The 57,671-nt window shown below is 56.1% G+C and carries 44 protein-coding genes (1 of these 44 running past the window's edge); 18 read left to right on the top strand and 26 right to left on the bottom strand.

The genetic code is table 11. The annotated features are described in order from the left end of the window. On the bottom strand, positions 1-2,282 hold the 5' portion of the coding sequence (locus F1379_RS12925) for an ATP-dependent DNA helicase (protein ID WP_150270185.1). 25 nt of this gene lie to the left of the window's left edge; 2,282 of the gene's 2,307 nt are visible here — the first part of the coding sequence; it begins with the start codon at positions 2,280-2,282; the stop codon falls past the left edge of the window. A 280-nt stretch (positions 2,283-2,562) separates the two neighbouring features. Here F1379_RS12925 and F1379_RS12920 point away from each other — a divergent pair, with 280 nt between their 5' ends. Next, positions 2,563-4,440: an LTA synthase family protein gene (locus F1379_RS12920; RefSeq protein ID WP_420850497.1), complete on the top strand. Its 1,878-nt coding sequence runs from the start codon at positions 2,563-2,565 to the stop codon at positions 4,438-4,440. 86 nt (positions 4,441-4,526) lie between these two features. On the opposite strand, the gene F1379_RS12915 is transcribed toward F1379_RS12920, so the two are convergent. After that, a complete protein-coding gene (locus F1379_RS12915; protein WP_150270181.1) occupies positions 4,527-4,958 on the bottom strand; it encodes a MarR family winged helix-turn-helix transcriptional regulator in 432 nt (143 codons plus the stop codon). A gap of 252 nt (positions 4,959-5,210) precedes the next feature. On the opposite strand from F1379_RS12915, the gene F1379_RS12910 reads away from it, so the two are divergent. Further along, positions 5,211-6,935, top strand: a complete 1,725-nt coding sequence (locus tag F1379_RS12910) for a methyl-accepting chemotaxis protein (RefSeq protein WP_150270179.1) — start codon at positions 5,211-5,213, stop codon at positions 6,933-6,935. Positions 6,936-7,022: 87 nt separating this feature from the next. Here F1379_RS12910 and F1379_RS12905 read toward each other — a convergent pair whose 3' ends face one another. From F1379_RS12905 to F1379_RS12870, 8 genes are all read right to left on the bottom strand, one after another. Continuing rightward, complete coding sequence (locus tag F1379_RS12905; protein WP_150270177.1) at positions 7,023-9,032, bottom strand: putative bifunctional diguanylate cyclase/phosphodiesterase; 2,010 nt, start codon at positions 9,030-9,032, stop codon at positions 7,023-7,025. A gap of 242 nt (positions 9,033-9,274) precedes the next feature. Next, the gene (locus F1379_RS12900; protein WP_150270175.1) at positions 9,275-10,933 is read right to left on the bottom strand and encodes a hypothetical protein; all 1,659 of its coding nucleotides are present in this window, start codon (positions 10,931-10,933) and stop codon (positions 9,275-9,277) included. After that, the gene (locus tag F1379_RS12895; protein WP_150270173.1) at positions 10,930-11,727 is read right to left on the bottom strand and encodes an ABC transporter ATP-binding protein; all 798 of its coding nucleotides are present in this window, start codon (positions 11,725-11,727) and stop codon (positions 10,930-10,932) included. The genes F1379_RS12900 and F1379_RS12895 overlap by 4 nt, the downstream gene beginning before the upstream one ends. A gap of 149 nt (positions 11,728-11,876) precedes the next feature. Further along, positions 11,877-12,872 carry a Gfo/Idh/MocA family protein gene (locus F1379_RS12890; protein ID WP_150270170.1) on the bottom strand — a complete coding sequence of 332 codons (996 nt, stop codon included), beginning with the start codon at positions 12,870-12,872 and terminating at the stop codon, positions 11,877-11,879. Positions 12,873-13,075: 203 nt separating this feature from the next. Next, positions 13,076-14,050 carry a pectate lyase gene (gene pelA / locus F1379_RS12885; RefSeq protein ID WP_239004657.1) on the bottom strand — a complete coding sequence of 325 codons (975 nt, stop codon included), beginning with the start codon at positions 14,048-14,050 and terminating at the stop codon, positions 13,076-13,078. Between the two features lie 217 nt (positions 14,051-14,267). Then, the gene (gene menA / locus F1379_RS12880) at positions 14,268-15,227 is read right to left on the bottom strand and encodes a 1,4-dihydroxy-2-naphthoate polyprenyltransferase (protein WP_150270168.1); all 960 of its coding nucleotides are present in this window, start codon (positions 15,225-15,227) and stop codon (positions 14,268-14,270) included. A gap of 17 nt (positions 15,228-15,244) precedes the next feature. Beyond that, positions 15,245-16,018 (bottom strand): DUF6081 family protein, encoded by a 774-nt coding sequence (locus F1379_RS12875; RefSeq protein WP_239004656.1) that lies wholly within the window; start codon positions 16,016-16,018, stop codon positions 15,245-15,247. 53 nt (positions 16,019-16,071) lie between these two features. Continuing rightward, positions 16,072-16,989 (bottom strand): prenyltransferase, encoded by a 918-nt coding sequence (locus F1379_RS12870; protein ID WP_150270166.1) that lies wholly within the window; start codon positions 16,987-16,989, stop codon positions 16,072-16,074. Positions 16,990-17,159: 170 nt separating this feature from the next. Between F1379_RS12870 and F1379_RS12865 the strand changes: the two genes are divergently transcribed. From F1379_RS12865 to F1379_RS12835, 7 genes are all read left to right on the top strand, one after another. Further along, the gene (locus F1379_RS12865; RefSeq protein ID WP_150270164.1) at positions 17,160-19,517 is read left to right on the top strand and encodes a putative bifunctional diguanylate cyclase/phosphodiesterase; all 2,358 of its coding nucleotides are present in this window, start codon (positions 17,160-17,162) and stop codon (positions 19,515-19,517) included. Between the two features lie 129 nt (positions 19,518-19,646). Then, positions 19,647-20,270, top strand: coding sequence for an acetate uptake transporter (locus F1379_RS12860; protein WP_150270162.1), 624 nt, complete (start codon positions 19,647-19,649; stop codon positions 20,268-20,270). Between the two features lie 258 nt (positions 20,271-20,528). Then, complete coding sequence (locus F1379_RS12855; RefSeq protein WP_150270160.1) at positions 20,529-22,673, top strand: putative bifunctional diguanylate cyclase/phosphodiesterase; 2,145 nt, start codon at positions 20,529-20,531, stop codon at positions 22,671-22,673. A 54-nt stretch (positions 22,674-22,727) separates the two neighbouring features. Continuing rightward, complete coding sequence (locus tag F1379_RS12850; RefSeq protein WP_150270158.1) at positions 22,728-23,612, top strand: helix-turn-helix domain-containing protein; 885 nt, start codon at positions 22,728-22,730, stop codon at positions 23,610-23,612. 149 nt (positions 23,613-23,761) lie between these two features. After that, positions 23,762-25,048, top strand: a complete 1,287-nt coding sequence (locus F1379_RS12845; RefSeq protein WP_150270156.1) for a glycoside hydrolase family 27 protein — start codon at positions 23,762-23,764, stop codon at positions 25,046-25,048. A 161-nt stretch (positions 25,049-25,209) separates the two neighbouring features. Continuing rightward, complete coding sequence (locus F1379_RS12840) at positions 25,210-25,686, top strand: DsrE/DsrF/DrsH-like family protein (RefSeq protein WP_150270153.1); 477 nt, start codon at positions 25,210-25,212, stop codon at positions 25,684-25,686. Between the two features lie 93 nt (positions 25,687-25,779). Beyond that, a complete protein-coding gene (locus tag F1379_RS12835; protein WP_203457090.1) occupies positions 25,780-27,288 on the top strand; it encodes an aminotransferase class V-fold PLP-dependent enzyme in 1,509 nt (502 codons plus the stop codon). Here F1379_RS12835 and F1379_RS12830 read toward each other — a convergent pair. Next, positions 27,274-27,915: a TVP38/TMEM64 family protein gene (locus F1379_RS12830; RefSeq protein ID WP_150270149.1), complete on the bottom strand. Its 642-nt coding sequence runs from the start codon at positions 27,913-27,915 to the stop codon at positions 27,274-27,276. The genes F1379_RS12835 and F1379_RS12830 overlap by 15 nt on opposite strands. A gap of 207 nt (positions 27,916-28,122) precedes the next feature. Here F1379_RS12830 and F1379_RS12825 point away from each other — a divergent pair, with 207 nt between their 5' ends. From F1379_RS12825 to F1379_RS12800, 5 genes are all read left to right on the top strand, one after another. Beyond that, on the top strand, positions 28,123-31,242 hold the full coding sequence (locus F1379_RS12825; protein ID WP_150270147.1) for an ATP-binding protein: 3,120 nt from the start codon (positions 28,123-28,125) through the stop codon (positions 31,240-31,242). 11 nt (positions 31,243-31,253) lie between these two features. Beyond that, on the top strand, positions 31,254-32,354 hold the full coding sequence (locus tag F1379_RS12820) for a response regulator (RefSeq protein WP_150270145.1): 1,101 nt from the start codon (positions 31,254-31,256) through the stop codon (positions 32,352-32,354). A 141-nt stretch (positions 32,355-32,495) separates the two neighbouring features. Continuing rightward, positions 32,496-33,167, top strand: a complete 672-nt coding sequence (locus tag F1379_RS12815; RefSeq protein WP_150270143.1) for a cohesin domain-containing protein — start codon at positions 32,496-32,498, stop codon at positions 33,165-33,167. A 359-nt stretch (positions 33,168-33,526) separates the two neighbouring features. Continuing rightward, entirely contained in the window at positions 33,527-34,222 is a 696-nt protein-coding gene (locus F1379_RS12805) for a CopG family antitoxin (protein WP_150270139.1), read from the top strand. Positions 34,223-34,990: 768 nt separating this feature from the next. Next, the gene (locus tag F1379_RS12800) at positions 34,991-35,494 is read left to right on the top strand and encodes a GNAT family N-acetyltransferase (protein ID WP_150270137.1); all 504 of its coding nucleotides are present in this window, start codon (positions 34,991-34,993) and stop codon (positions 35,492-35,494) included. A 12-nt stretch (positions 35,495-35,506) separates the two neighbouring features. Here F1379_RS12800 and F1379_RS12795 read toward each other — a convergent pair whose 3' ends face one another. The 7 genes from F1379_RS12795 to F1379_RS12765 form a co-directional block, all read right to left on the bottom strand. Continuing rightward, a complete protein-coding gene (locus F1379_RS12795; RefSeq protein WP_150270135.1) occupies positions 35,507-36,355 on the bottom strand; it encodes a MetQ/NlpA family ABC transporter substrate-binding protein in 849 nt (282 codons plus the stop codon). 139 nt (positions 36,356-36,494) lie between these two features. Next, positions 36,495-37,163 carry a methionine ABC transporter permease gene (locus F1379_RS12790; RefSeq protein ID WP_150270133.1) on the bottom strand — a complete coding sequence of 223 codons (669 nt, stop codon included), beginning with the start codon at positions 37,161-37,163 and terminating at the stop codon, positions 36,495-36,497. Then, positions 37,160-37,957: a methionine ABC transporter ATP-binding protein gene (locus tag F1379_RS12785; protein ID WP_150270131.1), complete on the bottom strand. Its 798-nt coding sequence runs from the start codon at positions 37,955-37,957 to the stop codon at positions 37,160-37,162. Before F1379_RS12785 ends, F1379_RS12790 begins: the two co-directional genes overlap by 4 nt. A gap of 250 nt (positions 37,958-38,207) precedes the next feature. Further along, positions 38,208-38,450 carry a hypothetical protein gene (locus F1379_RS12780; RefSeq protein WP_150270129.1) on the bottom strand — a complete coding sequence of 81 codons (243 nt, stop codon included), beginning with the start codon at positions 38,448-38,450 and terminating at the stop codon, positions 38,208-38,210. A gap of 1 nt (position 38,451) precedes the next feature. Continuing rightward, positions 38,452-39,879, bottom strand: a complete 1,428-nt coding sequence (hydA, locus tag F1379_RS12775; RefSeq protein ID WP_150270127.1) for a dihydropyrimidinase — start codon at positions 39,877-39,879, stop codon at positions 38,452-38,454. Between the two features lie 2 nt (positions 39,880-39,881). Further along, positions 39,882-41,171, bottom strand: a complete 1,290-nt coding sequence (gene preA / locus F1379_RS12770; RefSeq protein ID WP_150270125.1) for an NAD-dependent dihydropyrimidine dehydrogenase subunit PreA — start codon at positions 41,169-41,171, stop codon at positions 39,882-39,884. A 66-nt stretch (positions 41,172-41,237) separates the two neighbouring features. Next, the gene (locus F1379_RS12765; RefSeq protein ID WP_150270123.1) at positions 41,238-42,629 is read right to left on the bottom strand and encodes an NAD(P)-dependent oxidoreductase; all 1,392 of its coding nucleotides are present in this window, start codon (positions 42,627-42,629) and stop codon (positions 41,238-41,240) included. A 320-nt stretch (positions 42,630-42,949) separates the two neighbouring features. Here F1379_RS12765 and F1379_RS12760 point away from each other — a divergent pair, with 320 nt between their 5' ends. Then, entirely contained in the window at positions 42,950-44,638 is a 1,689-nt protein-coding gene (locus F1379_RS12760; RefSeq protein WP_150270121.1) for a PucR family transcriptional regulator, read from the top strand. Here the strand turns inward: F1379_RS12760 and F1379_RS12755 are convergent. The 6 genes from F1379_RS12755 to F1379_RS12730 all read right to left on the bottom strand — a co-directional run bounded on the left by F1379_RS12755 (position 44,604) and on the right by F1379_RS12730 (position 51,301). Continuing rightward, the gene (locus F1379_RS12755) at positions 44,604-45,971 is read right to left on the bottom strand and encodes an aspartate aminotransferase family protein (protein ID WP_150270119.1); all 1,368 of its coding nucleotides are present in this window, start codon (positions 45,969-45,971) and stop codon (positions 44,604-44,606) included. The genes F1379_RS12760 and F1379_RS12755 overlap by 35 nt on opposite strands. Positions 45,972-45,988: 17 nt before the next feature. Continuing rightward, the gene (locus tag F1379_RS12750) at positions 45,989-47,455 is read right to left on the bottom strand and encodes a CoA-acylating methylmalonate-semialdehyde dehydrogenase (protein WP_150270117.1); all 1,467 of its coding nucleotides are present in this window, start codon (positions 47,453-47,455) and stop codon (positions 45,989-45,991) included. A gap of 124 nt (positions 47,456-47,579) precedes the next feature. Continuing rightward, the gene (locus tag F1379_RS12745; RefSeq protein ID WP_239004655.1) at positions 47,580-48,695 is read right to left on the bottom strand and encodes an ABC transporter substrate-binding protein; all 1,116 of its coding nucleotides are present in this window, start codon (positions 48,693-48,695) and stop codon (positions 47,580-47,582) included. 144 nt (positions 48,696-48,839) lie between these two features. Beyond that, positions 48,840-49,706 carry an ABC transporter permease gene (locus tag F1379_RS12740; RefSeq protein WP_239004654.1) on the bottom strand — a complete coding sequence of 289 codons (867 nt, stop codon included), beginning with the start codon at positions 49,704-49,706 and terminating at the stop codon, positions 48,840-48,842. Further along, positions 49,703-50,515, bottom strand: coding sequence for an ABC transporter permease (locus F1379_RS12735; RefSeq protein WP_150270115.1), 813 nt, complete (start codon positions 50,513-50,515; stop codon positions 49,703-49,705). Before F1379_RS12735 ends, F1379_RS12740 begins: the two co-directional genes overlap by 4 nt. Positions 50,516-50,518: 3 nt before the next feature. Continuing rightward, positions 50,519-51,301, bottom strand: coding sequence for an ABC transporter ATP-binding protein (locus F1379_RS12730; RefSeq protein WP_150270113.1), 783 nt, complete (start codon positions 51,299-51,301; stop codon positions 50,519-50,521). 431 nt (positions 51,302-51,732) lie between these two features. Here F1379_RS12730 and F1379_RS12725 point away from each other — a divergent pair, with 431 nt between their 5' ends. Continuing rightward, positions 51,733-53,328: a histidine kinase N-terminal 7TM domain-containing diguanylate cyclase gene (locus F1379_RS12725; RefSeq protein ID WP_162551150.1), complete on the top strand. Its 1,596-nt coding sequence runs from the start codon at positions 51,733-51,735 to the stop codon at positions 53,326-53,328. 119 nt (positions 53,329-53,447) lie between these two features. Here F1379_RS12725 and F1379_RS12720 read toward each other — a convergent pair whose 3' ends face one another. Next, positions 53,448-54,305: an MBL fold metallo-hydrolase gene (locus F1379_RS12720; protein WP_239004653.1), complete on the bottom strand. Its 858-nt coding sequence runs from the start codon at positions 54,303-54,305 to the stop codon at positions 53,448-53,450. Positions 54,306-54,534: 229 nt separating this feature from the next. Between F1379_RS12720 and F1379_RS12715 the strand changes: the two genes are divergently transcribed. Together F1379_RS12715 and F1379_RS12710 are read left to right on the top strand one after the other, a co-directional pair. Beyond that, complete coding sequence (locus F1379_RS12715; protein ID WP_150270108.1) at positions 54,535-55,377, top strand: DUF72 domain-containing protein; 843 nt, start codon at positions 54,535-54,537, stop codon at positions 55,375-55,377. Between the two features lie 18 nt (positions 55,378-55,395). After that, the gene (locus F1379_RS12710; protein WP_150270106.1) at positions 55,396-56,871 is read left to right on the top strand and encodes an alpha-amylase; all 1,476 of its coding nucleotides are present in this window, start codon (positions 55,396-55,398) and stop codon (positions 56,869-56,871) included. 78 nt (positions 56,872-56,949) lie between these two features. Here the strand turns inward: F1379_RS12710 and F1379_RS12705 are convergent, their stop codons facing one another. Next, positions 56,950-57,555, bottom strand: a complete 606-nt coding sequence (locus F1379_RS12705) for a biotin transporter BioY (protein WP_150270104.1) — start codon at positions 57,553-57,555, stop codon at positions 56,950-56,952. Positions 57,556-57,671: the final 116 nt, after the last annotated feature.

Genomic DNA, 57,671 nt, shown 5'->3' with positions numbered 1-57,671 from the left:
CATTCCTCGGGAAGCAGCTGCACGTAAGGCTGCCGCAGGAAGCGGTCATCGGCCAGCACTATGGTGCCGCTGTCGGTTTCGCTGCGGATTAGCCGTCCCCCCGCCTGCAGCACCTTGCACATCCCCGGATACACATAGGCATAATCGAAGCCGTTCTTGCCCTGCTCCTGAAAATATTGACGAAGTATCTCCCGCTCCAGCCCGACCTGGGGCAGGCCGACGCCCACGATCATTACGCCGTTCAGCCGGTCGCCCGGGAGGTCGACCCCTTCGGCGAAGATGCCGCCGAGCACCGCGAACCCAAGCAGGGTCTCCGCATTGTCCGGAGAGAAGGCGGCGAGGAATCCTTCGCGCTCCTGCTCATTCATACCCGTGCTCTGGACAATCGTCCGCACCTGCGGGTATTTCTCTGTGAACACCTCAAGAACGCTGCGCAAATAAGCGTATGAAGGGAAGAATACGAGATAATTCCCTTTGCGGCCCGTCATTCCCTTGATCGCATCGCTTAGCGGAACAAGGGAAACCCCCCGGTCCCGGTAACGGGTGGAGAGCGGAAGCACGGACACCTGCCACTGCTCCCTGTGGAACGGGGAGGGCACACTCATGCTGTAGTCCTCTTCCCCTGCGCCGATCATCTCCCGGTAGTAGGAGAGCGGCGCAAGTGTGGCGGAGAACAGAATCTGGCTGCGGAAGCCCTTGCCCATCTGCTGCAGCAGATGGGAGGGGTCGAGATTGAAGAGCTTGAAATACACATCCCCGCTCCGTACCTCCGCATATGTAATGTACCGCTCATCGTAGGTCTTGAAGGTGCGCTGCATACCCAGTACGGCGTAGTAAGTATCCAGCAGACTCTCTTCCCCCTCTTCCCCTTCAAGCGGAATGGACGAAGGGGCCAGCAGTTCCTGCTCCGCTTCCAGTGCGAATGTCTCCAGCAGAGCCGGCAGCTCCTCCGGATACTCCCTCCACTCGCCCTTTCCTTCCTCGCCGCAGCTCTTGCGCAGCGCAATGAACCAGCCGTTCACCGCCTTGGCGGCTCCGCTCAGCCCCTTATTCACCGCCTTGTAGCGGCGCTGAAGAGCCAGAAACGGCGCCTTGGTCAGCGCGGCCGAATACATCTCCCGGCCGCGGTCCACGAGATTGTGGGCCTCATCGACCAGCAGCACCGTCCTGCGCTTGCGTTCCTCGGCCAGCCGTTTGAGGCTGATACGAGGATCATAGACATAATTGTAATCGCAGATTACTGCATCGCAGGCATAGGCCGCATCAAGCGAGAATTCGAACGGGCAGACCTCATGCTTGCGGGCATATCCGGCGATGATCTCCTGCGTCATCAGCGTCTCGTTCTCCAGCATGTCCAGCACCGCGCCGTTGACGCGGTCGTAATAACCGTCAGCGAAGGGGCAGAAGTCCTTCCCGCACAGCCCTTCTTCACGGAAGCAGGCCTTCTCCTTCGCAGTGATGGTAATTGCATGCAGATGCAGTCCGCCGTGCAGCAGAAGCCGCAGCGCATCCTGGGCTGCCAGGCGGTTGACCGTCTTCGCCGTCAGATAGAACAGTCCGCCTGCCTTTCCCTCCCCAAGCGCCTTCACCGCCGGGAACAGCGTGGACATGGTCTTGCCGATCCCGGTCGGCGCCTGGGCGAACAGATTGACGCCCTCCGCAATTGATTTGTACACGGCGGCGGCGAAGTGCCGCTGCCCCTGGCGGTAAGCGGGAAACGGAAAGGCCAGCTCACGGATGCTGCTTTCCCGCTGCGTCTCATGACGGACCATCAGCCGGGCATAGGGAACATATCCCGCCACTGTATTCATGGCGAATACCGCCAGCTCTTCTGCAGAGGCGGTCCGGTACAGGCTTCGCTGCTGCTCTCCGCCCCGCTGAACATAGGTGAGCTTGACCTGTACCGAAGCAAGCTCACGCTCCAGCGTCAGCATATACGCGTACATCAGCGCTTGAGCCCAGTGCACCTCTTTGCCCTCCGCCAGAAGATCAACCGCCCCGGCAGTAGATTTGATTTCTTCCACCGTAACCGTCCCGTCTTCGCCGATCAGCAGGCCGTCGCAGCGCCCGTCGATCCGGAAGACCAGCTCCTCATAAGCGATTTCCGTCTTCAGATAGACCTCCTTGCTGTCTCCCTCCTTGTATTGGCGCTGGATATGCTGATGAATCCGCGTCCCCTCCTGCAGCGCTGCGGCGCTGCGGAAGCCGGACTCCAGACTGCCGCTGCTATATACATACTCTACGAGACTCCTTACCGACAGAGCGATCCCGGCTGTGGCCATTTTCCACCCGCTTCCAAACGATTTATAGCGCATTTATACTTCCGGTCAGCCGTTTCAGCGCGTAACTCCCGGAATCGGGGCGTCTTCCCCTTATAACTTTATCTTCACTCATTTATCGTTGCCCTTGCTCCCGTCCCGGCGCGGATACGCTATTTCTGTTTTTTGACATTCAATAGCCAGCACTGCATAATAAGGTCTATTAAGATGGAATTTATTTGCCTTATTGGCGTCATTCCCACTTCCGGGAGGGCGGCATTTTATTAAAGAGAAAGAAGGGGAAATTGTGTCATCCCAAACGATCAAGCAATGGCTGAAGAAGCCGTTCGTGTACTTATCGCTGATCTTTGTCCTTAAGAGCTTCCTGGCCTGGGGCGTAATCTTCGGAGACTGGCTGCCCTGGAAAGCCGTACTGACGGAGCTTCCCTTCGTCTGGGCGCTGTTCTGCCTCATTGAACGCTTCGCGTCGAAGCGCAAGCTCGGTTATTACATGACTGTCAATCTGGTGCTGACCGGCATCTTTTTCGCCGCCATTATGTACTTCAAATATTACGGCGTTATCGTAACTTACCATGCGGCCGAGCAGGTCAATCAGGTGACTGCGGTGAAGAACAGCGTTTTCTCGCTGATGGACCCGTATTATCTGCTGATCTTCGCCGATGTTGTCATCCTGGGCATCTTTTTCTTCTTCAATAAGAAGGGACGCATGTATAAGAAGGAGAACATCAACCGCATCAACAAAGCCTGGTTCTACCCTGTCCTGTTCGCAGTATCCCTGGCGCTCTGTCTGTTCAACATTCTGCCCAACAAGGCCAGCATGAACGAAATCAAGAAGGCCCAGGAAATGGGTATCCTTAATTATGAGGCTTATACGATCTTTGCTCAAGACAAACCGGAGCTGGTCGAAGCCAGCGAAATTACCCAGGACGTCATCAATGATCTCAAGGGCATCGATAAGAATGCCGTTTCGCCTTATGCCGGGGCGGCTAAAGGCAAGAACCTGATTATTATCCAGCTGGAGTCGTTTCAGAGCTTCCTCCTGGGACTGGACGTAGACGGGCATGAGGTTACGCCTAATCTGAACCGCTTAATGGGGGACAGCCTGTACTTCCCCAACTTCTATCAGATGGTCGGTCAAGGCAACACCTCGGATGCCGAGTTCGTCGTGAACTCATCCTTCTATATCCCGCCTCAAGGCGCAGCCACGATGGCTTATGTGGATAAAGAGCTGCCGAGTCTGCCACGTCTGCTGAAAGAGCACGGATACCAGAGCGCCACCTTCCATACGAATGTAGTCGAGTTCTGGAACCGCGGCGAGCTCTACAGCGCTCTTGGCTGGGATCATTATTACGACCATGAATTTTTCGGCGATGAAGATAACTTCTTCTTCGGTGCATCCGATGAGGTGCTATACCGCAAGACAGCCGACAAGCTGAAAGAAATGAATGACAGCGGACAGCCCTTTTATGCACAGGTCATTTCCATGTCCGCACATCATCCGTTCACGATCCCTTCCGAGAAGCATCATATGAAGCTGCCGGAGCGGTATGAGGGCACCTTTGTCGGCGACTATATCCGTTCCCAGAATTATGCCGACTATGCCTTCGGCCAGTTCATGGATGAGCTTAAAGCGAACGGAATCCTCGACAACAGCCTGATCATGGTATACGGTGACCATATGGGATTGCCAATTTACTCCCTGGACCATGACGACAAAGAACTGATGACGGAAATTTACGGGCATGATTACGAATACGCCCATATGCTGAATATTCCGCTGATGATTCATGCCGAAGGCGCTCTGCAGCCGCAGACGCTGGAGCAGGTGGGCGGCGAGGTCGATATCATGCCGACTGCAGCCAGTCTCCTTGGCATTTCGCTGGACGGCCAGATTCATTTCGGCCAGGACCTGCTGAGCCAGAGCTACAACCTGCTGCCGCAGCGCTATTACCTGCCGACAGGCTCGTTTATTGCCAGCTCCGGCCTCCTGATTCCCGGCAACAGCTTTGAAGACAATACACAATACAATTTGGCCGAAGGCGGCAAGACGCCTGCCGGTACTGAAGATGAATACAACCGCGCGCTGCGGCTGCGCCAGCTCTCCGACAGTTACGTGAGCCAGCTGCCGGATAAAGACCCCGGAGCGCAAGCCGCGGAATAACACAACAGTCTATAGCAACAAACAGCCACGCCCTTCATAAGGGCGTGGCTGTTTGCATAATACAGGAGCTTATAGCCCGGATACCTTTACCGCTCCTGCTTCTCCAGCATCAGGTAGTACTCGGCGAAGATCTGCAGCTCCTGCGGGTTGAGGATGGCCAGATGCTCGGAGAGCAGCAGCATCGACCGGCGGTTGGCTTCATCGAGAGCGGCCCTTCCCTCCGGAGTAATGGATACGATTACAGCCCGGCGGTCCTGCACATCCGGCTCGCGCTTGCACAGGCCCAGCAGCTCCAAACGGTCCAGCATGACGGTGACTGCACTGGATTTGACCTCCATCTTCTCGGCCAATTGTATAACACGCGCATTCTTCTCCTGCGCTATCATGCGCAGCAGACCGAATTGCGGCACGGTAACTCCGATTTCCTGTGGCAGGGACATCTGAGAGGAAATTTTGCGCTGCACTCTCCACATGGACAGCCCCAGCTGCTCTACCAACGGATCAATATGTTGCGACATTCGGTTCAGCTCCAATCCGTTTATCCTGGTTCAAGCGTACCATTACGGTATGCCCCGGTTCAATGCTTTTGTCCGGTTTGTCCGTGAAAGATTGTACATAGCATATCCAATTAGAAAAAACTTGCATTTTTCGACACAAAATCAGAGTTATGGGGTCTCTGCGCCAAACCGGGGATGCGCTATAATCGAAGACGTGAGTGATAATGGATATCACTTAATAATAATATTCAGTCAGGGTTGGTGGTGCAAATCATGAAATTGGCAACAAAATTAACTTGGATGATGCTCAGCGTGCTGCTGCTGGTCGGTTCATCCATCGGTTTCTTCGGGTACCGCGCTGCATTCAAGCAGGTGGACGAAGCGGCCGGCATAGAATTGGTAGGCTGCGCCAACATAACAACCGGGCTTATCGATCCTGCCGACATCGCGGCGCTGGTCGCGGGGGATGGCAGCAACGTCACTGCCATTGAAGACCGGATAGGCTGGATTACTGACCATAAACCGATATTCAAGGAAGCCTTCATCCTCTCTCTGGACGGCACGATCCTCGCCGCAGATGCAAACCTCAAAGCCAGAGGCTATAAAGCCGGCGACAAATTCTATTTCGCTGAGGAAGACAAAGCAAAGCTCGCTGACGTGCAGCATTCGGCTGAAGCGCATTCCAAGATGCAGCATTCCGCATACTCCAAAGTTTATACATACGATAATGTCTCACTCAAAACCGGCTACGGCCCTATATATCAGGATCATGACCCCACCAAACCGATCGTCGCTTTGATGGCCATTAATTTTGACGGTCCCCTGATCCAGGAGCGGACCATGGAGATTCTTCTGCAGCCGCTCATCATCAGCGGCTCCATCCTGGTTGTCGCGATTCTGGCGGCCTATCTGCTGATCCGCCGTATGGTCAGCCCGCTCACGAAGCTGTCTGCTTCCGTCAACCATGTAGCCAAGGGCGATCTGACCCGCGAGCCGCTGCTCTTCAAGAGCAAGGATGAGATCGGCACCTTATCCGGCGATTTCAACGACATGACGCAGAATTTGCGCAATTTGATCACCCAGGTCAACGACACCTCCATGCTGGTGGCTTCCTCTTCCCAGCAATTGTCCGCCAGCGCACAGGAAACCAACCGTGCCGGCGAGCATAGCGTCAATGTCACGATTGAACTGGCCGATGGAGCACGCTCACAGCTGGAGAATCTCGAAGGCAGCTATAAGGCTGTGCAGAACATGTCCCATTTCATCTCCGAAATTGCCGACAATGCGGATAGCGCCATGAGCAATGCCGAGCACAATGCACTCAAGGCCCGCGGTGGACGGGAGTCGATGAATTCCACCGTTGAACAGATGCAGATCGTGGACAGCAGCATCTCCGACCTGTCAGCTAATATTGAGACGCTGGGGAGCCATTCCAAGGAAATCGAGAGCATCGTCAGCGTCATTGCCGGCATCGCCGAAGAGACGAACCTGCTGGCGCTGAACGCCGCTATTGAAGCAGCGCGCGCCGGAGAGGAAGGCCGCGGCTTCGCTGTCGTCGCGAACTCCGTACGCAAGCTGGCGGAACGCTCGGCCAAGTCTGCCGCCCAGATCGGCCAGTTGGTCACCCTGATCGTCACGCAGATGGAGCTGGCCGGTCACACGATGAAGCGCTCGACAGAGGAAGTCCGCCAGGGTAAGGAGCTGATCGTATCGGCCGGACAATCCTTTGCCGAGATTGAACATTCCGTCTCGGATATGTCAGACCGCAGCCGTCAGATCTCCGAGACGGTCCGCGAGCTCGCATTGATCGCCGCCGGTCTGGTCGAAGCGATCCAGAGCACTGTCTCTGTATCTAACCAGACGGCCGAGGGCGCCGAGACCTTATCCGCCTCCTCGCAGCAGCAGCTGGCCGCCATGCAGGAAGTGGAAGCCTCTGCCGCCTTCCTCTCCTCGCTGGCCGAGAAGCTGCAGGTGCTGGTAGAGAACTTCAAGGTCTAGCAGGTGTAGCGGTATAGACAACAAAAAGCAGCAGGTCCGGATAGGGACTTGCTGCTTTTTGTTGCTTCAACGGGAGGAGCTAAGGCTTCACGCCGTATTCTGGACGAACCACTGGCCAAGCTCATTGACCGGCATCGGGCGTCCATAATAATAGCCTTGCATTACGCGGCAGCCGAGTGACTGCAGAAGCTCAATCTGCTCCGTCGTCTCGACGCCCTCGGCGACAACCTCCATATTCAGATTGCTGGCGATCGCGATAATATTGCTGATAATAGCTTTCTTGGAATGCATCTTGCTCTTGCGGATGAACACCTGGTCAATCTTTAGCGTATTGACCGGAATTTCATCGAGATTGCCCAGCGAGGAGAAGCCGGTGCCGAAATCATCGAGTGACACCCTCACACCCAGACTGCGCAGCTTGGAAAGCTGGGCCACCGTCTCCTCCATATTATTCATCGCGATGGACTCTGTAATCTCCAGCTCCAGATAATGGGCCGCCAGGCCGGAACGCGTCAGCGCCTCTTCCACGACATCGTACAGGCCGCCGCCGTCGAACATCCGGGCCGACATATTGATGGAGACAGCTACATTGGCCACATTGGCCTTGTGCCACAGCATATTCTGTCCGCACACCTCATGCAGCATCCAGTACGTGATCGGGACAATCATGCCGGTCTCTTCGGCAATCGGGATGAACTCCGCCGGCGATACCATGCCATGCTCCGGATGGCGCCAGCGTAGCAGCGCCTCCAGCCCGACGGTGACATTCATCAGCGAATCCCATTTCGGCTGGTATACCACCATGAACTCCGAACGGGCCAGCGCCTTGCGCAGGTCCTTCTCCAGCGACATCCGCCGGACTTGATGATTGTTCATCTCTTGATCGAACATGCTGAACTTGTTCTTCCCGGAGTCCTTGGAGGTATAGAGCGCAGTGTCGGCCGCCTTCATCAGCGCCGAGCGGTCCGTACCGTGTGTCGGCGTCATGCTGATGCCGATGCTGGCAGTTATGTATAAGTCGTTGCCCTGGATGCTGTACGGCTTCTTGATCTCGCGCAGGACGAGCTGCGCGAATTCCTCGGCTTCCTCAGCCGCGCAGTCGGGTAACGCAATCAGGAACTCATCTCCGCCCAGACGGAACACCTTGCCCCGTTTCACGATTCCGCCGTTTAAGCGCCCGGCAACCTCTCGCAGCAGTAAATCCCCGACATCATGGCCCAGCGTATCGTTAATTGATTTAAAGCGGTCCAGATCTACAAAGAATACCGCGCCCGAGGATTGAATCAAAAAATCATTCTGAAAGTACCGCTCTAACCCGTGACGGTTCGGCAAATCGGTCAACGGATCATGAAAGGCCATCCGCTCCAGCACATGCCGGTCCAGGAATACCGCCCCGCCGGAAATGGCCAGCATAAACAAGGTAACAAACGACACCCCGGTCAACAAAATAACATCCGTATTGATCAGATAAGGCGCATTGCCAATCCACCCGTCATAGATCATGGTGCTCGTTCTCAGGCTGGTGTAATGCGTACCCGTCACCGCGAGGCCGATAAATAACGCCGAATACAGCTTCCAGCGGCTGAAGCCGGCCTGATCACGGAATTTGCGGAACAAAAAGATAGCGATGTAAGAAGCCGTGATGGCGATCATAACCGACAACACCTGTGCGGGCACCTCATAACGGATCGTCCCCGACGCTTCCAGCGAGGACATCCCGACATAATGCATGGCGGAGATTCCGCCGCCGAGCACGAGACCGCCTGCAAGCAGCTGCCGCATTCCCTGGCGGGGATGGACGGCAAGCCCCAGCGAGACCAGGCTGGCAAGCATGATGAGCAGCAGCGACAGCAGCGCGGTACCCGGATGATAGCCGATATTAACCGGCATCCGGCCGGCCATAATGCCAACGAAGTGCATGGCCCATATGCCGCTGCCCAGCACACAGGCTCCGGACAACAGCCACAGCCGGCGGATTCTGCCCGCAGAATGGGAAACCTGTGAAATCAGATTCAGCGCTGAATAGGCAGCCGTGGCCGTAAGCGCAAATGATAGCAACACAATCCAAACGTTATAGTGGATTCCCATTTGATCCATAGTTGACCTCTTCACCGGTTAAATTATCATTATCGCGCAGGGCACTTTCATGTATAAATCGTTATACGAATATCAGATAAACGGAAGAGTAAAATAAGATATAGTAGATGATCCTGAGAATAACTTTTATAAGAATAACTTTAGGTGTATTTTACCTTTTATTGGGCCTAAAGTCTAAGTAAATACTGGAACTTGCACCCTTTTTTAAGCCCGGGCATAAAATGTCCATATTTGATGTAATCTCAGGCCCCCGCACCCGGCATATCCTTCCCCCGCGCAGGTCTGCCTCCGAATGCAGCCTGCCAGCCCCATACATTGGCCGCACCCAAAATCCCCGTATAAACAAGCACGCCATATGGGATTTGTGCAGCGAAATAGTGCAGCAGACCCATCCCTAGCATAATGAACAGCATCATAAAGGAAACGCCGGTGAATTCCCTGCGGCTTGCCTGCTCGTATTTCTCGGCAAACGGCAGCGCCTGCGGGAACATGCGCCAGCAAATCACCGAATACAGCAGCAGTGCCAGCAGGATCGTGAACAATTCCGGGATAATTTCCGTCCCGAACAGCACGGTGAAAATAACACTCTCTGCCGCAAATACCGGCAACAGCAGCCGCAGCACCGCAGCCTTGAGCATACCGCGGCTGATCAGAGCTCCGGGCACCAGCGGCAGCGATTTGTAGATCCAGGCACCCTTATAGCTTGCAGAATAACGCAGCATCTGGACAACCGTCAGCATCAGCATCGCGATGGCATACATCCCGTAATATCCCGGAGAGCCCTTGAGCTCCGACATTCCGCCGCTCTGGACAATATTAAAGATAAAGATAAAGGGCAGCGCCATGACCAATCCGACAGTCGGATAAGTGCGCAGCTTGAAGTCGCGTTCATTCTTCATCATCGACCAGGTGAACCGGAAGAACGTGGCTTCCTGCTTGTTCCGGCAGGTGAGCATGGATAACGTCCGGGCCAGCGTCCCTTTGTCCTTCCCTCCCGCTTCCTCCGCCGCCAGCTTCTGCAGGCTCCGCTCGAACAGGGGCATCAGCCGGATATAGGTGGCCAGCAAGAGCAGCGGCACCACCAAGGCAAGCAGAGACAGGATGGTTGTCTCCTGATTGCTGTTACCGCCGATCAGCAGCTCGAACGAGGAGGCGAACCAGAACGGAGGAACCGCATAGGACCACCAGGCAGGATCAAACCCCGAATCCAGAAAGCTGAAGTTGACCAGCCGGGAGATCAGCTGATAACCGATCATCAGCCCGACGGAAAGTACGATTTGCACGTAATTAATAATATCCTTCAGCTTCTCCCCGTCGAACAGCCGCAGAATCGCCAGATAGCACAGCGCAGTAAACACCAGGATGAAGCAGTCCAGCAGCACCACGCATATCCCGTACAGCAGAAAGAATATTACACCTTGGCTGAACAGGGAGACGAGCAGCGAGGGCGCTGCAAGCGTCAGCGTCAAGGAGAGCAAGTAAAGCAAAATATGTATGCTCTTCGCCATACTCAGCGTCCGTCTGTCCACCGGCTTCGTATGCAGAATGTTCTTCTCCCGCAGATCCAGCATAACGGAAGAGAAATCGGAGATCAGCGTTGTGGAGATCAGAAACATCAGCATGCCGAAGGTTAAGCCCATGGAAAAGATATAATTGCCCTCGATGATGACAAAGGGAATCAGCAGGAGCCCGAACAGCAGGTACATCCAGTGCATGCGCAGCGGCGACCCGGAAGAGGTATTTGCCTCTTTCTGATTGGCGGTCAGCACTGTCGGTGTGCGTCTTCCGTCCATGGTGAGCTTCGTCTGCAGAATAAGCCGCATTGTTCTGTAATCTACCCCGATCCGGCGGAAGAGGCCTTCCATCCGGTCAAGCAGCTTCAAGGAGTAGTACTCATTCACCGTGCCTCACCGTCCATGACGGCGGCAACGAAATCGCCCGCGATATCCCGGTACTGATCGAACCCGGTCAGACGGTTGAAGATGCTCTCCAGCGAGCCCTCTGCGCTTCTTTCCCTCAGCTCCCCGAAGGTGCCGTCGGCTGCAATATCACCGCCGTCCAGCAGGATAATCCGGCTGCTGATCTTCTCCACGACATCCATAATATGCGAGGAATAAAAAATCGTCTTGCCCTTCGCCGCCAGTGTGGCAAGAATCTCCTTCACCACCATTACACTGTTGGCGTCCAGCCCGCTAAGGGGCTCGTCGAGAAACAATATATCCGGGTCATGCAGCATACTGGAGATCAGCAGCACCTTCTGCTTCATCCCCTTGGAGTAGGAAGCGATACGCTTGTCGTAGACCCGTTCCATATCCAGCAGCGTCATCAGTCTTCTGGCCTTGGCTTCGGCAGCTTCATGCGGCATGCCGTACAGCTCGCCGATAAAGGTCAAGTACTCGCGGGCCGTCAGGCTGTCATACATTTCAGCCACCTCGGGAACATAGCCGATCCGCGCTTTATAGGCGGCGTCCCCGTCACTGATATCTTTGCCGAAGATGCGCACTGTGCCGGTGTAACCTTCTACCAGTCCAAGCATAATCTTGACGGTCGTACTCTTGCCGGCCCCGTTGGGCCCGATGTAACCGATGATCTGCCCCCGGTACACCGTCAGATCAATCCCCCGCAGCACCATCCGGTCACTGTAATTCATCCACAGGCCGGAAATCTCAATTACCGGCTCTTCTTCCAGTAACATCACCAGTCTCCTTTCAAGTAGCGGATAGCTGTTCAATCCAAGTCATACAATATTAGAATACTATTCCTATTCTAACAAATTACAGCTGCTAACGTTGTGAAAAAAACCTCCACACCGCATGGAATGCAGCATGGAGGTTTCACGTAAAATCAGGCCAGCACGATACGTTCGCGCCGCCGGGCCGAATCCAGACAGGTCTCGATCAGCTTCATGTTCAGCACCGGGTCTTCCGGCAGGATATGCGGCGGCTCACCGGATACGGCCGCGGCGAAATGATCTGCCTGGCAGACATACGGATTGGCTCCGGTCCCCGCTACGGCAATGGCCTCGTCGCCCTTATAGACCGTGAATCCGGCATCCTCGAAACGGGCATTGAACGGCATCGGAACTTCAATACGCCCCTCCGTGCCCAGCACCTCCAGCAGCTGCCGGTTGTACGCCCACATGCCGCAGTCGAAGATCAGGCTGACGCCGCCGGGGAATTCCACCAGCCCCGAAGCCATCATATCCACGCCGTCATGCTCCGGCGAGAAGATTGCCTGCACCGTAACCGCCTCCGGCTCTGCGCCGTAGAGCAGCCGGGCGGCGCTGAGCGGATAGCAGCCGACATCGTACAGCGAACCGCCGCCCCACGCCGACTTGAAGCGGATATTGCTCCGGTCCTCCGCATCGTTGTACGTAAATGTGCCGCGGATGGAGCGCAGTTCGCCGATGTCGCCGCGGGCGATGATCTCCTGCAGCTGGGCGATGCGCGGATGATGCCGGTACATATAGGCCTCGGCCAGATGTACTCCGGCCTGCCGGCACGCTTCCGTCATCTCCAGGGCTTCGCTGCTGCTCAGGGCGATCGGCTTCTCGCAGAGCACATGCTTACCCGCTTCTGCAGCGCGGATCACCCATTCGCGGTGCAGATGATTGGGCAGCGGAATGTAGACGGCATCAATCTCCGGATCGGCCAGCAGCTCCTCGTAACTGCCATATGCCTTATCTATACCGAACTGTGCGGCCACCGCCGAGCTTTTGTCGAGACCACGGCTGGCGACCGCCGCAACCATGCCGCGCTCCGATTCCTGAATTGCCGGAATGACCGCTCCTGTCGCGATCTGAGCGCAGCCAAGAATTCCCCACTTAAGTTTCTGTGCCATTGCTGAATGTCCTCCTCATGCAAGATTATAGCAATTGGGGTTGCTATTCGTTGTCTCCCACTATCATAGCTTGGATCAGGCGGCGAAATAACCCCCAAAAGTGGAGCTTTTGCAGAATACAACCTGAATGAACTTGCGTAGCAGACCATATTTTTGTACAAAAAAGGCCTCAGCCCGAAAGCTGAAGCCTTGTTGTATACGGGTTAATTGACAATACTGGAAGGCCAGTTGCCGTACCACGAGTAACCCGTTCTTCTTTCCTGATCAATATCACTGAGCTTGTATTTTACTACTCCGTCACGCCCTACGAAGATCGGCTTGTTGGTACCGATTTCATAGAAGCGTGCCCAAATCGGGGTGGTGACGCTTGGATCCTCCACCACAACGACATCATCTGCAGTCTTGACTACACGGATTCCGGTGATTTTCACCGCTTTGAACCAGTCCTCCGCGGCCTTGATGGAAGCGGCAATAGCGGTGGTGGAGCTTCTGGTCTTAAGGAATTTTACAATCCCCACACTTTCACTGGAGCAAAGGGAGGGAACCTCATAGGCCCGGGCACCTGCTGGCTTCAGGGTGACGGAGTCATGCTGCTGGCCCCATACGGTCAGCTTGCCGCTCACTGTGACCTGGGTTTTCAATAAGCAATCGACAGCCTTGTCCACTGCCTGCTTGCTTTTGCCTGCGAGCGTGCTGTCGATGAAGGAGAAGTCCCCCTTTTTATTCGCAACCTCATCCAGCAGAGTTACCACATTAATCATCGCATTATCATTAAAAGTGATGTGTGTATGATAGCCCGAGCTTTGATAGATTTGCGGGAAGCCGCCGTTGGCATACTGCAGGTTCAGCAGGAAATTGATGCCCTTGATGGCCGCAGCCGAATATTGGCTGTTATTCGTTTTCTTGAACTCTGCCGCCAATCTTCTGATTTCCGTGTAAGTAGCCTTGTTATCAATGGTAGACTTGGCCCAATCGCCGCTTGTCACAGCGTAATCCTTCTTCCAGCCCCCGTCGGACTGCTGGTTTTTGATAACTTCTGCAATGCTTGCTGTAGTACCTGATGCATCTGCTGCATATACGCTCCCCGTTGGCTGGAGAAGTGCTGCCGGAACCGATAAAATCATGGACAAGGCCAACGCGGTGGCTAACGTGCTTTTTTTCAAATTCAACATCTTCATCTCCCTTATTCTCCTTTGTTATATGAATTCCCAAACTATGCCTCAAATCCATCCAGAGGCTAATCACCGCCTACTTTGTTAACGTTTTCATAAAATTCAATTTGATTATATTGCAGCGCTTTAAATCTGTCAATCCTATCCATTAATTTAAAATATATGCTCCTTCGCTATAAAACAAAGGGACCCGGCCGGGTCCCCCTGAGGTATACAAATGCATTCAAAAAGCGATAACATTCTGGATCAGAATTGCCAAAGCCAGTACAGCGATGCGCGCCGTACTCATCAGCACGAAATTTTTGACTGACAAAATGAAGGTGACAGCCTTCTCCTGCTTCTCCTCGAACAGAGCGATATTGCGCCGCAGCGGGATCACTGTAATTAGCAGCATTACGGTCAGCACCGGATTCACCCCGAGCAGCAGGAGCACGATCAAATCAAGGAAAGACACATAGTAGAGCAGCCTGAACAGAAGCAGTGCATTCTTGCGGCCTATATACACAGGCAATGTATACCGGCGGTTCTCGATGTCATCCTCTATGTCGCAGATATTATTGGCCAGCATAATCCCGGCAATGCCGAGAATCGCCGGAACCGAGAACCAGAAGAGGTAGAGCACCTCCAGCCAGTTCAGCTGCAGCGTGACCCAGTCCGGACGGAAGACCAGTGTGACGAGTGTATCCCCGGAATGGATATAGGCGGAGATGAAGATAATCACAAAGCCCATAAACAGTCCCGAGAACAGCTCGCCGAGAGGCATCCGCGAGATTGGAATCGGTCCGAACGAATACAGAATACCGATCAGGAAGGAAAGTCCGCCGAGCAGGAAGACCAGCAGACCGGTCTGGGTCACCAGGGCAATGCCCCCGCCCACCGCAAGCAGCAGCAGCGTGAATATCGTCGCAACAACTGTCCGCTCCCGCAGCCCGTGCCGTACAATAGCGTTGTGGGTCTCATATCCGTAGCCGTGCGTTTTGGCGGCTTTTTTGAAATCGTAATAATTGTTGATTGCCGTTGTTGCCATATCGAAGCTCAGCAGGGATACCAGCATCAGCGCGAAATTCAGCGGCTCGAAATCGTCGAACCGGTACAGCGCGTACAGCGAGCCGAGCAGAAACGGGAGCATGCTGGCCACCTTGGTCGGCAGCTCCACAAATCTCAGAAAGCTTATAACATTCACTAGTGCGCCACCTTTGACTATTCTGCGGATGTGGTAATGGTGATTGGCGACCAATCGGCAATGACCGTCTGGCCATGAACCGACACGCTACCCTCAGGCGACAGATCCTTCTCCGTCATAATGCCCAGTGCCACCGTGAAGCTGTTCAGCTTGACCGGAATGCCCCGCTCGCGGCGCACTTCCTTGCCGTTCACATAGAAGACCGCTTCGTCCTTGCCATGGTGGTACGTGATCTTGTACGTGTTGAATTCCCGCGGCTTAAAGTCGGTATCTTCGGTAAAAATGCAGAAATATTTCGTGCCGTCCGTATCCGGAACCTTAACGCCCGGAAATGGCAGAATGCCGTACACACTGGCGTATTTATCGTTGCCTGCGAAGAAGTCCAGTGCCGCCCCCGTCGAGAAATCGAGCAGGTTGAGCGACACATAGCCGTCGTATAGATCTCCGGGCGCCGTTCCCTGGGTGCGTGCGCGGATCTGCAGCTCGAAGCTGATCTCCCCGTTCTGCGGCACCTGAACCGGCTCAGCGGAGTAATACATATGCTTCGCATTGTCCAGAATCTGAATCTGGTGGTTCTGGCGGCTAAGCTGGGCCCGCACATACAGATAGCCGTTGCGCACGATCACCACGGCCTCCGGCTCACGGTAAGCCCAGAAGGAGCCGTCCGGAAGCTTGAACCCGCCGGTCTTCCAGACTTCCCCCTCGGACAGAATGGTATGGAAATCTCCAAGCACTCTCTGACCGGTCACAGCCGGCTGCACAGCTTCATTATCTTTCTTCTGTTTGTCCATCATTCTCACTCTTTCTGCAGGTTATCGTGTATCCGAAGACGGGGACGAAGCCGTTAAATAAAGCTCTGGAGCAGCAGGGCGGCAGCCATAATAACGCCGCAGCGCACAGAGGCCTGCTGCGAAGCGCCCATCAGCGGCAAATAGGCCGCTGATGCGTTGAGCGGCTGCAGACCGCGGTAAATATGCACCGGCGGAATGGCCGTAAGCAGCGCGAGCAGCGCATACACCGGCAGCACACCAAAAGCAACGCATACGACAAGAGACACATAAGATATGCCGAGCAGCACACGCGAGAAGATCAGTGCCTTGCGCTCACCCCAGACAACAACCAGCGTGCGTTTGCCCGCCTGCTTGTCCGCTTTCCAGTGCAGGAAATGATGGTTGAACAGCAGCAGGGTTGTCAGGAGTCCCACCGGCAGCGACAGCAGCACCGGCCGCAGGCTGAATTCGCCGGTCTGGACGAAATACGAGCCCAGCACGGGCATAATTCCGAAAGCCACAAAAATCGCAAACTCGCTGTATCCCTTGCCGCGGTAACCAAAGCGCAGCGGAGGAGCAACGTAGAAATAGGCGATAAGAGCTCCGATCAGCACAAACCACAGAATCTGGGGACCGCTGGCAATGCTGAGTATCAGGCCGCAGGCCACCGCAATGATGAGCAGCGACCAGGTCATGACCGCGAACAGCGACTCCGACATCAGCCCCTTGGACAGAAATCCGGAATTTGTGGAGATCATCCCTGGAGTATTATGCGCCTCCGTGTCCGTTCCATTGCGGAAATCCCACAAATCGTTGATCATATTCGAGAACAAATGCGCCGAGACCGCCCCGATCAGGGTGATAACAAATAAAAACGGATGGAAGCTTCCCGCCCATACATATGCCCCGACTGTTCCCAGGACTACAGGTATAAGCATAACGGGAATCGATCCAAACCGTGTGGCCTTCTTAAATAATGTCCATTTATCCATGCCGAAACCTTTCTCCTTCTATTATTATGTGATATTTATAATTGCTAATATATTATACATCAAAGTTCGACAGTGTGGGGAGAAATGCGCTGCAAAATATTGCCTTGCCATGGTACACTGACAATGGTACTTATTTCCTGTTGTAATCCTGTAAATTAAAGGGGATCCGCATGAAGCTGCGCACAAAATTCATCATTTATATAACGATCCTGGCCATGCTTGCCTTGGGGTTGACCTATTTACTGCTGCATCTGATTCTGCTGGACCGCTTCGAGCATCTGGACGAAGCCGCGCTGCACGGCAAGCTGGATGATGCAGTCGCCTCCTATCAAAATGAACTCCAGTCCATGAAGACCGGACTGCTGAGATACTCGCTGTCGGACGGTACGCGGCGGCTGATTGAGTCCGGCAACGCCGAAGACCCTGACAATGCGGCTTACCTTCATACCACCTTCGGCAAGACCACCTTTGAACTGAACCGGTTCGATGTCATCGCCCTGCTGAACCGGGAAGGACAGCCGCTGTTCGGCGGCGTTCATGAACCCGGGGCAGATATCGTGTCCCCGCTTACCGACGAACACCTTGCGCTGATTAAGCTGATCAACGGCCGCTTACCGGCCTTTACGAATAACCGGAGCGACCGCTCGGGCATCGTCAACCTCGCCGATGGGCCGATGCTGGTTACACTGACCCCGATCGCCGGCAGCGACGGGGCCGGCCCCTCCGTCGGGACGGCGCTTGCCGGAAGAAGGCTGCAGCAGGAGGAGATCACCCGCATCTGGCGGGGAACACAGTCCACCTTTCAGATTGCCCGCGTCACCTCGGGCATGCTGGCCTCCAGCGGCGGCGGCACCGTCTGGATGAATTCCGGTCCGGACGGCCTGATGTCCATTCATACCGTAGTGGACGATCTGTTCGGCAATCCCGGGATCGTCATCTCTCTTAAGGCTCCGCGCCAGATTTATGAGGGAGGGCTGCAGTCCATCAACCGCTTCCGGATGTTCTTCTTCGCCAGCACCCTGCTGATTTGCGGCTTCAGCCTGATGTTCGTCAACCGTTTCATCCTTGGCCGGATGAGGCTCCTCATCCGCAACATCCGGACTATCGGCCGCAGCAAGGACTTGTCCTTCCGCATCCGCAGAAGCGGCAAGGATGAATTCAGCGATGTGGAGCAGGAATTCAACCGGATGATCGATTCGCTGGAGCAGGCGCAGAAGGAGCTGCGCCTGCAGTCGATGCTCGATCCGCTGACGCAGCTGCCGAGCCGTTCGCTCTTCTTCACCAAGCTGAACGAGGCCATATCCGCCGTTCGGGGCACGGGACGGATGATGGGGCTTGTCTTCATTGACCTGGATCATTTCAAAACGGTCAACGACACCCTGGGTCATGACATTGGCGATGGCCTGCTGCGTGAAGTCGCCGGCCGGATTACGCAGTCCATCGGGAAGCAGGACGTCGTCTCCCGGCTTGGCGGAGATGAATTCACCATCCTGTTCGCCGATGTGGAGAGCCACGGCGATCTGATGGAGCAGCTGTCCCGGCTCCAGACCGCCCTGACCCGGCCGCACCGCGTGCAGGGACATCTTCTCTACTGTACTGCCAGCATCGGTGTCAGCCTCTACCCGCAGAACGGGGAAGACGCCGAGTATCTCGTCAAGCAGGCCGATCTGGCCATGTTCCATGTCAAAGAGAACGGCCGCAACAATATATTTCAATACTCCGAGGTGCTGGAAGAGAGCATCCGCCGGAAGAAGGTGCTCTCCAGACAGCTGCTGTCGGCGGCGGCGAACGGTGAATTCGAGGTGCACTACCAGCCGATTGTCAGCTCCGGCCACCTGGCGGTATCCAAAGCGGAGGCGCTGCTGCGCTGGAACAGCCCGACCTACGGCTCCGTCTCCCCTGCCGAGTTCATCCCGCTGGCTGAAACCAGCGGCTGCATCGTCGGCATCGGCGCCTGGGTGCTCCGCCAGGTCTGTGCCGATATGCGCCGGCTGCGCGATCTGGACCTTGCGCTCACGGCAGCGGTGAACATCTCCGCTGTGCAGCTGATGCAGCCCGGATTGCCGGAGCTGCTGCTGGAGCTGCTCGGCGAGTTCCAGCTGCCGGTAGACAGCCTGGAGCTCGAAATCACGGAAAGCGTGCTTGTGTCCGGAGAGAGCATTCACCAGTCGCTGCTGCAGCTGCGGAGCCTGGGCTTCCGTATCTCCCTGGACGACTTCGGGACCGGCTTCTCCTCGCTGAGCTATTTGCGCCGCCTGCCCCTTGATGTCATCAAGATCGACCGCTCGTTCATTTCGGGCATGACCCTTGGGAAGGAGGGCGATGTGCTGGTCAAGGCCATCATCGAGCTGAGCCACAGCCTGGGGCTGAGCGTAGTGTCCGAAGGCGTGGAGTACAAGGAGCAGTTCGACATGCTCCGGCGGATGGGCAGCGACGAGCTGCAGGGCTACCATATCGGCAGACCGGTCCGGTTCGCCGAGCTGTTCTCCTTTTTACTGCAGGATAGAGCGCTTTATGACAAAATGTAATACCTTCCACTTCTTATATAGGCAAGCTCCGGGACGATATGATATGATAGGCTGGCTGATGCGGCGCCCGCTCCAGGGTGCCGTTATCGTATGCGAACACTTTTATAAACATTGGAGGCAAGTATTGTTATGTCAGCGCAACAGCAATCCACCCAATCTGTCAAAATCGTCACCGCCGATCCAAGCGCCATCGGCCTGTTCGGATTGGCCATCGTCACCCTGGTCGCTTCTTCGCAAAAGCTTGAAATTACAACAGGACTCAGCTACTGCATCCCGTGGGCGATCTTCCTCGGAGCCTTCGCTCAGCTCTTTGCCTCCATTCAGGATGCCAAGCACAACAACACGTTCGGCATGACCGCGTTCGGCGCATATGCCTTCTTCTGGTTCGGCATGGCCGGCAGCTGGCTGATCAAGCTGGGCGTTTTCGGCAGCACCCTGGCCGAGGGCGTCGATCCGAAGCAGCTCGGATTTGTATTCCTGGGCTACCTCGTATTTACACTGTTCATGACACTCGGTGCCGTCGAAGCCAACAAAGTACTGCTGATTATCTTCGTGCTGATTGACTTCCTGTTCCTGGGACTGATGCTTGATTCCTTCGGAGTTGCCGCCGAGTTCTTCCATAAAGTTGCCGCCATCTCCGAGCTGGCTATCGGCATCGTATCGCTGTACGGCTGCGGAGCCTCCGTGCTGAATGCACATTTCGGCCGCGTCTTCCTGCCGATCGGAGCACCGCTGGGCATCTTCAAGAAATAATCCATACCGCTCCGGCATCTCATTGCCGTGATAGCAGCATATCAGCAAGAACAACGGATAAGTACAGCAGCCTCTGGCGACCGTATTTATCCGTTTTGAATTTTATAAGACAATATAAGCTTTACCCTTGCGCAATGCGGACAAAAGTGACATGCTAAAGAAACACCTGCGACATAACTCGACATTTCTTCGGCAAATCTAGGCCATTTTGTCTACCATGCAGGTCTGTTGAATTTTACTCAGGTATCGGAGGCACCCATGGCTTTCATAAACAAGAAGCCTTTCATCATCATCCTCGGCTTTCTCGCTGTCCTTCAGCTCGCATTATTCTACTACTACTCTCTATCAGTCACCCGTGAGTACCGCGCAGAGAAAGCTGATCTGGCCTCACAGGCCATCGCACTGGCATCAAGCATCGAAGAAAAAGCACTGATTGTAAAGGGCGTAAGCTCCTTTATTCAAACTACGGGGTTTGATGCCGAGCCTGTACTTATCAATCAATACTTGCGCAATACATACGAAAACTCAGGACAGGTTCTAAACATAGCCATAGCGCCGGCTGGCGTGATCCGCTATTTGTACCCTCTTTCAGGAAACACGGAAATCCTGGGCAAAAGCCTCATGCTTGATCCGGCGTTGTCTACGCCCGGTCTGGTTCAAGAAACGATCCTCTCCCGCAGCGTCACGATCGACGGTCCACGGACGCTGGCGCAAGGCGACTATGGCATGATCATCAGACAGGCTGTATATAGCGGCAACACTTATCAGGGGATCGTCTCGGTGTCCGTGCGGATAAGCGATATCGCCGGACAGGTGCTGCCGGCGAATTCCTCCGGCTATGTAACGACAGAACAAGGCAGCTTCCTGTTCGGCAGCCCTGTGCCGCAGGACAAGGATCAGATTACCGTCCCGGTGGAAATCTATAATCAGCACTGGCTGCTGGGAACCAGCCTCTCTCCCCATAAGAAGTGGGAGCTCCTGCGCGGCATTCTGTGGATTGAGCTTGCCTTCCTGCTGATCAGCGCATTTACACTGTACGTGCTCTGGCATCAAGGCCGGTTTCACCGCGAGCTGGAACGGGTGGTGCGTATCCGTACCCAGGATCTCCATGTGTCCAAGCAGCTGTTCGAGAAGCTGGCGAATTATGACAGCCTGACGGAAATTCCGAACCGGCGTTTTTTCATGGACGATTTACAGCGGCGGCTGCAGTGCACAGAGCCTACACAGACCTATACGCTTTTCTTTTTTGACCTCAATAAATTCAAGGAAATCAACGATACCCTTGGGCATTCCACCGGGGATGAAGTGATCAAGAGGCTGGCCCACCGGCTGCATCACAGCAAGCTGTCCTGCGAAATGCTGGCCCGGACCGGCGGAGATGAATTCGTTATGCTGTTCTCCGACATGAACCGGGAGCACATCCGTGACACTGCGGCAAGCATCAGCGCTCTGATCTCGGAAACCCTGCTGGTGGCCGGAGCGCATCTCAGCCTCTCCACCAGTATCGGCATCTCGCTGTACCCGGAGCATTCGGAGAATGCCGAGGAGCTGCTCAATTATGCTGCCATGTCGATGAATGCGGCCAAGGCGCTCGAAGACCGCAATTATTTCGTATTCGACTGGGCATTGCGCGAGAAGCTGGAGCAAAAATCTATGATCTCCAAGTATCTGCACACCGCGCTCGAACGCGAGGAATTCGTGCTGTATTATCAGCCGCAGATTGATGCCGGTACCGGCGCCATGATCGGAATGGAGGCACTGATCCGCTGGAATCATCCCGAGAAAGGGCTGATCGGCCCCGGTGCCTTCATTTCCGCCGTTGAGGATGCTGGACTGATGATCCAGCTTACGGATTGGGTGCTGAAGGAGGTATGCCGGCAGCTCTGCGAATGGAGGGCCCAGGGCATGCCGCTGCTCCGCACCTCCATCAATATCTCCAACAGCTGGTTCTACAACCGCAATCTGATTGAGAATCTGCTCGCCCTTCTGGAGCATCACAGGCTGGATACGAATGTGCTGGAATTTGAAATTACGGAGAGCACCGCCCTGCTGGAAGAGCATTATCCGCTGCTCCAGCAAATGCGTGACTGCGGCATCGTCGTTTCCATCGATGACTTCGGGACGAAATACTCGTCGCTGAACTATTTAAAGCATTTTCCTGTGAACAAAATCAAGATTGACCGGACCTTCATCGCCGGAATCGGAGTCAGCTCCATCGACGAAACGATTATTAAGTCGATTGTTTACGTCGCCTCCCAGCTGGGGTACGACCTGATCGCGGAAGGGGTGGAGACCCCGGAGCAGGCTGAATTTCTGGTCCGGCACCAGTGCCCGCATATTCAGGGCTTCCTGTTCTATCCACCGCTGCCCGCGGAGGAAATTATGAAGCTTGTCGCTGCCTGATCCCGTTCATGCGGCCAAGAATAACAGCAGTGCCATTTTGGCAGGAGGGGTTATGTGAAGAACGACAGCAGCTATGGCATTTACGGCTTCCGGTTCAGTGAACCGGAGCATTTGCCGCTTCTTAATTTATATGCGGTGGGACATGAGGCGGAGACTCATTCAGCCTACCATTGGGACGGACTGGAGCGCAGCGATGGGCCCTTGCTGCTCTTTCAATATACGATGTCCGGCACAGGCATCTTCGAAACCGGGAACGAGCGGCTGCGGATTGGCCCGGGACGTGCCTTTATGACTGAAATTCCCGGCAACCACCGCTACTACCACCCGGGAGACGGCGAGGTGTGGGAATTCTACTTCCTGCTGCTGCGTCCCAAGCTCATCCTGCCGCTCTGGGAGGAAATCAAGCAGAAGCTGGGCCAGGCTCCGCTGATCGATCCGGCCAGTCCCCCGATCCGGGCAATGCGCGATATCGTCCGGGAAGCGCGGGACGGAAGGATCACCGATTCCTATATCGCCTCCTCACTGCTGTACCAGTTCATGATGGAGCTGGGCCGCTTATCCTCCGGCGGAATGCGCAATGAGGCCTTATGGCCGCAGGCCGTACGGGATGCCGTGCAATTCATGGATTCCCATTATGACGATATGGTCGGCCAGGACGAGCTTGCCCGCCGGCTCGGCGTCTCCAAATTCCATCTGCTGCGCAGCTTCAGCAAGCATGTCGGACTGACACCGAATGATTATTTGAACCGCGTCCGTATCGAACGGGCGGTGGAGCTGCTGCGGACAACGGAGCTTAGCATTGAGCACATCGCAGAGCAGGTAGGCTACTCGACAGGCAGTTATTTCATAAAGGTCTTCTTCAAGCTGACCGGACAGACTCCCGGTGCATTCCGTTCCGGGACCGGAAGCCTCCACTACAACCGTCTGTTCTTCGATTAAATAGCCCAATGCTATTAATGAGCAATTTTGTGCCATTCACAAGACTATATTATCGTGGATATCAACAATCTTACTGTTCTATGATGATTCTATAACCGCAACTTTATTTCATGGTTCTTAAGCAGAACCGAAGGAGAGCGATGAATCAGATGAGTCATACAACATTTGCACCCACCCCGCCGATGGGCTGGAATAGCTGGGATTGCTACGGCGCAGCCGTAACGGAAAGTGAAATCCGCGGAAACGCCGAATATATGGCAGCCCATTTGAAAGAATACGGCTGGGAATATATCGTCGTTGATATCCAGTGGTATGAACCTGGCGCCGTTTCCTCACAATACCGCCCCTTTGTGCCGCTGGAAATGGACGAATACTCGCGGCTGCTGCCGGCAGTGAACCGCTTCCCGTCTGCGGCGGACGGCCAAGGCTTCCGTCCGCTGGCCGATTACGTACACAGCCTCGGCCTGAAATTCGGCATTCACATTATGCGGGGCATTCCGCGGCAAGCAGCGCATGCGGCCACTGCAATCAAAGGAAGTACCGCCACTGCCCGCGATATTGCCCATCCCAACTCCATTTGTCCCTGGAATACCGACATGTACGGGGTAGATGCCGCCAAAGAAGGCGCCCAGGCCTACTACAATTCACTCTTCGAGCTGTATGCCGAGTGGGGCGTTGATTTCATCAAGGTCGATGACATCGCCGCCTCCAGGCTGTATGACACGCACCAGCCCGAAATTGAACTGATCCATCAAGCCATCATGAATTGCGGCCGCCCTATGGTGCTGAGCCTCTCGCCGGGTCCTGCACCGGTAGAATACGCCGATTTCTTCGAGGGCCATGCCAACATGTGGCGCATGACCGACGACTTCTGGGATCACTGGTCGCTGCTGCTCGACATGTTCGACCGCTGCGAGAGCTGGCAGGGACGGCCAGGTCCCGGATGCTGGCCGGACTGCGATATGCTGCCGCTTGGCCATATCGGCATCCGCTCGGTGGACGGCGGCGGAGCGGACCGCTGGACCCGGTTCACTCCGGATGAACAGGTTACCATGATGACCTTGTGGTCCATCTTCCGTTCACCGCTGTTCTTCGGGGGCGAGCTGCGGGATAACGATGAGTGGACGAACCGCCTGCTGCAGAACCGCGGGGTGCTGGAGATGCACCGCAACAGCAGCGGCGCACGCCTTGTCAGCCGCAGCGGAGACCGGGTGGTCTGGTGCGCGGACGGCGCCGAAGGTGTCCGTTATGTCGCCTTGTTCAACACCGGCGAAGCAGCCCAGCATGTTGCCGTCTCCCTGCAGGAGTTGAATGCCTCCGAAGGCGCTTCCGCCACCGAGCTGTGGCGCGGCAGCGAGCTCCGGCTGGAGCCGTCCGGGCTGTCTCCCGAAATCCCGGCACATGGCGCGGCCCTGTACCTGGTGCAAGTGAAATAGTCTAATGAGCTGAGCAGCGGTTCCCCCACTACCGGAGGACCGCTGCTCTTTGGTTTGAAATCCGAGGCTTGCGGGAAAACGCAGCTTTCTGTGACTGAGGGATATTTCCCCGTACCCGATTCATACTAAGGTCATTCACTATGCAGATGGAGGATGATCTAATGGGCAAGAAAATAAATCTGCTGATGTTCAGCGGGGAATACGACAAGGCTATGGCCGGTCTGGTGCTGGCCAATACCGCCAGGGATATCGATGTGGATGTGACGATGTTTTTCGCTTTCTGGGGGCTGTTTCTGATCCGTGATCCGGAGAAGATGACGCTGGAGGACAAATCCATTTACGAGAAGCTGATGGATGTGATTACGCCGAAGGGACCGGATCAGCTTCCGCTGTCGCGGATGAATTTCAGCGGACTGGGACGTATGATGCTGGAGGAAATGATGGAGGATCAGGGAGCGCCGAAGCTGGTGCATTTTCTGAAAGGCGCGCGCAAGAAAAACATCAAATTCTATGCCTGCAAGCTTTCGGTCGAGATTATGGGCTTCAAGCCCGAGGAGTTCCTGCCGGAGGTCGAAATCATTGATGCGTCGGCTTATCTGAAGGATGCGCTGGAGAGCGATATGCAGCTGTTTATTTGAGCCGCAGACTCCGGCACATAGGCATTAACCTATTCCCTGTCTCAGGCATACACTAAGCCCGTAATCAGAATTTACGGGATGGAGGGAATGTCCGTGCTGAGCATCAACCTTGCCGCTTCACCGGAAGCACCGGCTTCGTTAGAGGAGCACTTTGCCTATTTCCGCAGGCATACGGTCGGCATCGGGCGGCAGATCATTACCCCGTATGGCTGCAAGCCGCTGCTGTATGCCGACTGGACGGCCAGCGGGCGCCTGTATGAGCCGATTGAGCGGAGAATCCAGGATGCGCTGGGCCCCATGATAAGCAACCCCCACACCGAATCGAATACGACGGGTCTGACGATCACCCTGGCCTATAACGAGGCGCGCAGCATTATCAAGAAGCATGTGAATGCGGGACCGGAGGACGCCCTGCTCTTCTGCGGCACCGGGACCACCGGCGCCGTGAACAAGCTGCTGCGCCTGATGGGCCTTAAGCTGCCGGAATGGCTGCCGGCTGCCGCATGCCCGCCCGGGGAACGGCCGGTGGTCTTCGTCAGCCACATGGAGCATCACTCCAACCTCTTGCCCTGGCAGGAGAGCATCGCCGATGTTGTCACGGTACCTCCGGGAGCGGACGGCAACACCGATCTCCGCCAGCTGGAGAAGCTGCTGCTGCTGTACCGCAGCCGGCGGCTGAAGATCGGCTCCTTCACCGCCTGCTCCAATGTAACGGGAATCAGGACCCCGTACCACCAAATGGCCGCCGCCATGCATCGTCACGGCGGCGTCTGTTTCGTGGACTTCGCTGCCAGCGCTCCCTATGAAGCCATCAACATGCATCCAGCCTCTCCGCTGGAGAAGCTGGATGCCGTATTCTTCTCACCCCATAAATTCCTCGGCGGTCCCGGCAGCACCGGCGTGCTGCTCTTCGATACCGCCCTGGCTGGCGGCCGGTTACCGGATGAACCCGGCGGCGGGACAGTCGTCTGGGTCAATCCCTGGGGCGGGCGGCGTTACATTGATGCCCTGGAGGTCCGCGAGGACGGAGGCACTCCCGGCTCCCTGCAGGCTGTCCGCACGGCACTCTCCCTGAAGCTCAAGGATCAAATGAACGGAAGCGGGCTCTGGATGATGCAGAGAGAAGAAGAGCTGTGCGGCAGGCTGTTGAACGGGCTTGCCCAAATTCCCGGCTGCACCGTTCTGGCCGGCAGCCGGACCGACCGCCTCGGCATCGTCTCCTTCCTGCTGGAGAAGGTTCATTATAATCTGGCCGTAAGGCTGCTTAACGACCGCTTCGGCATTCAGGCCCGCGGCGGCTGCTCCTGCGCCGGGCCTTACGGGCATCATCTGCTCGGCCTGGGCGAGGCACAGTCCGAGCAGATTGCCGCCGCGGTCGGCAGCGGCGACCTCTCCGCCAAGCCCGGCTGGGTCAGACTCTCCCTTCATCCGATTATGACGGATGAAGAGGTGCGGCGGATCATAGCCGCCGTGCGCGCCGTTGCCGTCCATGCCGGAGAATGGCGGGCGGATTACCGCTACGATTCCGCTACAGGCAGCTGGCAGCACGCCAGCGGGCCGGATGTAACGGACGACTCTATCCGCCGCCTATTCGTTCTGTAGGCGCTCCGCCGCCAGGCGGTCACTGCGCCGCTGCGCTGCCCGCGCGAAGCGGGCTTCTATCGCTTTTACTCCCCATAAAGAGATCCCGATGAACAGCAGCACATAGATGAGCTCACCCGGCCGGCGGATGAACCGCTCCACATCGTTTCCAATGTAGGTGACCGCTAATACCATAACGGCCTTGCCAGCGGCAACCGCAAGCGCGAAGGAGCGCAGGCGCATGCTAGCGAGTCCCGCAGCCATATTAATGACTACAAAGGGTCCAACCGGAAACAGGCTGAGCAGAAACACATAGCTGAAGCCGCTCTGGCGGACCCAGGTCATCGCCCTGGCTACCTTCGGACGCCGGGCCCACTTCCGCAGATAAGGATGGGTCCCGACGGCCCGGATCAGCAAAAACGTCGTCAGACAGCCGGCCGTAAGGCCAATCCAGGAATACAGAAAGCCGAGCCACAGCCCATACACCGCCCCGTTCAGGCCTACAATAGCAATGGTGGGAAGCGGGGGAACAAAGGATTTCAGGAACGTCAGCCCGATCCCGGGCAAGGGCCCCAGCGAACGGTATTGCTCCAGCAGTTGGCGGAGCCGCTCCTCGGTAAGCCAGGACATTATGTCAAGCAGATACATGTGTGGCGGTCTCCTTGTCGTATTAATTAGTTGCCTGAGAGTTATCGGCCTCCATTATACACTACTTCCCCCCGCCTATGCCGATAAAGAGGCAGTCCCGTGACAATCGCGCTACACAGCTGTTCCTGAGCGGACAAGCACTGGACAAGCATTGGAAGAGGAAGCTATCATAATCCTATTGATAAAAAGTTCCAGTGTGAGGTCCGCATGCAATCGTTCGATTACCGTCTGCTGGCCAAGCGTATGCTTGGCCTATTCTGTATCATTATCCTGGCAGCCGCCGTGCTGGCTCCGCTGCTTAACCGGACCGGCTCCTCCTGCGCATTCCGCGAGCCGGGAATTATGGATTTGACCTCCTGCAGCTTTGACGACACTTCTACTTATAAGCTGGACGGGCAGTGGGAGTTCTATTGGGGCAAGCTGCTGAAGCCGGAGGCTGCACTGTTCAGGGAAGCCGGGCAAGCGGTCTACCAGACCGTGCCTTCCATCTGGATAACCCCTTCAGAGGGCACACGCAGCGGCCGGTATGGCTATGCCACTTACCGGTTAACGCTGGCGCTTCCCGCAGATATTCCCGGCTTCGCGCTGAAGATCAACAATATCCGCAATGCCAGCGCGGTCTTTGTGAACGGCACGGCGCTTGGTGCAAGCGGTATCCCGAGTGCTTCGGAAGCTTCCAGCCTGCCGCGCAACCAGCCGTATACGCTGGAATTTGAGGGCAGGGACGGGCGGGCTGAGATTCTCATTCACATGTCCAATTTCAGCTATGCCAACGGCGGCATTGCCGAGTCGATCCGGCTTGGAACCCCTTCTGCCATTGAGACGCTGCAGTTCCGCAACCGCACATACGATATTATTATGGCCGCCGGCTTCGCATTTATCGGCTTTTATTTTATCGGCCAGGGACTTCAGCGCAAGGAGGACAACGCCTCGGTGCAGCTGGCACTCTACTGCTTCAACATTGTCCTGTACATGTTGACGCACAGCGAGAAGCTGCTGCTCTATTACTTTCCGTCCATTTCGTATGAGTGGTTCAGCAAGCTGCAGCTGCTCTCCGGCGTAGCCGGTTTTTATTTTGTCTCTGCGTACACCCGGTCTTTGTTTCCGGCGCTGTATTCCCGCATCTTTTACCGGATTACGCTGGTGTATTCGCTCGCATTCTGCACGGTAATGCTCTTGGCCTCGGTCCGCTTTTATTCGGGTGCTGCAGGCATATTGGTCGGCTTCAGCTTTATATCCGTCTGCTACACCTTTTACGTAATGGCCAAGGCAGCCTGGCTCCGCGAGACCGGCTCGCTATATCTGCTGATCGGCGTCATCGCCGCCATCATATTCACGCTGACGGTCGGCGCCAATCTGTTTCTCGGCACGGATTTTTACGCGATTGTTCCGGTCTCCGGCCCGATCTTCATTCTGGCGGAGGCGCTGTTTCTGTCGGCCCGGCAGGGGCATGCCTACGAGACTATCAAGCAGTTGTCGCAGCAGCTCGCACGCAAGGACCGCGACAAGGATGAATTCCTGCTCAAGACCTCCTCTGAGCTGCGGACACCGCTGAATGCCGTTATCAATCTTTCGCTTTCGCTGTATCAAGGGGCCGGCGGACCGCTCAGCGCTTCACAGCGCGAGGATCTGCGCCTGATCCTGGGAACGAGCCGGCGGCTGGCTTTTCTCGTCAGAGACATTCTGGATTATGAACAAATCAAGGAGCAGCGGATCGTGCTGCACGCGAAGCCCGTCGATATTCAAAGCGCGGCAAGCATCGCCGTGGAGATCTTTGAATTCCTGAATTCTAAGAAGAGCGTCCGGATCAAGAACCGGATCTCTCCCGGCAAATTTATTGTGGAGGCTGATGAGCACCGGCTGATGCAAATTTTCTTCAACCTGCTCGACAACGCGCTGAAATTCACCGACCTCGGCAGCGTCATTCTCGAAGCGGAAGTGCGCAGCGGCTGCGTCGCCGTGATCGTGAGCGATACCGGCAGAGGCATCGCGCCGCAGCAGCTGGAGCTGATCTTCCGCGATTACGAGCAGGCCAGTGAGAGCGATTCGCTGGAACGCGGCGGAGTCGGGCTCGGACTGCCGATTACGCGGAAGCTGGTCGAATTACACGGCGGCCGCATTGCGGTGAGCTCTGAGCCGGGCCATGGCAGCAGCTTCACCTTCACGCTCCCGCTTGTACAGGAGGCCGCCCCCACGGCGGAGCCGGCAAGCCGCGAGCTGCTGCTGTCAGCCGTGAAGCCGCCGCCGGAAGCGGCAGACGACAACTGGAAGTATCCGCAGCCCGGACCGCAGCCGGCCGGAGGCGGGGGCGCCCACGCTCCGCGCATTCTGATCGTCGATGACGATTACGCCAACCTCAAGGCGCTGACGAACCTCCTGGCGCTGGAGAATTACATGATCACCAGTCTGCGCAGCGGCACCGAAGCGCTGGAGCTGCTGCGCGAGGACCGTAACTTTGATCTGTGCATCATTGACGTTATGATGCCGGAAATGTCGGGCTTTCAGCTATGCCGCAATATCCGCCGGACTTACAGCCCGCTTGATCTGCCAATTCTGATGGCGACGGCCGCACAGCAGCTTCATCTGAACGAGGCAGCCTTCCGCGCCGGCGCCAATGATTTCATCCATAAACCCTATGCCTGGAACGATCTGAAGGGCCGGGTTCAGACGCTGGTCCAGCTTCGCCAGTCAGTCTCCGATCGCCTGAGCTCGGAAATCGCCATGCTGCGCGCGCAGATCAAGCCGCATTTTCTGTACAACGCCATCAATACGATTATCTGGATGAGCACGCGTGACCATGACAAGACCCGGAGCCTGCTCTATGATCTTAGCAATTTCCTGCGCGGCAGCTTTGACTTCAGCAACCAGGAGACCGCCGTTCCGTTCGAGAAGGAGCTGGAGCTGATCGAAGCCTATCTGTCCCTGGAGCAAGCCCGCTTCGGCAAGCGGCTGCGGGTGGAGTACGACATGGACATCTTTGAATTCTCGCTTCCGCCGCTGATTGTGCAGCCGATTGTCGAGAATGCCGTCCGCCACGGACTGATGGAGAAGATTGGCGGCGGTACCGTAACCCTCTCCACCCGTCGTCAGGGAAACAACATTACCATAAAAGTATCGGACGACGGCATCGGGATGAGCGACGAACAGCTATCAACCTGGATGACGGACGGAGCCCGCTCATCACTCGGCCGGGACACAGGCATTGGCCTGAAGAATATCAACCGCAGACTGCTGAAGCAATTCGGCACGTCCCTGCAGCTGAACCGCACACCCGGCGGGGGAATCGAGGCGCTCATAACCATTCCATGGAAGGATGAGGTATTCTGAATTATTCTGTAATGATCGTAGACGACGAATGGCCGGCCCTGGAGCAAATGCGCGAGCTGCTGCTGAAATGCGATGGCGTGGGTTCGGTGGATGCTTATGATAATCCCCGCGAGGCATTGGCCGCGGCGGCGGAACGGAGGCCCGACATCCTGTTCCTCGATATACAGATGCCGGAGCTTTCCGGCCTTGCCTTCGCCGAGAAGCTGCAGCCCTACTCGCCGGAGACCGACATCGTCTTCGTCACCGCTTACCGCAGCTACGCCGTAGAAGCCTTCGAGCTGTCGGCCGCCGATTATCTGCTGAAGCCGGTTGATCCCTCGCGCCTGCTGAAGACATGGAACAAGGTGCTGGCCAAGCGGCGCCTGACCGCTGCCGGCAGACAGCCGCAGCACGCCGCCACCTTCCGGTTCCTTGGCGATTACTCCGCCAGCGGTCCGCACGGCAATATCAAGTGGAGTACCCACAAAGCGGAGGAGTTGTTCGCCTACCTGTGGATTCACCGGCAGGGCAGCGTTAATGTGATTCTGAATGAAGTATTCCCGCAATGGGATTATGCCAAGGGCAAGCAGTATCTGCACACCACTGTGTATCAGATCCGCAAAACCCTCAAGAAGGCCGAACTCGAACAGATTGAGCTCAGCTTTGACCGGGAAAATTACCGCCTGGAGCCGCGGGGCATCGCCGGTGACATCGACAGGTTCCGTGAGGCAGCCGCAGAGGCTTTCCAGAGCGGCAGCCTGGAGCATCTGCGCGCAGCGGTCGAGCTGTACAGCGGCGAGCTGCTGCCCGGAATGGACAGCCTCTGGGTCTATCCGGTTCGCGACAAGGTTCGACAAACTTTCCTCAAGCTGCTTGAGGGATGGACCGGTGCACTCATTGAAGCCGGCCGCTATCAGGAGGCGGAGGAATATGCGGATCGTCTGGTGACGGAGGAGCCGCTGGAAGAGAGCTATACGTTGCAGCTCATCTCGGTCTACTACAAGCTGGGCAAGCCTCTTAAGGCGCAGCGGCGGTTCACGCAATTCAGAGACTCCTATACCGCAGAAATGGGCGACGAACTGCCGGAATGGTTCATGGAAGCCTACCGAGGCTTAGGCAGGTCTACGATGTAACGCTATCCGCCGTTCTTTTAAATGACTTAATTCTCCACATTTCGACATCTTGTCAGCATTTTATCAGCATCAAATGCTACTATGAGCACAGAACAATTCGGCCAAAACCGATGGCGTCAGTGAAGATGTGGAGGGTGCAATATGTATAAATGGTCCGGTTTCAAAAAAGCATTTCAGCGTTCGCGGTTTCTCACACTTATGGTTTCCATGATGCACGAGGTAACCGTAGACAGCACACCTCCCGCCATGTCCGTCCAGGTTACTACCGACAAACCATCCTATGAGCCTGGAGATGAAGTGATTGTCCGGCTGCTGCTCAGCGACTTCGCCTCCGGCGACCCTGGCTACAGTTATTTGAACTTTATTGTCCAATACGACAGTGAAATATTTGACAACGCCGAATATCTGGAGCAATCTGCCTACAAGGATGCGGCATTTACAGCCGGCCACGAGGTGTCTAATATGTTCCAGTACAATTTTATAAATCCGGTGGACGGCGGCATCTCTTTCGGGCTCAGCACAAGCATGCGCGGTATCGATATTCAGGTGGAAGCCAAGCATAAGCAGAGCATTCCAGCCGTTGACCAGACCCTCGCTACCCTTAAGCTTCGGGTCAAGGACTCCGTGCAGAACGCCTCCTCCGTGATCGGCCTGGCAGGCGAGTTCACCCGTATACGGACTGCCGAGAATGGAAACAGCGTATATCTCTATTCTCCGGATATTGCGGAAATTCCGGCCGGCCCCGTTACAATCACATCTGCATGCACTGTACCGGCCTACATATCTGAAGGAAGTCCCAGCCGGCTGGCTTAACGGACTGCCCTTACACCTTCCCGCCCCAAGAGCGCTTGCTCCGGGGGCGGTTTTTTGTTGTTACGGGATAACAGGGCCGCAATGTCTGTAACGGTGAGTGTTTAACAAATACTCCAGAGTTAACTAGTAAATTCAAGGTTTTTCCACATGAAATGTGTTACAATTGTATATACAAAATAATATACATTGTCAGGTGAAGCTGCACACAGTAGCAACATGGGTATTATTGGTTCAACAGAAGACGGAAGACGATTAGTCGTGATTTATATTAAGAAGGTCATGGGAAAGATACGAGTTATAACTGCACGAGATGCCACTGAATCCGAAGCCAGAGCATATAGAAGGAGGAATCGATAACTATGAAAATCATCACGTCAAGAGACCAGATTCCAGAACATATGAGCGATACGGAAGCAGCAGAATTCTGGTCAAATCATACTTTAAGCGATGAACTGTTGGAAGCTTCAATTATCGAAGAAGAGGATCATGATTTACCGAAAAGAAAATCCGCAACGATTTCTCTTCGTCTCGACGGGGACTTGCTCCAGCGCATCCGCACTTTGGCTAAGCAAAGAAATAAGGGTTACCAGACACTTATAAAAGAATTTTTGATTGAACGCACCTACGAAGAGGAAAAGATGGTCACTACCTTGAGAGAAAAGAACTCCCCCTACTCTACGGCTGTCGATCGGATGTATCTGGAGAGACAATTGGAGTTGGTGTTTGGAGAACTACAGGAGGAACTGTCCGAGTTGGTTTCAGGGACTATTTTCGTACAAATCCGAAACAATAGTATCGGCAAGTTCGGTATTCGTACTCTACCTTCGAAGGTGAAGGACGACTCAGGCGAGGTAAAGGCACAAGGATTGACGAAATTACAGCAGCACTCATTATTGACTCATTCAATCGAAGCTCTCCAGAATCTAACAAATTGGACGAACGGCGAGATTCTTTTAAACTTTGCATTGCAACATAACGAACTGCGCGCAAGTGTTCAACTTGAGTCGAACTACAACATTTCGCAACAGTTCAAATTAAGATCGAATCAATTTTAGTCTATGCTATATAGATTGAACTAAAGATTTTTGTGTCGGGATTAGTCGTGACGCAAGAAAACATTTGGCTTCCGGTCGCTTCCCGCCCGTAGATTTCTTGATTAATACCGCTTGTTGCGGTTCCGGCCACCGCCTGATGGCTTTCCGCAGTAAAGCTGATAGGCGAAGCACGGGCTGTCATCGTTGTAAGCTGCTGAAATGTAGATCGTGATCATCCTCCACACAGGTCAAATCAATAAGATAGATGAGGAAGGCCAAGAGCACCTATGACTAAAGGCGACAGCAGCTATTGCTCTTAATGACCTCGCTAACCGCTGCTAAGCTGCTAATTGCAGTTTGTACAACTATATTCATCTAAATAGGCCGTTTCCCGGCTATAGTTGCATTTCGTACATCTATCTTCTTGCTTTAGGGCAGTTTGATCCCCATATGCTGATTTTAGTTGCACGAAATACATCTATCCTTCAAAAATGGGTGCATACCTAACAAATAGTTGTACGAAATACATTTATCCTTGTTGAATAGAGGTTGCTTTCGTTCACCATACCTAAACAGAGCCGGACAGAGCCTGCTGTCAGCGAACTCAACAGCAACTAGCGGTATTCATCTGGAGAACGGGAGTGGGCAGCGTACGGAAGTCCATAACTTAATTCACTTTCCGGCCTTATTCAGGCTAATCTTAGGTTCAACTTATATAGAATTAATTGAACTCGTCTACTATAGCCAACTATTATACTTCTTACCTGATCCGCTTAGGAGGAACCAGCAATGAATCTTTGCAGCAATTTTGTAGATTTACGCGAAACCACGGAGACCGACCTGGACTTTGTCCTCGCAGCGGAACAGCATGCGGACAACCGCTTATATGTGGGACAATGGAGCAGAGAACAGCATCTCGCCGCGCTTGGAGACAGCAATATCCGCCATTGTATAATATTGAACAAACAGGGCTTGGCAGCCGGCTATGTGATTGTCACAGGCTTCGAGAATTCCGATCTGAGCATCTGTATTATGCGGATTGTCATCCAGGAGAAGGGGCGCGGGCTTGGTTCAGCGCTGCTTGCAGCGCTGACCGGATGGATCTTCACACACACGCAGGCCCACCGGGTCTGGCTCGATGTGAAGCACCACAATGCCCGCGCCCGCCATATTTATGAACGGGCCGGCTTCGTTGCCGAAGGCACACTGCGGGAATGTGTCAAGACGGAGAGCGGCTTCGACTCACTGGTCATCATGTCAGTGCTGCGCCGCGAATACGAGGAACGGCTTTAGACCCAGGGAATTTTAGAAGGCCGGAACTACAGCCACTCCGTATTTCTCCTCAATAAAGGACTTAACCTCCGGGCTGGTCAACGCGGCATCCAGCTTCTTGATCTCCTCACGGTTCTCATCGCCGCTGCGCACCACGATCACGTTGGCATACGGTGATTCGGCATCCTCGCGGAACAGCGCCGTCTTTGGATCAATGCCCGCTTCCAGAACAACGTTGGTGTTGATCACTGCACCGTCGAGATCAGGCAAGGCGCGCGGCAATGTGGCGGCGTCGGCTTCCACAAACTCCAGATGCAGCGGATTGTCGGCGATATCCTTGGGCGTCGCTTCATAAGTCGTGAGTCCGTCCTTCAGCTTGATCAGACCCTGCCGCTCCAGCAGCACCAGCGCCCGGTATTCGTTGGAGGGGTTATTGGGAATGCCGATTTTGGCCCCGTGTTCAAGTTCCTCTTTGTCCTTCAGCTTCTCAGAATAGAAGCCGATCGGCTCGACATGCACTTTGGCCGTCACCGTAAAATCATACCCCTTCTCCCCCTTGATGGAATCCAGATAAGGCACATGCTGAAAGTAATTGGCGTCGATCTGCTTCTCCTGCAGCGCCGGGTTCAGTTGACCCTCGTCATCCAGCGTCACAATCTCCAGGTTAACGCCTTCCTCCTTCAGCTTCGGTTGGATGAATTCCAGTATCTCCGCATGCGGCACCGCAGCGGCTCCCACCTTCAGGGTAATCTCCTTGCCCGTACTGCCTCCGGAAGAGCCCGCTGCCGCCGCTCCCCCTTCCTTGTCGTCTGCGCCGCAGCCTGCGAGTACCCCCGCCAAAATAACCGCCAGCAATGTCAACATACCGTTTGTCTTCTTCATACAAGTCCCTGCCTTTCGCAAATATATAATAGTTAATTGAATCTAATATTGAACTTATAACCTTGTTATAAGAATTATCCTCCAGTATTTCTGCCGAAACCTCCGCAAATTGAACGCATATAAACAAGCATTTTACTTCTCAACCGCTCTTGTAGCGCTTCCTGTCGATACGCCTGGCAATGGAATCGCCGCTCCACTGTAGTAATTGCACAATCAATATAATAAGCAGCACCGTTCCCAGCAAAATATCGGTCCGGAACCGTTGATACCCGAAGCGAATCGCCAGACTGCCGAGCCCTCCTGCGCCGATCGCGCCGGCCACTGCCGTGAACTCCGTAATGGAGATGATGGCAATGGTTACCCCGCGCACCAGGGCAGGCAATGCTTCGGGAATGATAACATGGCCAATAATGGTTAAAGGATGTGCGCCGACGGACTTGGCAGCTTCAATCTTCCCCGGCTCCACCTCCTTGAGCGAGTTCTCAATGATCCTGCCCAGAAAGGGAGCCGCTCCGATGGATAGCGAGACTATGGCGGCAGTCGGTCCCAGCGAGGTACCGACTACCAGGCGCGCCAGCGGAAGCAGCAGCACAATCAGGATGATAAAGGGAATGGAGCGGACCCCGTTGATGGCCGTACTGATAAGCTTATGGATTAACGGTGCAGGCAGCACGCCCCCGCTCTCCGTAACCACCAGCGTCACCCCGAGAACCGCCCCCAGCAGCAAGGCAAACAGCGACGACCAGGCCACCATATACAAGGTCTGCTGCAGCCCTTCCCAGAGCAGTGGAGCCACATCTTCCTTCATTGCATCACAGCCGCCTTCCCCGCTTCGCTTACGCTATTCTCAGCTGTGCCTTTGTAATAATTGAATATGCCCACAAACTGCTTTGCCGTCTCGCTCTGCGGGCGGTAGAACAGGCTGTCTACGGGTCCTTGCTCGACGATTCGCCCGCCTTCAATCACCGCCGCGTTAGTGCATATATGACGCAGCACATCCATCTCATGGGTAATCAGGACAATAGTCAGGCCCAGCTTGCGGTTAATGTCCTGCAGCAGCTCCAGGATGGAATAGGTCGTCTGCGGGTCCAGCGCCGAAGTTGCTTCATCGGAGAGCAGCACATCCGGACGGGCGGCCAGCGCCCTGGCGATACCTACCCTTTGTTTCTGTCCGCCGCTGAGCTGTGAGGGGTACATCATCGCCTTATCGGCCAGACCGACCAGCTCCAGGATCTCCTCCACCCGTTCGCGGATCTGCGGTCTCGTGTACCCGGCCACCTGCAGCGGGAACGCCACATTACCATAGACCGTCTTGGCATCCAGCAGATTAAATTGCTGAAAAATCATGCCCACCCTGCGTCTGGCGAGCCGCAACGCCTTGCCCTGCAGCTCCGCGAACGGTGCGCCTCCCACACAGATTTCGCCCGAATCGGGCTGCTCCAGCCGGTTGAGACAGCGGATCAGCGTAGACTTCCCCGCGCCGCTGGCTCCGATAATACCGAAGATCTCCCCTTGGGCGATCTCCAGGTTGATATCCTGCAGCGCGGCAACCTCACCGTCCCGGGTGGCGTAGCTTTTGTACAAATGCTTCACCGTAATCATCGCCGTTGCATCTCCTTTCGTTCTCCGGAAGCCCAGCGCCGCTCAGGAACAAAAAAAGATCAAACCAGGCGCGCATAGGCGGCCCGGTCTGATCTCCAGTAAACTGGTCAATCAAGCGATGGTTATATTCCGATTAAATTCATAGGAATAATATAGACTAGACGTTTATGGCTGTCAATCAGATGTTTTGCTTTTTTTACTTTTTCCCAAAAACAGGCCGTAGCCCTTCGGGCCACAGCCTGCTTCATTCTCACATAGATGATTCTACCGCCTGTGCCGGCATCCGGTTAACACCTAGCAATACAGTAGTCACGTGCTTGCGCGCATCGGCGGTCAGGAGCTGAAGCACCTGCTCACCGGCCACCGGACCGCTGCGGATAAACTTCACGCGCGCCCCGTCCAGATCCTCTTCAATATTGGCGATTCTGTAGCCCTGTTCAAGCAATTCGTCAATTTCCTGCCGTTCCTGGTCAAATTCGGTATATGCTGACATGTTAACTCACCCCTCCACTGACCCGGGGCTGGGCAGGAATCGGCATCTCCGCCTCAAACCGTTTGCGGTGCAGATACTGCCCCGCACCGGCAGCGCCCACGAACTGCTTGTCGCGGATGACAAATTCGCCGCGGCTCAGCACGGACACCGGCTCTCCCTGCACCTCCATCCCTTCAAAAGCGTTATAATCCACATTCATATGATGAGTCTCGGCGGATAGCACCCGCGTTGCCCGGGGGTCGAAGATCACCAGATCGGCGTCACTGCCCAGGGCAATGGTGCCCTTCTGCGGAAACAAGCCGAACAGCTTGGCGCTGGAGGTGGCGATAACGTCCACGAATTTGTTCAGCGAGATACGTCCCTTCGCCACCCCTTCGGAGTAAAGCACGCTGAAACGGTCCTCTATGGTTGGTCCGCCGTTCGGAATCTTGGAGAAGTCGCCGCGTCCAAGTTCCTTCTGCCCTTTGAAGTTAAAGGAGCACTGGTCTGAGCCTATGGTCTGCAGCGTACCGTTCCAGAGCGAGTCCCACAGCACATCCTGGTTCCATGCCTCCCGCAGCGGCGGCGACCATACGTATTTGGCCCCTTCAAAATCAGGCTTCTCCAGCGACTCCACATCCAGCACCAGATACTGCGGGCAGGTCTCGCCGTATACCCGCAGGCCCTTCTTGCGGGCTTCGCCGATCTTCCAGGCTGCTTCAGCGCAGGTTACATGTACCACATAGAGCTGGGAATCGGCCAGTCCCGTCAAATAGGCCGCACGTCCGGTCGCTTCGCCCTCCAGCTCCGGCGGACGGGTCAGGGCATGATAGATCGGGTCGGTATTTCCGGCCGCCAGCGCCTGCTCCACCAGATAGTCAATGACATCCCCGTTCTCGGCATGCACCATCACCAGCGCGCCTTCGCGCTTGGCCGCCTGCAGCGTCTTGTACAGCGTCCCGTCGTCAGCCTGGAACGTATTCTTGTAAGCCATGAATACCTTCAGCGAGGTAATGCCTTCGTTCTCGATCACCTGCGGCAGCTCCTCCAGCACCTTGTCGTTCAGGTCTGAGACCATCAGATGAAAGCTGTAATCAATCACCGCTTTATCCTGCGATTTGGCGTGCCAGACATCGACGGCCTGCTGCAGCGGTTCGCCCTTGGTTGTCAGGCAGAAGTCGATAACTGTGGTCGTTCCGCCGTAAGCAGCGGCAATCGTCCCGGTCTCGAAGTCATCGGCCGTCACCGTGCCTCCGAAGGGCATATCCAGATGGGTATGCGGATCAATTCCGCCCGGAAAGACGTAATACCCGGTAACGTCGATCACTTCCGCTCCGGGCACCTGAAGTCCCAGCCCGATGCCCGTAATCACTCCGTCCTCAATCAGGATGTCCCCGTTGTAGGTATCCGCCGCCGTAACAATCGTGCCGTTCTTGATGATTCTCTTCATTGTTAGACCACCTCCGCCTCGGAATAAGTGCCGTTCAGATTGCCGATAAGCTGCTGCCGCTGGTTCCAGGTCATCGGTGCGGCCCCGTTGTTCAGGGCGATCATATCAATGGCTCCGTCGGCCGGGCAGACAATCGAGCATAAGTTGCAGCCTACGCAGTCCTCTTCACGCACCTGAAGCACCGCCTTGCCCTGGGCATCCGTCAGCATATCTATACATTGATGCGAGGCATCCTCACAGGCGATATGGCATTTATTGCAGTTAATGCAGTTGTCCTGATTAATCCGGGCTACCACCTTGTAGTTAAGGTCAAGATCCCCCCAGTTGGAGTATTTCGGAACGGATTGGCCGATCAGCTCGGTGACAGAAGCCAGCCCCTTATCATCCAGGTAGTTGTTCAGGCCGTCGATCATCTCTTCGACAATCCGGAAGCCGTGATGCATGACCGCCGTGCAGACCTGAATTCCGGTCGCTCCCATCAGCATGAACTCCACCACATCCTGCCAGGTGGAAATGCCGCCGATGCCGGAGATCGGCACACTTACAGCGCGGTCGCGGGCACATTCCGCAACCATGCTCAGGGCTATCGGCTTGACCGCAGGCCCGCAATAGCCGCCGTGCGCCCCCTGGCCGCCGACATGGGGAATCGTATTCCAGGTGTGGATATCCACGCCGGCCAGACTGTTGATCGTATTGATCATGCTGACCGCATCGGCGCCGCCCTTGACCGCATGGCGGGCCACTACAGTAATGTCGGTAATGTTAGGCGTAAGCTTCACAATAACCGGCGTGGCCGCCGCCTCCTTAACCCAGTAGGTCTGCGCCTCGACCAGATCGGGCTGCTGTCCGGAGGCCGCACCCATGCCGCGCTCAGCCATCCCGTGCGGACAGCCGAAGTTCAGCTCCAGGCCGTCTACACCGACATCCTCTACCCGCTTAACAATCTCATGCCACTTCTCCCGTTTCGGCTCCACCATCAGAGAGGCCACCACAGCATGGTTCGGGAACCGCTTCTTGGTCTCATAAATTTCTTTGAGATTCACCTCAAGCGGACGGTCCGTAATCAGCTCAATATTGTTGAAGCCCGCTACGCGCTGGCCATTGAAATGCACAGCCGCAAACCGCGAGGACGTATTGATGATCGGATCCCCCAGCGTCTTCCACACCGCACCTCCCCAGCCGGCCTCGAAGGCCCGCTGCACCTGGTAGCCGGTGTTGGTCGGCGGCGCGGAGGCCAGCCAGAACGGATTAGGCGACTTAATACCTGCGAGATCGATGCGCAAATCTGCCATTGTTGTTCCCTCCCTGTCATATAGGCCCGGCCGCCGGAACGTCCGGACCCTATCCTGCGCCGTCTTTTATACGGCTGAGCCCACCACGCTGTCCTGCCTGCCCGACCATTGCCGGGCAATGGCGTAGGCCGCATCCTTGCCTTGCTGGGCGGCGGATACAACCATCGCCTCACCCTGGCCTGCTCCGAACACAATGTCTCCCGCGGCGTAAATCTGCGGGTCCGAAGTCCGTCCGGTAGCACGGTCAATTCTGACGATGCCTCTGTCATGCTCAAGGCCCAGATGCTCAATCAGTTCCGTCCGCCGCTTCTGGCCGATGGCAATCACCACCGCATCGACCGGCAGCAGGAATCCGGAGCCCTCCACCGGCACCGGCGTCAGCCGGCCGTCCTTGCCGGTCTCACCGGTCAGCTTCATCTGCACACACTCCAGCGCCGTCACATTGCCCGACTCGTCGCCGATAATCCGCTGCGGCAACGTCAGCCAGTTGAACTCTACGCCCTCCTGCTTGGCGAATTCATACTCGAAGTCATAGGCGGTCATCTCGGAGCGGGTCCGGCGGTAGACCATCTTCACATTCGCCGCTCCCAGCCGCACCGAGCAGGTAGCTGCATCTATCGCGGTATTGCCTGCCCCGATGACGGCTACCCGCCGGCCCATCAGCTCCAGGGTCGGGACGCCGGTCTTCGTGGTTTCCACCAGCTCGATCGCATCGTAAACACCCGAGAGCCGTTCGCCTTCAATACCGAGCGGCGGAACATAGCCCATGCCCGCAGCAAGAACGATGGCATCATATTCCGCCTTCAGTTCCTCGGCCGTTACATCTACGCCCACCTTTACACCGGTGCGGATCTCCACGCCAAGCTTCTCGACCTGCTCCACTTCCCAGAGGGAGACCGATTGCGGCAGCCGGAACGAGACGATGCCATGGGTATCCAGTCCCCCGGCCAGCGGCTTGGATTCATAAATAACGACGCGGAAGCCCTCGCGCGCCAGCTCCCTGGCTGCGGACAGCCCGGCCGGACCGCTGCCGATGACGGCCACCTTGCGGCCGTTCGGAGTACCCGGGCGGAACAGCTGCGTTCCGCTCTGAATCGCCCAGTCGGTTGCATAACGCTGCAGCAGGCCGATTTCAATCGGTGCGGAGGCATCGTTCAGCACACATGCCCCTTCACAGAGCTCTTCTGTCGGACAGACCCGGGCGCAGCTGGCGCCGACAGGATTGGATTCCATGATGGTGCGGGAGGCGCCCTTCAAATTATCGGTGGCGATACGCTTGATGAAAGAGGGGATGTTAATGCCTGTCGGACAGGCCTTGATGCAGGGGGCATCATAGCAGTAGAGACAGCGGTTGGATTCTTCGATTGCACCTTTGCGGGTAAGGCACGGCTCGGCCTCGGCGAAATTGCGCATGAACATATCCGGCGTAAATGCGGTTAACGGAGAAGTGTGCTCCATTCACGTTCCCTCCTTCTGGCAAGTAGGTTCATCCATCGTATAATGATACTTACATGTAATATATATTTACATAAGTTATAGAAATCGCCTTAATATCTTGCTTACATTCCTGAGCCAATGTAGTAAAATGATCCTAATGCCTCCTGTTCAGCGCCACTCCCTATCCCATCAGGTTATATATTCTTACATTATAATCAAACTATATCATTTCAGCTTTTCGATACATTAGACATAATGTCTAATTTCAAATGTGTATTTTTTACCTGCGGGAGAGGACCTTTCGCAGCCTGATCACACGAGAAAGAGCGAGGGGGATGCTTATGGATTGGGAGCTTGTATTGACGATCCGCGACGCACTCAAGCGGCCGCTGTTCGCAGAAGCCGAGGCCATCGGCGGCCGCGCCGGCTTGAGCCGGGCCATCCGCTGGGTACATGTACTGGAGAGCGCCGGCTTCGACGGCCTGATTCACGGGGAAGAGATGATTCTCACAACCGGCATAGGCATGAGCACGGATCTGCCATCGGCCCTGACCTTTATGCAGAATTTAATCGAGAAGAATGCCGCATGCCTGTGCATTGAGCTGGGAACCTACTTCAGCAGCATTCCGCAGGAGATGACCGATCTGGCCAATGCCCATGATTTTCCGCTGATTGTCTTCACCCGTACCGTCCGCTTTGTAGATATCACACTCGATCTGCACTCCCTGATTATTAACCGCCACCACCGCATGCTGCAGGAGCTGGAGAGTATCTCCCGCGAATTCCACCGTCTGACGCTGACCTCCCAAGGGACACTCAAGGTGCTGCAATTGTTATGCAAAAGCACCCGCACACAGATTGTCTACATCCAGCCGCAGGGCAAACCGCTGTTCTTTCCGGCGCTTCCGCCCGATGAGCAGGCTCCGCTGCTGCAATTCTTTGAATCGCTGGACAAGGAGACGGAGAACCTCCAGCCGGATGCCGCACCTTACCTCCGCGAGTTCCGGAACAAGACCGTCGCCCTGAAGCCGGTCGGCGCCCTGGATCAGACCTGGGCTTATATTCTGATGGTCACTCACCACAAGCCGCAGGAATTTGACTGCCTGCTGCTCGATTCCGCTTCTCTGTCCATCGCCCAGGAGCTGCTGCGGACCCGTTATATGGAAGAGCGCAGGCTGTTCTCGGAGAATCTGTGGGTAGATGAACTGATCAGCGGCCGCATCGAAGAGGACAGCCGCGTCAAAAGCCTGGTCGGACCGGATTACAACGTCGTCAACGAACTGCCGTACAGGGTATGCCTGGTGGAGATTCAGAATCCCCGCGATGTGCACTGGAGCAGCCCGGAGAATGACTGGGAATCGATCACCTTCCATCTGTCGCTCATCCTGCGCTCCATCTTCGAGAAGTACTCCCTGCGCCCCCTGATTACCCTCAAGAATAACCGCCTGACCGTTATCGCCCTCGATATCCAGTCAAGGCTTCCCGGCAAGCTGCGTCTGCAGCAGGCACTGGATGCCCTCCTGCATATCCGCTCCGACGAGAAGCTGAAGGATCTGCAGCTCGTCATCGGCGTCAGCAAAGCGCACCGCGGGCTCAAGCAAGCCTACGCCGGTTACCAGGAAGCGGTGCAGGCATTGTCGCTGTACTCTTGTTATCAGAAGCCCGTTCTGCTGTATGAGGAGCTCGGCGTCTTCCAGCTGCTGCTGAACCTGAACGACGGCAAGACACTGGAGAACTTTATCCGCAGCTACCTCGGACCGCTGATCGACCACGATAAGTCCAAAGGCAGCGAGCTGCTGCTGACGCTGCGCGTCTTCCTGGATCACGACGGCTCCAAGCAAATCGCCGCCCGTAATCTGTTCATCGTCAGGCAATCGCTGTATTACCGCCTTGAGAAAATTACCGAGCTGCTGGGCGAAGACTTCATGCTTCCGGAGAACCGCATTTCCATACAGGTCGCCCTGCGTGCCTACCAGCTGCTGTACCCCGACAAGCTTACTCTGCCCAGCGCCCGTTCAGCACAGCTTTGAGTGTATCGGTAATAAACTGGATATCCTCATCGGTAGAAGACAGCGGCGGTGCAAGGGTCAGCACATTGTTGAAACCCGCCACCGTATCGCCGTTCTTCCCGATAATCAGACCCCTGGCCTTGCAGTCGGCAATCACGCCTTTTACGGCATCAAGGGGAGCCGGCTGCTTGCTTTCTTTATCTGCCACCAGTTCAATGCCGGTCATCAGGCCAAAGCTGCGGATATCGCCGACCAGCTTATGCGTAAGGAGCGGGGCGAGCTCCCCGGCCAGCCTGCGCCCAAGGACATCAGCGCGTTCCACCAGTCCCTCTTCTTCAAGCAGCTGCAGGTTGCGCAGCGCCAGAGCGCAAGCCGCCGGATTGCCGCCGAAGGTGTTGACATGGCGGAAGTGGCCGTATTCATCGCTGGTATCCTTGAACGCCTCATAGAGCTCCTTGCGCACCGCCGTTGCCGAGAGCGGCAGATAAGCGCTGGTCAGTCCCTTGGCCATCGTCACGATGTCCGGCTTCACGCCATAATTATGATGGCCGAACCTGCGCCCGGAGCGCCCGAAGCCGCAGATCACTTCATCCATAATCAACAGGACGCCGTGCCGCCGGCAGATTTCCTGCACCCGGTCAAGATACACCTGATGCGGTACAATAACTCCGCCACCGGTAATCGCAGGCTCCATGATAACCGCCGCAACCGTCTCAGCGCCTTCCCATACGATCATATCCTCGATGGCCCCGGCGGATTGGAGGTTGAACTCCTCCACGGTCATCCCGGCCGGACGGCGGTAGCTGTCCGGCGGAGCGACGTGCAGGAAGCCGCCGGTCAAGGGCTCATATTTGTATTTGCGCTGGGCCTGGCCGGTGGCGGACAGCGCACCCAGCGAGCTGCCGTGGTAGCCCCGGTAACGGGCAATAAACTTATGGCGGTAATGCTGGCCGGTCTGCTGATGATATTGGCGGGCGATTTTGAAGGCAGCCTCATTGGCTTCCGAGCCGCTGTTCGAGAAGAACACGACGTAATCGCCCTCCAGCCATTCATTAAGCTTCTCGGCCAGGGCAATCGCCGGCATATGGCTCTGCGTCAGCGGGAAATAGGGAAGGCTGAGCAGCTGCTGGTAAGCCGCATCGGCCAGCTCCTTGCGCCCGTACCCTGCGTTGACGCACCATAATCCCGACATGCCGTCCAGATACCGGTTCCCGTCAATGTCGGTGACCCATGAACCGCTGGCCGATGCTGCGATTAGCGGCGGGTTCTTCTCGCTGTAAGGCGTAATATTATGCCACAAATAACGCTGGTCCTTCTCAATCGCCAATCTGCTTTCATTCTCCAGGCTTTGCAAGGTCCTCTCTCCTCTCGTCAATAACGGGCAGTAATCATTTTCTTGCGGGTGTAGAATTCCACGCCGTCACGGCCGTTGGCATGCAGGTCTCCATAGAAGGACTGCTTGTAGCCGGAGAACGGGAAGAAGGCCATCGGCGCAGGAACGCCCAGGTTGACTCCGAGCATGCCGGCGTCGATTTCCTCGCGGAACTGACGGACCGCCTTGGCACTGTCGGTATAGATGCAGGCGCCGTTGGCGAATGGCGAACGATTGGTCACCTCAATGGCTTCGGCCAGATCCTTGACGCGCACTACCGAGAGCAGCGGCGCGAATATCTCCTCCCGCCAGATCGCCATCCCCGGCTGGACATGATCAAAGATAGTCGGCCCCAGGAAATACCCCGCTCCCGCAGCCGCCGCATCCCGTCGCCCGTCTCGCACCAGTACGGCATTCTCGCGAATCCCCGCCTCGATATAGGATACCGTGCGTTCCTTGTTCTCCTGACGGATGACCGGACCGAGGAAGACGCCATCCTCCCTGCCGTCACCGATCTTCAGCCCGTCGGCTGCTTCCAGCAGCCGCCGCACCAGTTCGTCGGCGATGCCCTCATGCACAGCGACCACGGCACAGGCCATGCAGCGCTCACCGGCCGAGCCGAAGGCGGCGGCGGTAATGTTCTTCACGGCATTATCCAGATCGGCATCGGGAAGGACAATGGAGTGATTCTTGGCTCCGGCCAGCGCCTGCACCCGTTTGCCGTGCGCCGCCCCCTGTCTGTAGACGTATTCCGCTACCGGCTGTGAGCCGACGAAGGAGACCGCCTTGACCTCTGCATGATCCAGCAATCCATTGACCACCTCATGTGCGCCGTGCACCACATTCAGAACCCCCGGCGGAAAGCCCGCCTCCGCGAACAGCTCGGCCAGCCGGTTCATCAGCAGCGGCGTACGCTCCGAGGGCTTCATGACAAAGGTGTTGCCGCAAGCCACGGCCAGCGGGAACATCCAGCAGGGCACCATCATCGGGAAGTTAAATGGAGCGATTCCGCCGATGACACCCAGCGGATAGCGGTACATGCCGGATTCAATCCCGCCTGCGATATCCGGGAGCTGGCTGCCCATCATCAGCGACGGTATACCGGAGGCGAATTCCACGCATTCGATCCCCCGCTGCACCTCACCCATTGCTTCCTCCAGGCTTTTGCCGTTCTCAAGCGTGATAAGTCCGGCCAGCTCCTCCCAGTGCTCCACCAGCAGCTGCTGGTACTGGAAGAAATAACGCGCCCGCCTGGGAACAGGGACTCTTTTCCACGTTACATAAGCCTCCGCCGCCGCACGCACCGCATCATCCAGCTCCCTGCGGCCGGACAGCGGCACCTGCGCAATGACCTCACCCGTGGCCGGGTTCACTACTTCCTCCGTACGCCCGGATGTTGATTCCACCCACACGCCGCCTACATAATTCCGGACTATCGCCGTCTGACCCGCAAGTAGGGACACCATCTGCACCTCCTTGAAACATAGATTTTACCGCCGATTACGATAGATGACCGCCAGGAACAGGCGGCCATCTATGAAGAACAACATGTATGGAACTGCTGATTTCAAGAGAGCTTGAGCAGACCCCTTATTGCGCCGCCAGCTCCACAATCTCATTGGTATAAGCCTCTTCGATATTGGCCGCTTCCTTGATCACTCCGAATTTCAGGGCGATGTCAGCGGTTTGCTGGAAGGCTGCCGCATCAGTATAGCCCAGCTTGGAGACATCAAAGCCCTCCGGCTGAATAAGCTTGGCGACCTCGGTCATCATGGTCAGCTGGTGCTCGCGGCTGGTACTGCCTTCCTCGGCCAGCTTCATCACACTGTCCACTGCCGCTTCGGGATCGGCGATGGCATCCTGCCAGCCCTTCAGCGAAGCACGGACGAACTTGGCCGCTGTCTCCTTATTGTCCTCAAGCCAGTCTCTGTTGGCGAACAGGTTATCCTCCAGCATCGCCACGCCCTCATCGTTCATGTCGATGACGTTCAGCTCTTCGGCCTTGATGCCCGATTCCAGCACCACCTGATATTCGTTGTAGGTCATGGCCGATGCTGCGTCGATTTCACCGCCGAGGAACTGGTCCATGGTAAAGCCCTGCTTCGTGAAATTCAGGTCCTTATTGGAATCCAGCTGGTATTTATCGAACAGTGCCAGCACTTCGAACTCGTTGCCGCCCATCCAGTTGCCGACCTTCTTGCCCTTCAGATCCGCCGGGCCGTTAATGCCCGCTTCCTTCTTGGACACCAGCACCAGACCGCTCTTCTGGAAGATCTGGGCAATCTGCACCAGCGGCATCTCCTGCTCCTGGCTGGTCAGGAGACTCGCAACCCAGTCCACGCCGATGTCGGCCGTACCGCCGGCTACCTGCTGCTCCGGCACGATGTCCGGACCGCCGGGCAGAATTTCGACATCAAGCCCTTCCTCAGCGTAATAACCTTTATCTTTGGCCAGGAAGTAACCGGCAAACTGTGCCTGGGGCACCCATTTCAGCTGAAGCTTAACCTTTACCGGCTCCGCAGCCGGTTCTGCACTTGCCGGCGCATTGGACGCCTCCGTGCCGGAAGCATTCGCATTCGCTTCCGCCTCAGTCCCGCCGTTATTGCCATTGCCATTCCCTCCGCAGCCTGCCAGCAGCGAGAGCACCAGAACCATTGCCGCCAGGAGCATTACGCCGCGCGGCGACCTTTTTAAACCATTCATCATTGCAACTCCCCCTACCCAATTTAGTTAGTTGTTCGGAATCAAATGCACCTGCTGACTGTCCTGATGCTGTATGCACACGGCTGCCGGGCGGCTCCTCTCTGTCTTCCACCGCCGCAGCTGCCGGATTCACCGGATATATGGACACTACGCACGCTGCGAGGAATGCCACTTGATGAACACTTTTTCCAGCCGCTCAACGATCAGATAGAACAAGACACCTGCGATGGCTGCCAGTACGATGCAGGACCAGCCGAGCGGCATTTTGGCCACTTTGATTGAATTGGAGAGCAGGTAGCCAAGCCCCCGGGAGGAAAAGAAGAACTCACCGACGATCGCTCCGATCATACTGGCCGTTGTATTGATCTTCAGCGCCGTGAATACATACGGCAGGCTGTTCTTGATGCGGAGATACCGGAAGACCTCCTTCTTCCCGGCGGCATAGGAATGCATCAGATCCAGGGCCAGCGGATCGACCGCCGACATGCCCTTATAGGCGTTGATTGCCATCGCCGCCATGGTCGTTGCCGTCACAATGGCGGCGCGCGACCCGATACCGTCGCCGAACCACAGGTTCATGATCGGTGCCAGCGCCACGATCGGCACGGCGTTCAGAGCGGCCACCAGCGTCAGGCTGCCGCCGCCCCAGCGCGGCCAGGCCGTGGCCGCCAGAGCAACAACAAAGCCGCACGCTGAGCCGATCAGCATGCCCAGAACCGCCTCGGCGAGTGTATATCCCGTGTAGGACAGCAGCAGGCTGAAGTTATCGCGCATCGCTTCATAAATTGCCGAAGGCAGCGGCAGCTGGTACTTCTTCAGATCGAATAGCTTATGGAACAGCTGCAGCTCCCACATCGCCAGAAACAGGACACCGGCCAGCAGGGGCAGCCACACCGCAGGACTGAGGAGCTTGCGGTGACGGCGGGAGGAACGCGGATAATCAGATTCCGACTTGGTAAGGGAAACTTCATTACCCGTTGTTATAAGAGATGTTGCAGAGGAACCTTCCATCATCTGGCGCCTCCTTTCGGCCGGAACTCCGGCTGCCACGGCGATACCAGCCGTTCAATCAGGCTCATCAGCCAGTAACTGGCCATGCCGAGCAAAGCGCCGACGATTACGGTGGACCAGAACATATACGTATGGGATGGACCGTAATACAGATTGCGCAGCATAATGACGCCGATCCCGTGCTGCGCGCCCATCAGCTCCACCAGAATAGCACCCGTAACCGCAAGCGGTGCAGCAATCTTCAGCCCGCTGAACAGCCCCGGGAGCGAGGCCGGCAATCGCAGCTTCCAGTAAACCGCCCACGGCTTCGCTGCATAGGAATGCATCAGCTCTACCGCCGGAGGATCGACGCTGCGCAGGCCGCGCAGCATATTGAGCGAGACCGGAAAGAAGGTGATATACCCGGAGATAATGATGCGGGATATCTGTTCGTCCCGGACAATGCCATAGATGATCGGCGCCAGCCCGAGAATCGGGATCATCTGCGAAGCCACCGCATACGGAAAAGCAAGCCGTTCAATCGTCCTCGAAAGGCTCATCAGTATCGCCAGAGCCGCCCCTGCAGCCGCGCCGAGCAAGAACCCCACCCCGGCGTTGCCGAAGGTAGCGCCGCCTTCCTTCAGCAGCGTGCCACTGTACCTCCATAAGGTGGCGGCGACTTCATGGACATACGGCAGCTTGGACTGGGCCAGCGGGACCTTGGCGGCATGCAGCAGCAGCCAGGAGCCCCCCTCCCATACGAGCAGGAGACCTAGAGCCCATACCGCGAGCGGCAATGCCCGGCTGCGCAGCAGCGAATGTTGCCCTCTCATCGGCTACACCCCTTCGAAGCTGCCACGGATGCGGGCGATGAGCTCGAAGAATTGCGGACTGTTCCGCATCTCCGCCGTACGCGGGCGCGGCAGCGGAATATCCACGACGGCTGACAGCCGCCCCGGATGAGGGGAGAGCACAAACACCCTGTCGGAGAGGAAGATCGATTCCGGAATGCTGTGGGTCACGAACACAATGGTACTGCGCACCTTGGCCCATACCGCCAGCAGCTCTTCATTCAGCCGTTCGCGGGTAAATTCATCCAGCGCGGAGAACGGCTCATCCATCAGCAGAATTTCCGGCTCCATGGAGAGCGCCCGGGCAATCGCTACACGCTGCTGCATGCCTCCGCTGAGCTGCCAGGGATATTTGTCGGCAAAGCCCTGAAGACCTACCAGTTCAAGCAGCTCCAGCGCCTTCTCCTCACGGACCGATTTCTTGACACCCATTAGCTCCAGCGGCAGCGTAATGTTATGCTTCACCTTCCGCCAGTCATAAAGCACGGGACTTTGAAAGACAATGCCGTATTTCCGGGCTAGTCTGGCTTCCTTTGCGCTTTTGCCGGCGACTGTTACATTGCCGCCGGTGGGCGCCAGCAAATCCGCCATCAGTCTCAGCAGTGTTGTTTTGCCGCAGCCGGAAGGACCCAGGAGCGATACAAACTCTCCTTTGGCAATATCAAGGGTAACCTGATGCAGCGCCAGCACATCGGCCGCCTCCGCCCGATAGCGCATCTCGACGTTTTCCAGCTGAATTTCAGGAATGCCTGCCGTTAAGAGTGACATGTTCAGCTCCCCCTTTAGAAGTGTTGTTCGTTTTATGTTATATAAAATAACACAAGTACCATCATAGTTGCTGATTTTTTACTTCGTGTAGTGTTAACTAACATGTTACACGCTGCACTATAGACACTCATTAGACAAATCGTAAGATTGCATTCCGGATATTTCGTCATTTTGTCTAGCCCGCCAGTGCATGGTGTCAAACTTCCGGCAAAATGCCGATATAAAGATTAACCTCCGGTTTCTGTGCCCGTGGAATACCGAATGTTATCTATAGCAATTTGTGATACTATTTAATCAACATTCTTACTAAAATAGGAGACTATTTCGACTATGTTCGATGCTTATAATAACGGTTCAAAGCCATCTGTGCCGCCGCTGTCCCTGCATCCGGACGTTGAATCTGCCGGCTTTCCGACATGGAGGCTGCCCCAATGAATTCGCTGATTTCGAATTATATCGTGGTCGTCTCCATCTCGGGCGTGCTGAATGCGCTGCTGGCGCTCTTCGCCTACTATAAAAAGTCCGATTTCGCCGGAATCAAGGCGTTCATTCTCAGCTCCGCCGCCTCGGCGGTGTATATCTTCGGCTTCGCGCTGGAGCTTTCGGGCAGCACCATGCAGGAAATCAGCTTCTGGATCAAGGTAGAATATCTGGGGATGCCGTTTATCGCACCGTCCGGCCTGATTATGATTATGTACTTCGTCGGTCTGGACCGTCTGGTAGGCAGGAAGCTCTTGACCGTGCTCTATTCCGTCCCCTGTATAACCACAGTGCTGGTATGGACCAATGACCTGCATCATCTCTATTACCAATCCATGCATTTCCGGGAAGGTGCACCCCGGCCGCTGGTCGATGTCGTGATGGGCCCCTGGTATATTGTCCAGGGCAGTATGACCTTTGGCTGCATGCTGGCCGGTATGATCCTGATTTTATGGCAGTGGAACCGGATGAAGCTCGGCTATATGCGGCAGATGACCACTATTTTCATCGGACAGTTCCTGCCGGCCCTGGGCGCCTTCCTCTATCTGATCGACAGCACTCCCTACGGCATGGACCCCGTGCCGATCATTATGAGCATAACCTCATCGCTTTATATTTGGGCCATCCTCTCCCGGGGCATGCTTACTGCGGCTCCGATTGCCCGCGAGAATCTGTTCGCCAGCATGCGCGACGGGGTGCTCGTCGTCGACCGGGCCGATTTGCTGGTCGATTACAACCGGGCGGCCACGGAAATGCTGGAGGGTCTGGGCTCTCCGGCCATCGGACACTCGCTCGCGCAGCTGTTCCTGCCCGCCGGCGCCGAGGCCGTGGAATATGTTATGCATTCCGATCCGCTCGTCAGCGGGGAGCGCGAGCTGGCCTGGCAGCGGGGCGAAGAAACGTATTATTATCAGGTCCGGTCCTCGCCGGTACAGAATCATAACCGGGAATATGCCGGCCGGATGATTGTGCTGATCGATGTAACCGAGCGCAGATTGCTGCAGGAGAAGCTGCTCCAGCTGGCTACGGTGGACAGTCTGACCGGTATTTATAACCGTACCCATTTCGTGGAGCGCAGCCGTGGGCTGCTGGAAGAGGCCAAGCGTACCCGGACGCCGCTCTCGATCATCCTGCTGGACATCGACTTCTTCAAAAGCATTAATGACCGCTACGGGCATCAATACGGGGACCTGGCACTCCAGCACATCACCGCCGTCTGTGGCCGGCACCTCCGCGCAGGGGATATCTTCGGGCGGTACGGGGGAGAGGAATTCGTGCTCTGCCTGCCGGGAATTTCCCTGAAGGATGCGGCCATGCTTGCGGAAGCCATCCGCCAGGATATAGAACACAGCCCGCTTTACACGATGTCCGGAGCCATCCATGTGACCGCCAGCTTCGGAGTCGTGGAGGCCCGCCGCGAATATCCCGCTCTCGAGGAAATGCTGTCCGAAGCTGACCACGCCCTCTACAGCTCCAAAAGGAACGGCCGTAATGCCGTCCACTTGTACAGGGGAGATGCCATCGTACATTTCACTAACAACGGCTAGAGTTCAGCGGAAACAATTGCGATCATAAACCAAAAGCCCTGCTTCGTTCCGGTATCCGGGGAGGCAGGGCTTTTTATGGGTAATACCGGGTTATTCCGGGCTCTTGGCAGCCGCAAAGCTCAAATCCCGGCTCCGGCAATGAAATACTCCACTCCCTCCAGCAGGTCCGCAGGCACTTCCTCCGCACCCAGATAATCGCGCATCCCGGCGATCATCCGCTCCCGGTCGCTACCATGTATGCAGGCCAGCCGGGCAAGCTGCTCCCACGGAGCCAGATCAGCCGTAAACTCGCGGCGGTTCATCGGCACTCCGTGCGATTCCACGAACCAGTCCGCCTCATAGGCGTATACTGTCTCCAGCAGCCGCAGGAACCGGGCGCCGTTATAACGCCGCGGTCCGCCGTAGACCGCCGGTCCGAGGGCATCGCCGAGGAAGAGCGTCTTGTCCTCTTTGACATACAAAATGCAAGAGTCAGGCGAATGATCACCTCCCACATGCACCAGCTCGCAGGATACTCCGCCCAAATGCACCGTCAGCCTATCGGTGAATACAATATCCGGCGGCACAATTCGGATCTCCCGCTGTTCCCCGTACTCCAGACAGATATGCTTCCTGCTGGCATCGCTGATCGTCTGTGACGCCACCAGCCGGTCCAGACACTCGTCCGACCAGTCCAGGCCGGATAGCCCGGCAAGGGTGTCCGCTGCGGCTTCATGCGCCATCACCGGCACCTTCCAGGCGGACATCCCGAAGGAGTGATCCCAGTGCCAATGAGTCAGTGCCATAAGGTCAGGCTGCCTCAAGCCGCGTCTGGCCAGCTCCTCCTGGAACAGCCGGGCATGAGCCGGAGAATTCCCCCCGTCCATCAGCAGCGTGCGCTCCCTGCCCAGAATTGCCGCGAGTACAGGCCGGTCCGTCTCATGCTCTGCATGCATCAGCAGGATATGGGGGGTAAGCTGTTCAAACCGATGCTCCACATTTCTCAAATCCCTTCATTAAGGAAGTATATCGCCGCTTTCTTTTGGTGATAAAGCACCCATACAGTATAATTCTGCGCCTGGCACCAAACATGCTCTCTCCCATTTTGCCTTAATTTTCGGGAGCAGGGCAATCCCCCTTGTTTGTGAACACGGCTTTTCAGTTTATATATGTGTTAGCTGAACGCAGGCTGCCGTGAGCCCATGAAGGAAAGGAAGGTGCCTCTATATGATCAAGATCGGGCTTACCGGCTTCGGAGACCACGAGGAATTGTACGGCAAAATCAAACCGGCTGAACGCTTGCCTACATACAGCGCCCATTTTCCCATTGTGGAGATCGACAGTTCTTTCTATGCGGTGCAGCCGGTCCGCAATTACGCGAAATGGGCTTCCCAGACGCCTGAGGATTTCCGGTTCATCGTCAAGGCATATCAGGGCATGACCGGACATTTACGGGGCAAAAAGAACTACTACGATACTCCGGAGGAAATGTACCAGGCATTCCACACCTCTATCGAGCCGCTGCAGGCTACAGGGAAGCTGGCCCTGGTCCTCTTCCAGTATCCGCCCTGGTTCGACTGTAGCCGCGACAACGTAGACCTGCTGCGCGAGACGAAGGAACGAATGCTCGGCGTACCCTCTGCGGTTGAGTTCCGCAACCGTTCCTGGTATGAGGACGGCATGCGCGAGCGGACCCTCCAATTTCTGGAGAAGGAGGGCTGGATTCATACGGTAGCTGATGAGCCGCAGGCGGGTACCGGCTCCATTCCGGTTGTTCCGGTGGCTACCCATCCGGACATGACTTATGTGCGGCTGCACGGCCGCAATGCCGGGGGCTGGAATCAGAGCAGCGATCCCAATTGGCGCAAGCTCCGTTATTTGTACAGCTACAGCACCGAGGAGCTCACGGAGTGGCGGGACCGCCTGCTGGAGCTGGAGAAGAGCTGCCGCGAGCTTTATGTTGTCTTTAACAACAATTCCGGCGGAGACGCCACGGACAATGCCAAGGAGCTGATGTCCATGCTGGACATTGAGGGCGGGCTCGCACCGCTGCAGCTGGACCTATTTTGACAGAGTGGAGGGCTAACCATGAAAAGGAATCATACGATGATGCAGTTTTTCGAGTGGCATGTTGCTCCGGACGGCAAACACTGGCAGCGGCTGCGCGAAATGGCTCCGGAGCTGAAGGCGGGGTACATTGATTCCGTGTGGGTTCCGCCCGTCACCAAGGCCATCAATCCGGAGGACACGGGCTACGGCGTGTACGATCTGTACGATCTGGGCGAATTCGACCAGAAGGGTGCGGTACGCACGAAATACGGGACGAAGGAAGAACTGGTCGAGGCGATTGCCGAATGTATGAAGAACGGGGTTGCCGTGTATGTCGATCTGGTCATGAACCACAAGGCGGGGGCGGACGAAACCGAAGCGTTCGAGGTTATAGAGGTTGATCCCAATGACCGCAATAAGGAAATTTCTGAGCCCTTCGAGATTGAAGGGTGGACGAAGTTCACCTTCCCGGGCCGGGGAGGCCAGTATTCCGCCTTCCAGTGGGATCATACGCATTTCAACGGCACGGATTACGATGCCAGAGAAGGACGGACCGGCGTCTTCCGGATCGCCGGAGAGAACAAGGCCTGGAACCCGAATGTTGACGATGAGTTCGGCAACTATGATTATCTGATGTTCGCCAACATTGATTACAGCCATGAAGAAGTGAAGCGGGAGATGATTGAGTGGGGCAAATGGCTGGTCGATACACTGCAATGCAGCGGCTACCGGCTGGATGCCATCAAGCATATCAACCATGAGTTCGTTAAAGAATTCGCCGCTGAAATGACCCGTAAACGCGGAGAGGATTTCTATATTGTCGGCGAATTCTGGAATTCGAATCTCGAGGCCTGCCGCGAATTTCTGAACACCGTAGATTATCAGATCGACCTCTTTGACGTTTCCCTGCATTACAAGCTCTATACGGCGGCGCTGGAAGGGGCGAGCTTCGACCTTACCCGTATATTCGACGATACGCTGGTCCAGACTCATCCTCTCAATGCTGTAACCTTTGTCGATAATCATGACTCACAGCCTCATGAAGCGCTGGAATCCTGGGTCGGTGACTGGTTCAAGCAAATTGCCTATGCGCTGATTCTGCTCCGCGGTGACGGCTATCCCGTGGTATTCTACGGGGATTACTACGGCATCGGCGGCCCGGTTCCGGTAGAAGGCAAGAAAGCTGCGATCGACCCGCTGCTGTATGCCCGTTACCACAAGGCTTACGGTGATCAGGACGATTACTTCGACCATCCGAACACCATCGGCTGGGTGCGGCGCGGTGCTCCGGAATTCCCGGGCTCAGGCTGCGCCGTGGTCATCTCCAACGGGGATGAGGGTGAGAAGCGGATGTTCGTCGGTGAGGAGCGGGCCGGTGAGAGCTGGTATGATGTTACCGGCAACCGCGGCGATAGTATCGTGATTGATGAGGAAGGCTGGGCGGTATTCCCTGTCAACGGAGGCAGCGTGTCCGTATGGACTGCCCCCGATGCCGAAGACGAGAACGAAGATTGACCGTGTGAATGCAACAAGAGGTGAACCGCAGGCCGCCAGGCCTTCCGGTTCACCTCTTGTGCTGTTATCAGGCAGGGATCAGTAACGCACGCCGGAGCTTCCTTCTTTACTCCAGGAGCTGCGCTCATTTTGCAAAATGCGCTTAATCGGATAGACCTTCCACACGGCGGTAACTACAGCCGCGCACAATACCGATTTCAGCAGGTCTCCGGGCAGGAAGGGCCACATCCCTGCCGTGAGCGCCTGGCCAAGCGAGCTTATCCCGGTGGAGTGGGCCAACCACCACACGCCGGCAGGATAGACCAGCAACGCTCCGAACACAAAATTGACAGCCAGCAGCTTCACGAAGGTGTATTTGCTGCCAATCCGCTCTGCGCAAAGTCCGATCAGGAGTGCCGCGAACGGCCAGGAAAGAATATAACCCGCCGTATACCCGGAGAGCATGGCGATGCCCCCGTTGCCGCCGAGCGCCGGAAAGCCCGCTGCACAGAGCCCGATCACGATCAGCACGGCCAGCGTGCCGTACCGCGCTCCGAGCACGGAGCCCGCCAGCATCACTGCCAGGGTCTGGAGCGTAATGGGTACGGTGGAGATGGGCAGTGCGATTTTGAAATAACTCATGGCAATCATAATACCGGCGAACAAGGCGCTGAAAATCACTCCCCGCGTCGTCCATCTGTTCATCGTTTGCGTAACCTCCCGTGTCTATCAAAATTAGGATTACTGTGAACCGTATGTACTGTTCGTCTGTGTGCATCATTTCAAGCAGGCCTCTAATCTTCTTGGACCACTATACCATC

Origin of the sequence: Paenibacillus tepidiphilus (assembly GCF_008635795.1) — a bacterium.
Taxonomy (GTDB): Bacteria; Bacillota; Bacilli; order Paenibacillales; family Paenibacillaceae; genus Paenibacillus_AQ; species Paenibacillus_AQ tepidiphilus.
This window is presented reverse-complemented; position numbering and strand designations above follow the sequence as displayed.

Excerpts from the sequence above, each read along its gene's own strand:
- F1379_RS12865 (WP_150270164.1), top strand. The coding sequence starts at position 17,160 with ATGAAGCTGCGCACAAAATTCATCATTTATATAACGATCCTGGCCATG.
- F1379_RS12805 (WP_150270139.1), top strand. The coding sequence starts at position 33,527 with ATGAAAATCATCACGTCAAGAGACCAGATTCCAGAACATATGAGCGAT.
- F1379_RS12740 (WP_239004654.1), bottom strand. The coding sequence starts at position 49,706 with ATGATGGAAGGTTCCTCTGCAACATCTCTTATAACAACGGGTAATGAA.
- F1379_RS12890 (WP_150270170.1), bottom strand. The coding sequence starts at position 12,872 with ATGGCACAGAAACTTAAGTGGGGAATTCTTGGCTGCGCTCAGATCGCG.
- hydA (WP_150270127.1), bottom strand. The coding sequence starts at position 39,879 with ATGAAGAGAATCATCAAGAACGGCACGATTGTTACGGCGGCGGATACC.
- pelA (WP_239004657.1), bottom strand. The coding sequence starts at position 14,050 with ATGAAGATGTTGAATTTGAAAAAAAGCACGTTAGCCACCGCGTTGGCC.
- F1379_RS12795 (WP_150270135.1), bottom strand. The coding sequence starts at position 36,355 with ATGAAGAAGACAAACGGTATGTTGACATTGCTGGCGGTTATTTTGGCG.
- F1379_RS12915 (WP_150270181.1), bottom strand. The coding sequence starts at position 4,958 with ATGTCGCAACATATTGATCCGTTGGTAGAGCAGCTGGGGCTGTCCATG.
- F1379_RS12815 (WP_150270143.1), top strand. The coding sequence starts at position 32,496 with ATGTATAAATGGTCCGGTTTCAAAAAAGCATTTCAGCGTTCGCGGTTT.
- F1379_RS12760 (WP_150270121.1), top strand. The coding sequence starts at position 42,950 with ATGGATTGGGAGCTTGTATTGACGATCCGCGACGCACTCAAGCGGCCG.
- F1379_RS12745 (WP_239004655.1), bottom strand. The coding sequence starts at position 48,695 with ATGATGAATGGTTTAAAAAGGTCGCCGCGCGGCGTAATGCTCCTGGCG.
- F1379_RS12710 (WP_150270106.1), top strand. The coding sequence starts at position 55,396 with ATGAAAAGGAATCATACGATGATGCAGTTTTTCGAGTGGCATGTTGCT.
- preA (WP_150270125.1), bottom strand. The coding sequence starts at position 41,171 with ATGGCAGATTTGCGCATCGATCTCGCAGGTATTAAGTCGCCTAATCCG.
- F1379_RS12870 (WP_150270166.1), bottom strand. The coding sequence starts at position 16,989 with ATGGATAAATGGACATTATTTAAGAAGGCCACACGGTTTGGATCGATT.
- F1379_RS12825 (WP_150270147.1), top strand. The coding sequence starts at position 28,123 with ATGCAATCGTTCGATTACCGTCTGCTGGCCAAGCGTATGCTTGGCCTA.
- F1379_RS12895 (WP_150270173.1), bottom strand. The coding sequence starts at position 11,727 with ATGTTACTGGAAGAAGAGCCGGTAATTGAGATTTCCGGCCTGTGGATG.
- F1379_RS12705 (WP_150270104.1), bottom strand. The coding sequence starts at position 57,555 with ATGAACAGATGGACGACGCGGGGAGTGATTTTCAGCGCCTTGTTCGCC.
- F1379_RS12730 (WP_150270113.1), bottom strand. The coding sequence starts at position 51,301 with ATGTCACTCTTAACGGCAGGCATTCCTGAAATTCAGCTGGAAAACGTC.
- F1379_RS12855 (WP_150270160.1), top strand. The coding sequence starts at position 20,529 with ATGGCTTTCATAAACAAGAAGCCTTTCATCATCATCCTCGGCTTTCTC.
- F1379_RS12820 (WP_150270145.1), top strand. The coding sequence starts at position 31,254 with ATGATCGTAGACGACGAATGGCCGGCCCTGGAGCAAATGCGCGAGCTG.
- F1379_RS12910 (WP_150270179.1), top strand. The coding sequence starts at position 5,211 with ATGAAATTGGCAACAAAATTAACTTGGATGATGCTCAGCGTGCTGCTG.
- F1379_RS12780 (WP_150270129.1), bottom strand. The coding sequence starts at position 38,450 with ATGTCAGCATATACCGAATTTGACCAGGAACGGCAGGAAATTGACGAA.
- F1379_RS12875 (WP_239004656.1), bottom strand. The coding sequence starts at position 16,018 with ATGGACAAACAGAAGAAAGATAATGAAGCTGTGCAGCCGGCTGTGACC.
- F1379_RS12785 (WP_150270131.1), bottom strand. The coding sequence starts at position 37,957 with ATGATTACGGTGAAGCATTTGTACAAAAGCTACGCCACCCGGGACGGT.
- F1379_RS12765 (WP_150270123.1), bottom strand. The coding sequence starts at position 42,629 with ATGGAGCACACTTCTCCGTTAACCGCATTTACGCCGGATATGTTCATG.
- F1379_RS12860 (WP_150270162.1), top strand. The coding sequence starts at position 19,647 with ATGTCAGCGCAACAGCAATCCACCCAATCTGTCAAAATCGTCACCGCC.
- F1379_RS12905 (WP_150270177.1), bottom strand. The coding sequence starts at position 9,032 with ATGGATCAAATGGGAATCCACTATAACGTTTGGATTGTGTTGCTATCA.
- F1379_RS12845 (WP_150270156.1), top strand. The coding sequence starts at position 23,762 with ATGAGTCATACAACATTTGCACCCACCCCGCCGATGGGCTGGAATAGC.
- F1379_RS12840 (WP_150270153.1), top strand. The coding sequence starts at position 25,210 with ATGGGCAAGAAAATAAATCTGCTGATGTTCAGCGGGGAATACGACAAG.
- F1379_RS12800 (WP_150270137.1), top strand. The coding sequence starts at position 34,991 with ATGAATCTTTGCAGCAATTTTGTAGATTTACGCGAAACCACGGAGACC.
- F1379_RS12715 (WP_150270108.1), top strand. The coding sequence starts at position 54,535 with ATGATCAAGATCGGGCTTACCGGCTTCGGAGACCACGAGGAATTGTAC.
- F1379_RS12750 (WP_150270117.1), bottom strand. The coding sequence starts at position 47,455 with ATGGTGTCCCTACTTGCGGGTCAGACGGCGATAGTCCGGAATTATGTA.
- F1379_RS12735 (WP_150270115.1), bottom strand. The coding sequence starts at position 50,515 with ATGAGAGGGCAACATTCGCTGCTGCGCAGCCGGGCATTGCCGCTCGCG.
- F1379_RS12725 (WP_162551150.1), top strand. The coding sequence starts at position 51,733 with ATGAATTCGCTGATTTCGAATTATATCGTGGTCGTCTCCATCTCGGGC.
- F1379_RS12830 (WP_150270149.1), bottom strand. The coding sequence starts at position 27,915 with ATGTATCTGCTTGACATAATGTCCTGGCTTACCGAGGAGCGGCTCCGC.
- F1379_RS12790 (WP_150270133.1), bottom strand. The coding sequence starts at position 37,163 with ATGAAGGAAGATGTGGCTCCACTGCTCTGGGAAGGGCTGCAGCAGACC.